Raw genomic sequence first — 57671 nt, 5'->3', positions numbered from 1 at the left:
TCAAATCCAGTTTATGGAGATCTGAATTTTTATAAAGATGAATTGACGAGTTTATTGAAAAATCCGCATAAAGGAAATGTTGTAGGTTATGGCGCAATGCCGGAAGGATTAAATAATAATTCTGTTGTTTACGAATACATCTATGATCTTCCGTGGACAAAAGGAGAACAGCCTGTAAACGATTGGCTGACTAAATATCTAAATGCAAGATATGGACAAGCACCATCAAAACCTGTTTTTCAGGCTTGGGAATTATTGTTGGAATCTGTTTATAATGTCAAATATTGGGAAACACGATGGTGGAACGATTGGGCTGGAGCTTATTTGTTGTTTAAACGACCTACGGTAACCATTACAGGTTTTAAAGGAAATCCAGGAGATAAAATCAAACTAAAAGAAGCTTTGGATATTTTAAGCAAAGAAGCAAAGAAGTACGATAAAAAGAATCTTATCCAATACGATTTAATTGATGTTTCAAGACATTACAATTCACTTTCTATTGATGAGGAATTGATGGAATGCGTAAAAGCATATCAGCAGAAAGACATTGTTAAAGGAGATCAATTGTTTAAACAGATTGAAAAACAAGTTCTAGAAACAGATAAGATGATGTCTGGACAGCCCTTAAATAATGTAGAGCAATGGGTAAAATCGGCTTCAGATTATGGAAGCACGCCTTCGGTTTCTAAATTGTATGCAAAAAATGCTAAAACCTTAATTACGCTTTGGGGAGGTGAAGGTCATTTGAATGATTACGCTTCTAGATCGTGGCAGGGAATGTACAAAGGATTCTATTGGCCAAGATGGAAAATGTTTTTAGAAGCTTTAAAAAATTCGGCCGTAAATAATACTCAATTTAACGAATCGAAAGAAAGAGAATCGATTAAAAATTGGGAAATAAAATGGACGGAGAATAATTAAATCAATACTTAATTAAGATTAATACGTATATAAAGAAAAAATTAACTAATTCTTGATAAACAAAACCTAAATAACAGCTAAAATATGAAATGAAATCTCCACGAAAACGATTTATTAGTAAGTATTTAATTATATAAAAATAGAAAAATAACTTCGCTAAGCCTTATTATCACTGACTTTATTGAAATTATCCATGTTTATGAATAACTTGTCCATTTGTTAACATTTCATTAGCACTAATTTCGTCAATACTATTTAACCAATTAACCAATATCACAATGGAAAAACTTAAACTTTTATTATTAGCCTTTTGCTTTGGCTTCTCAATGAATACATGGGCACAAAAAACAGAAGTGTCCGGTGTAGTTTTAGATGACAAAGGCGTTCCACTGCCAGCAGCCAATGTACTAGAGAAAGGTACAACGAATACAGCATCTACAGATTTTGATGGGAAATTTAAAATTTCGGCTTCAAACAAAAATGCAACACTTATATTTTCTTTTATGGGATTTGACGATCAGCCTGTAAAATTAGATGGAACAAAAACAACTTATTCAATTCGATTACAGCCAACCACTACAAGTTTAGAGCAGGTAGTTGTAGTAGGTTATGGAAAAGGAAACCGTAAAAACTTAACAACTTCTGTGACTTCGGTTAAGGCCGAAGATTTAAACAGAGGTGCCATCAGCGATGTAGGGCAGCTTTTACAAGGTAAAGTTTCTGGTTTAAATATTTCATCAAGTGGGGATCCTACAAAAACGGCTTCTGTAGTATTACGTGGAGCATCTACGTTAAATAGTTCTCAAGGACCATTTTATGTAATTGACGGTATTCCGGGAGTAGATATCTCTGTAATTGCTCCGGATGACATTGCTACAATTGACGTTTTAAAAGATGCGGCAGCAACAGCAATCTACGGTAACCGTGCAGCAAATGGGGTTATCATGGTAACTACAAAAAAAGGAAGTAAAGGAAGAACGCAGATTGCATACAACGGTTTTGTGGGTTGGGAAGAAGTTTCTAATAATCTGGACATGATGAATGCAGATCAGTTAAGAGCTTTTACTGTTAAAAACAATTTGAATTTTACTCCGGAAAATGATAAAGGCGCTAACACGAACTGGCAGAAAGAAATTTTAAGACCAGGACGTGCAGCATCAAGCAGTCATAACTTATCGATGAGTGGAGGAGGAGATCATGGAAACTATACAGCAAGTATTACTTCGTTCAATAAAGAAGGGGTAATGCAGAAAAGTGATTTCTCCCGTATCATTGCACGTTTATCTGTTGAGCAGTTTGCTTTTGATGATAAGGTTAAATTTGGTTTAAATGTTACGAACTCTACAACAAAATATCAAAATGTACCACAACGTAATACGGTACTTTTACAAGCGGCAAGCTACCTTCCGATTTCTCCGGTAAAAAATGCTGACGGAAGTTATTTTGAAAATTTTGTAAGTACAGGATATTTTAACCCGGTAGCTTTAATTCAGCATGGTACTGATGAAACAAAAACAGATAACCTTATTGGAAACTTAACAGCAGAAGTAAAATTACCGTTTGGAATCACTTATAATTTAAACTTAGCACATCAAAGACTTACTTCATCTCATGGAGAGTTTTATGACAGCTATTATTCACAATACAACAGTGCAAACTTCTACAACAATCCAGATCCACCTTTGACAAAAACTTTAGTAAATTTTGGTGTTAACGGTTCTGCATTGAGAAATTCTTATGAGACTAGAAACAATATTATTGAGAGTTTCTTTACTTGGGATAGAACATTTGGAGAGCATAAAATAAAAGCTGTTGCTGGTTACTCTTGGCAGGAAAATACATTAGGTGATGGATTTCAGGCAACAACAACAAACTTTCCTGTAGATAATGTTGGGTATAATAACCTTGCTTTAAGTAATTACACTTCGGTTAATGGTTATGTAGTAAATTTTGGAGATAGTAAAGCCTATCAAAAAACACGTTTGATAGCTTACTTTGCTCGTTTAAATTATAATTATAAAGACAAATATCTTTTACAAGGATCAATCAGACGAGATGGTGGTTCTATGTTTGGAGAAAATAACCAATGGGGATATTTCCCTTCTGTAGGTGGAGCTTGGAGAATAGACAAAGAAAGCTTCATGAAGAACCAAAACTTCTTTAGCGATTTGAAACTTCGCGGAAGCTGGGGGGTAACAGGTAACTCATCAGGATTTAATGCTTACACAGCACAATTTATTTCTGGAAGTTTAGGTACTTTTTATTACAACGGACAACAGATTGGAGCTTACGGACCAAACCAGGCAGCAAACCCTGATTTGAAATGGGAAAAAACAGCTACAGCAAATATTGGTCTTGATTTCTCAATCTTAAAAGGAAAAGTAACTGGATCTGTTGATGTTTACGACAAGAAAACAACAGACATGATTTTCAACTACAATGTGAATCCGGTATTGGTACCAGTAGGATCAATTGTAGCAAACGGAGGAACAATGTCTAACAAAGGTATTGAGGTAAGTTTAAGCACAACTCCGGTTAAAACAGCAGATTTCAGTTGGACAACTAACCTGAACCTGGCTCATAACAAGAATGAAATCGTGAAATTAACTAGTCCGTTCTTTGTTGGTGGAGATTCTATCCGTCGTGTACAGCCAGACGGAGGCGGACAAACCGGAAGTACTTTACAGATTTTTAAAGAAGGAAAACCATTGGGACAATTCTTTACACTTAAATACGCAGGGAAAAATGCTAATGGAGTTTCTCAGTATTATGACAAAAACGGTGATTTGACTACTACACCTCAAATTGGAGTAGATTATCACTACGCAGGAAGCGCACAGCCAAAATTATTAGTGGGATGGGCAAATAATTTTCAATACAAAAAATTTGATTTAAGTATTTTCTTTAGAGGAGTTTTTGGAAACAAAATTTTCAATGCAACACGTGCCGATTTATTCAGACCAAGTACTGCAATGACAACTAATATCCTGGTCGATGCTGGGAACGAATCTCCAAACGACCTTAATGCTTACAGATATTCAGATCGTTTTATCGAAGACGGTAGTTATGTAAGATTAGATAACATGACTTTAGGCTATAATTTCGGTAAAGTTGGAAGGTATATCAGCAGTGTACGCATTTATCAAACGATAAATAATGTATTTGTTATTACTAAGTACAAAGGAATTGATCCGGAAGTTGAACAAGGAGGAACCGCTCCAGGTGTAGATTCAAATAATTTCTATCCAAAAACCAGAACGTATTTGTTTGGTTTAAATGTGATCTTCTAAAAACTAAATGCTAAAAATTATGAAAAAGATATTAAAATATTTAGGACTTCCAGTATTGATGGCTGGTTTAGTATGGTCTTGCGATGACCTTGATGTGCCTATTACAACGCAGTTAACACCTGAAGTATTTCCACAAAATTCAACACAATATATTCAGACAACAGGACCAGTTTATGCAGCTTTCCGTGGTGAGTTTTCATTTGCCTGGTGGTGGTCTCAGTCTTTAACTACAGACGAAGCAATTCTTCCTGCAAGAGGAGGAAACTGGTTTGACAACAGAAACTATATTGCCATGCATTTTCACGATTGGAATGCTGACAACGGAATTATCGGAAGTCTTTGGGACTGGTCATCTAAAGTGATCGGAACAAGCAATCAGGCAATTTCTATCTTAAGACAGACAATGCCAGAAGGAGCAGAAAAAAAGACGTTGATTTCTGAACTAAAAACGATGCGCGCCATTTCTTATTTTATGTTAATGGATGGGTATGGAGCTGTACCATTAGATACGTTATACGGAGATTTTACTTCTCATGCCAAAACACCAAGAGCAGAAGTTTTTAATTTTATTGAAAAAGAATTAAAAAGCGCTATCCCAAATTTAAATCCGGCATCAGGAGTTGCTACTTACGGAAGACCAAATAAACAGACTGCTAATGCAATGTTAGCGAAGTTGTATTTGAATGCAAATATTTATACTGGAACAGCACGTTATGCAGAGTGTATTGCAGCTTGCGATGAGGTAATTAATTCGGGTTTGTATGCAGTTGAGCCAAGAGCATCGTATCTGCAAATGTTTTATCCAACCAATGGACCAACAATGAAAGAATTCATTTTTGCAGTTCCTTACGATCCTGCAGCAGTAACAGTTGGTTTTAACGGACAAATGTATCACGCACGTTATGATGTGCCTCGTTCTGAAAGAACTAAGTTCGGATTGTCTTACACACCAAGTGCGCCAAGAAGTACGCTGCCGGAATTCTATGCTTATTTTAATGATGCAAACGATATTCGTAACAGACAATGGCTTACAGGACTTCAGTTTATGAATGATGGTGTTACTCCAGTAACGGTTACAACAACGAAAAAAGGATACGATCAGTTCTATACAGGAGCAGATGGAGGTGCAGCTTATACTTATCAGGTAAATCTAACGCCAGACATTATCCCTCGTCAAAGTGTTCCTTTATTTGATCTTGGAAACGATGAAATCGCCTGGAACATGGGATACAGAAATATCAAATTCTATCCGGATGCAACTTCAACAAACCGTAACCAAAAGAATGATGTTCCTTTCTTACGTTATTCAGATGTGCTTTTAATGAAAGCAGAGTCAATCTTACGTGGCGGAGCAGTAACTTTAGGACAGAGTGCAGATGCATTAGTAAATATGGTTCGTTCTAATCGTACCACATCTGCAGCTTTAAGCGGTGTTACATTGGAAGATCTTTACAGAGAAAGAAGCCGTGAATTTGCTTGGGAAGCTTGGCATAGAAACGATATGATCCGTTTTGGAAAATATGAAGGATCTTGGGGATACAAAACCAATACAGACACTTACCGTCGTGTATTCCCAATCCCAACAAATGCAATGGTTTTAAATCCAGCTCTGACTCAGAATGATGGATATTAAGAATAAAAGTTTAGTTAAGTACGCATTGTAATTCAATTTTAATTGTGAAAGGAGAAGAGCGTAAAAATTCTTCTCCTTTTTTACTAAAAGAAAACTGGTCTTTTTTGGTTGCTCATGATAGCCAGTTTAGTTTCATTTTCATTTTTTGAATGAATACAAAGCTTAATCGAATGTAATTCCTGAGACCCCGACGAAAGATTAAGCTTTGTAAACATTCTTTTCACTTCAGCGTAATAAGCCAGTACAAAGAATCCTCTACAAACCAATAGTGCCTCATCAATAAACAGAATAAATGGAACTAAATCAAATCAATAAAATAGGACGTATCGCAATAAGTCTAACCCTTATTTTTTTAGTGTCGTGCAACGCTCAGAAAACGGTTTCTTTAAAGAAGAAACAATTATCAGACATGGTTTATCCGTTGTTGGACACCGAAAATTCAAGATGGTTTTTCTTTTCATCAGCGAGTCGCCCTTTTGGAATGGTTAATTTAAATCCGGATACTGAAATCAATGGCGATTGGGGAGGCGGTTATAAATATACGACAGATACAGTAAAAGGTTTCAGCCACGTTCACGAATGGCAGATGTCGGGAGTTTCCGTAATGCCCGTGACTATTTCGGAAGAAAATAAAAAAACTATTTTCAAAGATTTTTATTCTAAATTCAGCCATCAGACCGAAATCATAACACCTGGATATCATTCGCTAAAATTAGATAGATATCAAATCAAAACAGAATTAACCAGCACACCAAGAGTTGGTTTTCATAAATATACTTTTCCTGTAAAAGCACAAAAAGCAGTTCTTTTTAATTTGAATACTGTTTTAGGCCCTTGCGATAATATCAACGGAACATTGGAAAAAAATAATGATTTTGAACTATCCGGATCTTTGGTTTTAAGTACCAATTTCAGACGTCCAAAACCATTAAAGGTATTTTTTAAAGTGAAAACAAATGAGCCAGTTTCTTCTGTTGAAAGAGATAATGCAACGGGAAATTATTTGATTCATTTTGGTAAAACCAAAGAACAAGTGTTAATGAAAGTCGGTATTTCTTATACTTCAATTGAAAATGCCGATACTAATATTCAGACCGAATTAACCCATTGGGATTTTAATAAAACAGTTGAAGATTCCAGAAAAGTATGGAGCAGTTTATTAGGAAGAATAAAAGTAGAAGGCGGAACTGAAACCGACCAAAGAAGATTTTACACTGATTTATGGCATGCCCTGCAAGGGAGAAAAATGGTTAGTGATGCAAATGGAGCCTATCCTGATAATACAGGGGACAAATTCAGGGTGGGACATTTGCCGTTAAATACAGACGGAAAACCAAAATTTAATCACTACAATTCAGATGCTTTTTGGGGAGCACAATGGACTATCAATAATCTTTGGGGACTGGTATATCCGGAGATTATGGAAGAATTTGTGTATTCATTAATGCAGTATTACAAAGACGGCGGCATAATTCCGCGTGGGCCTTCAGGAGGAAATGATACGTATGTTATGACGGGAGCTTCGGCAACGCCTTTTATTGTCAGCGCCATTCAAAAAGGAATTGTAAAAGAAAATTTAGAGGAAATTTACATTGCACTCAAAAAGAATCATATGCCGGGCGGAATTATGGAAAAAGCCGGATATGAGCATAACACCAATATTGGAGGAGGCTTAAAATATTATTTAGAAAAAGGATATGTACCGTATCCGCTTCCAGATGGAAATTTCGGAAGCCACGAAGACGGTGCGAGCCAGACTCTAGAATATGCGTATCAGGATTGGACTTTGGCACAATTGGCTAAAAAGTTGAATCATGAAGATGATTATCAATATTTCATGAAAAGAGCCGAAAACTATAAAAATGTTTTTGATGCTAAAATAGGATGGATGCGTCCCAAAAATGTGGATGGAAAATGGCGTGAAAATTACGATCCGTATCAATATGAAAACGGATTTATAGAATCCAACGGCGCACAATCAACTTGGTTTGTTCCGCATGATATTTTAGGTTTGGCTGATTTAATGGGCGGAAAAGAAAAAGCAGTAGAAAAATTGACTGCTCAATTTGAAGCAGCTAAAAAACTAAAGTATACCTCTGGTACATCACACGACGCAGAGTTGCACCCAGAATTCAGTCGAATTCCAGTAAATTTTGGAAATCAGCCTTCTATGCAGACTTCTAATATTTTTACCATTTTAGGAAGACCTGATTTAACACAATACTGGACAAGAAACGTTGTAAAAGAAACCTTCAGCGGATTATCGCCATCAACAGGTTATAACGGGGATGAAGATCAAGGATTAATGGGAAGTCTGAATGTCTTATTGAAATTAGGTTTATTTCAAATAAACGGAGGAACAGACAAAGATGCCGTTTACGAAATTGGAAGTCCGATATTTAATAAAATCACGATAACATTAAACCCTAAATATTATTCAGGCAAAACATTCGTGATTAATGCTCAGAACAACAGTCCTGAAAATGTGTATATCAAAGAGATCAAATATAATACTAATACGGTGAAAGATTTTACACTTTCGCATCAGGAGATTACCAATGGAGGCGAATTGATTTTACAAATGTCAGATCAGCAAAAACATTAATATAACGTTGGGTTAAAGCCCTATTAACGTAAAGGAAAATAGAATTATAGTTATTTGAGAAATATTAAAAATAATTATACATGCCAACAAAAAACAAAGAAGTAACCACAATGAAAATATCATCCAAGTTTATCTTTTTTTTAGGAATTTCATTTCTTACTATTACAGGTAGCGCACAGCAAAAAGTTCATCAATACGTTGACCCAATGATCGGTTCCGAGGGAGTGGGCAGGGTTTTTATTGGCCCTTCCTGTCCTTACGGAATGGTAAAACCAAGTCCAGACTGTACTTCGAGTCCAAACAGTGGATGGCTTCCAATGCCTAAAGAAGTCACAGGATTCAGTCAGGTACACGTGAGCGGAACGGGAGGTGGCCCAAAATATGGAAATATTCAGATTATGCCATTTTCTGGTGCTTTGAACAAAATTGATCAGACTTCTTTTAGAACAGAAGAAAATGTAAAGCTGGGGTATTATGAAACCGTTTTCAAAGAGAACAACATTAAAACCGAAATTACAACTGGGGAAAAAGTTTCATTTTATAGAATTACTTATCCAAAAGATAAATCAAAAGAATTAAAGATTGACCCAGGATTTTTCCTTGGAGAAGAAAAAATTCCTGATGCCAGAGAAGCCCAGCAGTTTGTAGGTTCTCAAATCGAAATTGTTTCAGACACAGAAGTAAGAGGTTACAGCCGAATTCGAGGAGGATGGAATAACGGAAGAGCTTATACGGTTTATTTCTGGGCCGTTTTCGATCAGCCAATTGCTAAATATGTCACTTTTAAAGACGGTAAATTTTACAACAATCAAAAAGCACAGTTTGATTCAGGAAAGAAAACAGGAGCTTTGCTTTCTTTCGGAAATTCAGGAAAAGAAGAATTGAATGTCAAAATCGGAATTTCATTTTTAAGTGAATTAAAAGCGAAAAATAATATAGAAATTGAAATCCCGCATTGGAATTTCAATACCGTTTTGGCCACTTTAGAAAATAAATGGGAAGATTTATTAAGCCGAATCAAATTATCGGATGATACTTCTGTAGAATACAGAAAAATGTTCTACACGGGTTTGTACCACACGATGATTATGCCAGTTGACAGAACAGGAGAAAATCCGTTATGGACGAATGACGAACCGTATTATGATGATTTTTATACGATTTGGGATACCTTCAGAACTTCAAGTCCGTTAATTACTTTAATAGATTCTAAACGTAAAGTAGATATTATCAACGCAATGCTGAATATTTACAAACGCGAAGGCTATATGCCCGAAGGAAGAAGCGGAAATGATAACGGAAGAACTCAGGGCGGTTCTAACGCTGAGGTTGTAATTGCAGATGCTTTTGTAAAAAACTTAAAAGGAATTGATTATGAATTGGCTTTGCAGGCAATGATCAAAGACGCAACAGTACCGCCGGGAGGAAATGAAGAAAGAGAAGGGCGTGGCGGACTTTTAGATTATCTGAAATTAGGTTACGTTCCCTACGGCACAGACCGAGCAGGAAACCGAACAATAGATTATTCATACAACGATTATAACATTGCCACAGTAGCCAAAGGTTTAGGCAAAAAGGACTTGTACAATCAATACATGAAACAAGCCGAAAGCTGGCAGAATTTATGGCGTGCAGATTATGAAAATAACGGTGCAAAAGGATTCATCATGCCAAAAGACAAAGACGGAAACTGGCTGGATGATGTCGTTTTCGGAGAATCTAAAATCCAGAAACCAACTTTTAAATATACGCCTGTCATTATCGAATCTCCTTGGTATGTCTGCCATTGGTGTGTGTTTTTCTACGAAGGAACTTCTTGGGAATATTCATTTAGTTTGCCACACGATATTCCGGAATTGGTAAAAAAAGCAGGTGGAGAAAAAGCTTTCGAAACTCGATTGGACATTTTCTTTGATAATAATTTATTCAATGTTGCTAACGAACCTTCATTCCTAACGCCTTGTTTGTATCACTGGATTGGAAAACCCTATTTGAGCAGTGACAGAATCAGAACGATTATCAAGGATAATTTCAATACGTCAAGAGAAGGACTTCCGGGTAACGACGATTCAGGAGCGATGTCTTCGTGGCTGGCTTTCCACATGATGGGATTATATCCAAATGCCGGACAGCCTTATTATTTGATTAATACGCCTTTGATAAAAGAAACGGTTATGAAATTAGAAAACGGTAAAAGTTTTAAAATCACTACTAAAAAAATGAGTGATAAAAACAAATACATTAAAACCGCTTTCTTAAACGGAAAACCATACAACAAAGCATGGATTTTACATGAGGATATTAATAACGGAGGAGAATTAATTTTAGAAATGGATTCGAAACCTTCAGCTTGGGGAACAACAATTTTACCACCTGCAAAATAAAATGATGAACAAGATGAAAAATATATTTTTAATGATTCTTTTCTGCATTGTTTATCAGAAAGGAACAGCCCAGAATTACATTCCAACATTAAAAAACAATACCCAATTGCATTATGTCTGTAAGCTTCATGGGCAAACGAGAACTTTACAGCTTACGGCTGAAACTTCCAACAATGCATTGGCTTTTAAACTGGAAACCAGAGGAGTAAAAAGTAAAATAGTAATGCTTCCTGAAGCCGTAAAAAACGGAACTGAATTAAGTTTCAATCAGGGAGAATATGCACCGGTTCTGAACTTAAAACCAACCGAAACGTTTTTTATGATTTCACAGTCGGCTTATCAGGATTTGGTTAAAAAAGGTTCATTTGTTTACAATAACACGACTTATGTTTTGGATAAAAGTGATGATAAAAATGAAATTTCTATTGATGGAAAAGCAGTTGATGCATTACATGTAAAAGCACAGATAGATGAAACCGAAATGTGGATTATCAAAAATCCAGAGTTTCCTTTAATCTGTAAAGTAATTAAGAACCCGTTAGGAATTAATCCAACACTAGTAAAAGTAGTGGATTAATAAAACTGGGAGATTTTTTTAAACACATAGAGACATAGATTTCAATGCTTGTTAAAGGCGTTTCACTTACATAAATGCACATAGTCTATGTGTTAGAAACCTAGTTTTTTTTGTCTTCTTTTTAGGTAATCAAAATCTATGTCTCTATGTGTTTAAAACAATTGAAGTAAAAGCTGTTTTTTCATTAATTAAAGAAAGTATTATGAAACATTCTATGAGCCGTGGCGAATTTATCAGATTGAGCAGTTTATCATTAGGAGGTGTTTTAATGAGTAATACTCTTTTTGCAAATGATTTTTTTGCAAATGGGACAGCCTCAAAAGAAGATCTTCAATTAATGAAAAAACTAGTTCAGAACAATGATGCCAAAGTCAAAAGTTTACTGAACCAGCCATCACAAGTTCCGTCCATTAGAATAAATAATTTTCGAGGCATTGTAAATACCATAACTGTAATGTCAGCTTCATTATGCAATTCGGGATCGGAATATTACAAGTCGCCTCTTTTAGTTGAAAAGATGAATGAAGCGATAGCTATTTTGTTAAAATACCAATATAGCGACGGAACTTTAGATGCAGGCGGAAATAGACAATCTCCGCCAGACACCGCTTTTATTTTAGAATATATTTGTCCCGCCGCAGTACTATTGAAAAGAAATAAACAGAAAGATCTGGCAATAGTTCGTGAAAAAGTAAAACAATTTATTTTAAACGCAGGCGAAGCGATGATAACTGGAGGTGTTCATACACCAAACCATAGATGGGTTATTTGTGCCGCTTTAGCAAATATTAATGCGCTTTATCCAGATACCAGATATGTGAACCGAATTGATGAATGGCTGGCAGAAGGAATTTATCTCAACGAAGACGGGCATTATTCAGAACGAAGTGGTATTTATTCGGCAGTAATTGATAAAGCTTTAATTACGATGGCAAGATTGCTGAAAAGACCGCAATTGCTGGAAATCGTAAATAAAAACCTCATTACTTATTTTTATTATACAGAAAAAAACGGCGATCTGGTTACAGTCGATTCCAAAAGACAGGATCAGTTTATGGCTTTGAAAGTGACGAAATTTTACTGGCAATATCGATATATGGCTATTCGTACTCAAAATCCGATGTTTGTTTATATGGTAAATACGATTGAAAAACTTCCTGAGTTTACAAGCGATATCTTATCCGATTCGTTAGCTTTTTTTATGGAAAATGAAGACCTTCAAAAGCAAGTTCCAGCTGAAAGCAATGTTCCAAATGATTTCGAAAAGTTTTTTGTTCTTTCTAATTTGGCTAGAATCAGAAGAGAAAAAACGTCTATTACTTTATTTGGAGGAAATGATCAGCCGGTTCAAATCGTATCAGGAAGATCATCAAATCCTAATTTTTTAATGTACAGAAAAGGAGAGGCTATTTTAAAATACATGCGTCTTTCCACTTCGTTTTTTAGAATGGGTTATTTCAGCAGTGACGGAATCGTAAAAGAAGGAAATAAATATATTTTGACCGAAACCAAAGAAGCAGATTATTATCAGCCTCTTACCCCTGAATATCGAAAACCCGATGGAGATTATAAATTATCAGAATCATTGGATGGAAGATTTTGGAACAAAATGGATTTTGATTCGAGAACAAAAAGCAATGTTAAAAAACAAATTACCGTAATTGAAATTACAGAGAATAACGGAGCATTAAGTTTGGATTTTAAAGTAGATGGTCCGCCAAATGTCGAGGTAACAGTCGAAATGTGTTTCAACGAAAAAAGTACTGTAAATGGAGCAACGGCTGATGAAAAGAAGAATTATTTTCTTAAAAACGGTTATGGAGAAGTTTCTATGGCAGGAGATACCATAAAATTTGGGCCAGGAAAATGTGAACATTTAAATGTCGAAAACCTTGAAAGCGAAGAATACACTTATCATCAGGGAAGTTTGCGTACCAATGGAGAGCATGTTTACATAACTGGATTCACGCCTTTTCGTCATCAAATGACAATATTTTAGGATTAGATTGAAATTCGTAGTAGATTTTTAAAAGTTGTTTTTAAATTTACAGGAATTACAACTTAAACTATAATATTTTAAATTATGAAACTATCTATTGTAACCTCTTTACTTTTTTGCTGCGTTTGTTTTGGACAGAATAATACAGACAACAGTTTGTATATGAAGTCGGACAAAATTACTTATTTATCAGATATCGGCTCAGATTCAGGGGATTTATATAAAACGATTGGACATCACGGGCCAGCGGTTGAAAACGAGTGGATGGCGTTGCGAATTTACTTTAGCGATAAAGTAGCAATCGACGTTTATTCTAAAGCAAAACCAGGTTTAGAATTAAGAAAAGCAAATTGGTATCCAACACCAGAACAGCAAAAAGAAGGTTGGGGAGCCGATTATTATAAAGTAGCTTCAACTGTTGGTTTAGGAGGAGTAAAACTTTGGGACGGAGAGAAATTAGTGCCTTTAAACCCGGTTACCAATCGTTTGGCAAGAGTTGGAAAAACAGATACCACTTCTTGGATGGAAATGATTTCAAGAGGCGTGCCTTACAAAGGAAAAAAAGTGGATATTCTAGTTCGTGTAACTGTATTTTCTGGTAAAAGAGAAGCAAAAGTGGAAGCAGTTTCTTTAACTGGAGAAAAAGTACAATTTGCAACGGGAGTGAATTACTTTAAAGATTCTGCAACAAAAAAAGGAGCGAATTATATCGCAGTTTGGGGAAAACATCCAGAAGATGTTGCCGCAGAAATTGTTGAAGTTGGAGGAGCAATTAAGTACAATCCAAAAGATTTTGAAAAAAATACAGATGATGGAACACAGTATTTGTTGATTTCAAAACCAGCAAAAAACATAGAAACAACTATTTTATCTTCATGTGCAAGAGAAACAGAACTAAACACTTTAGATAAATTGGAAGCATACATTAAAAAATAATTGAATTATCCTTTAAGCAAGGACGCGGATTAAACAGATTTACTTCATAAAGACGCGGATAAAAACGGATAATCTATTTATATTTTTAAAAAGATTAATAAAAATCCGTTTTTATCCGCGTTTTCGCGTAAGCGAATCTGTTTAATCCGCGTCTGATTTTACAGGTTTTCTATTTTTAAAAATAGGACAAATAACGGATAATCATAAAATTAAAAACAAAATAAATGTTTAGAATATCGGCTATATTAGTACTATTACTTTCTTTATATTCCTGCAAATCACAGCAGAACACTAAAAAAGAAGTTCAGATTGCTTTTATAGCTGATGCTCATTTACAGGATATTTTTGCCCAATTTGAAGACAGCAACTATCGCGGAATTCCAAATCCCGTAACGGGCGAATATGCCAATATCCGAACCATGAATTCACAGTTGCATTCTACGAGAATTTTCAATGAAAATTATTTCGCTTTTTTAGAAGCTTTAAATGATATTGTTAAAAAAGGTATCAAACAAGTCGTTCTTCCAGGCGATTTTAGCGATGACGGACAACCTGTTCATGTTCGTGGATTGCGAAAAATTCTCAATGAATATTCCCAAAAACACGGACTTTCTTTTTATGTGACTACAGGAAATCATGATGTTGTACGACCATTTTCTCAAGATGCTGTTAAAACTGATTTTTTAGGAAAAAACGGAAAAGAACAGATTATCAGCAGTTCTGTAAACAACTTCAGCAAAAATAAAAGCGAACTAGAACCGATAATTACTGCTGATATAAAAAATTGGGGTTACAAAGAAACTATAAACGAAATGCGTGATTTTGGTTTCTTTCCAAAGAAAACCGATTTATATTGGGAAACTCCATTTTCTAATTACAGGTATGAAAACTACAATTTTGAAGAAGCTCAAAAAGAATCCGATTTAGAAAAAAGAACGTATCTAATAAAAAATACTAATTTGTATCTGCCCGATGCGAGTTATTTGGTGGAACCAATTAAAGGAGTTTGGCTTTTGGCAATAGATGCAAATGCGTATGTTCCGAATGAGAAATTATCTGGAAAACCAAATGATCCACATGATTTTTCGGGAGCGAACACGGGTTACAATAACGTTCTGATTTATAAAAACCATCTTTTAAATTGGGTGAAAAAAGTTGCCGAGGAAGCGAAACAAAAAGGGAAAATACTGATTGCTTTCAGTCATTATCCAATGATTGATTTCAATGATGATGCTTCGCCAGAATTAAAACAGCTTTTCGGCGCCAATAAAATGCAATTGCAAAGAGTTCCCGATGAAGAAGTCGCACAACAATTTGCAGATGCCGGAATTCAGGTTCATTTTGGAGGCCACATGCATATTAACGATACTGGCGTAAGAACATCTGCAAAAGGAAATACGTTGTTTAATATTCAGACTCCTTCGCTTGCCGCGTATATGCCAGCTTATAAAATATTGACCATTCATTCTAATTCTGATTTGGAAGTCGAAACTATTGTAATTAGCAAAGTCAATAAATTCAACAGTTTGTTTCCTTTTTACGAAGAAGAATATGCTCATTTAAAAGAAATTAATAGTAAAGACATTTGGCAGAAAGAAATTCTGAATGCCAAAGATTATGAAGAATTTACCAATTGGCATTTAAAAGAATTGGTGCGTTTACGATTCCTGCCTGAAGATTTTCCAGCCGATTTTTTAAAATCGATTGTGAATCTTTCAGGAAAAGATTTATTGCTGATGAATTCTAATGCTGTAGATATTGATTCCGTTTTGAAATCCAATTCTTTCACTATTTCTGATTTTGAATCGTGGAATGGTTTTGATATGATTTTCGATTTTTACCGCTTAAAAAGCGCCGATGAACTGGCCTTTTCAAAAATTGGAAAGCAAAGATTAAAAGAATATGAATTGATCTGCAGGCAGTTAAAAAAATCAGATGATCCAAAACTGGTTTTATGGGCAGAAATATTCTACAAAACCATGAATGGCGAGCCTTCAGACCATTTTAAAATTGATTTGAAAAATAACAAAATTGATAATTTATCTGTTAAATAATTTTGATATTTATTAAATCAAAAAGATTAAATTGCATTTATAATTTATTTCCATGAAACCAAAATACCCTATATTATTTTTATTTATTGCCTTTTTTTATAATTCTTATTCACAGAATATAAAATTTACGCATTATAATGATAATAATGGGTTGTCTCATAATTCGGTACGTCATATTGTACAGGACAAAAAAGGTTTCATGTGGTTTGGAACGTTCTCTGGATTAAATCGTTTTGACGGTTATCAGTTCAAAAACTACATGAGTTCTACGCCTGGAAAAAATAAATTATACAATGACGACATCACAGCTTTGGAACTGGATGAAAAAGCCAATCAATTATGGATTGGAACCCGAAAAGGATTGACGCTTTTTCAGATGGATACCCATGTTTTTACTACTTTTTTTCATAAGAAAGGCGATCCAAACAGCCTTCCAGATGATGAAGTGAGATCAGTTCATGTAGATAAATTTAATAGAGTTTGGGTAGGTACTAAGACCAAAGGAGCCTATTTATTTTCTCTGAAAGAAAACCGATTTGATAAAATTAAGCTTAAAGGTTTTGATTACGTTAAAGAAATTTTCGAAGATAAAAAAGGCAATGTCTGGGTGGGAAGCTACGAAAAGTCGGGTGTGGCCAAAATTACAATGGACACAAAAGGCGCGATTGTACGGATTAACACGTATACACTTTCTGTTCCAAATTCGAGCATCAAAAATCCATACATCAACTTTATTTACGAAGATGCCAAGTCGGATATTTTTATTGGTACTCGCGAAGGATTGTATAAACTAGATAAAGCCAGAAACCAATTTGTTAATTTATATATTGATAACAAACAGGTTAGAGGAGCTTTAGGGCCTTATTTTCTATCCGTTGCACAAGCCCCTGACGGAAAATACTGGGTTGGAACTTTGGGCGGATTATTGGTCTGCGATCAGCTGGAAGACATTCAAAGTGGCAATTACAAATGGTATTATTCAATTTTGTCTGATGATACTTCGCTTGTCGATAATTTAATTGCATCCCTGTATTTTGATAAATCCGGAGTCTTATGGATTGGAACTGAAGATGGTTTGGACAAATACGATCCGTATGAAAATCAGTTTACTCTAAACAAAGATATTTCACGTTCTATTGGCAATCAGGCACCTAGAATTCGTGGTTTTGCCAAGACTTACGATGAAAAAGTAATTGTGGCGACCTATCATAACGGCCTTTATATTTCGAATATTAAAGGCTCAACTCCCTTACACAATACCGGAAAAGATATTGCCAGTATTTATTCTGATGACGGAAGAATTTTCTATTGCGGTTTGTGGGACGGAAACATTCTGGTGTACAATTACATGAATAACTCTTCGAGGGAAATAAAGGCAGGATTTGAAAAATCGCCTGTTTTTGCTTTTCGAAAAATTGCAGAGGATAAAATAATTGTGGGGTCTTTTGGAGAAGGAGCTGTAATTCTAAATACTAAAACACTCCAAGTAGAAACTTCGAGTAAACTTTTACCTGATTTTCAGATTAATGCTATCGAGAGAGATGCTAAAAACAATGTATGGTTTGCGACTGAAACCGGAGTTGTAAAGTACAATATTACTTCAGGAAAAATAGAAACGTATTCATCACTTTTTGTCAAAGAAAAAGGAGTACCTCATGATGAAAATGTTAGTGATGTTTTAGTAGATGTAAAAGGAAAAATCTGGGCTTCAACGCGTTTCGGATTATGTCTGTTTAATCCGAAAAAGAATGAATTTGAGCCTGTAAAAAATTTAAAAGAACTTTCAGGAAAATGGATTACCGATATTTTATCTGATGCCAATGGAAATCTTTGGCTCAATATCAATAATAATAATATTGCTTTTGTAAAATCTAATCTAAAAGATATCAGTATTTATCATGTAAACAGCGGTAACAGACTAGATGTTTTTAGTTCAAGTGGTTTCTTCTATTTTAATAATTCTAATATTTTTCTGGGAGGTAAAAACGGAATTATTTCTTTTTCGCCACCGGCAATGAAAAGAAACAATTGGTCGCCATTGCCTGTGATTTCTGAGTTTAAAATTCAGAATGAAGAGGTCTTTCCTGAAATGGAAATCAATGGAGAAATTCCGCTTTCAAAGGATCTGAATTATGGAAAAGAAATAGAATTAAGCCATAAAAACCGAAATTTTTCTCTTCAGTTTTCGGCTCCGTCTTTTGCAAATGAAAAACTGAATAAGTTTCAGTACATGCTGGAAGGTTTTGATAAACATTGGATTACAGCAAACAGTACTTCGAGAATTGTTCAATATACCAACCTTTATCCGGGAAATTATACTTTTAAAATCAGATCGAGCAACAGTGATGGATATTGGAGTAAAACGGTTTCGTATAAAATAAAAATTCTGCCTCCGTTCTGGCTGACACCAACATCGTTTTTGATGTTTTTTGCGATTTTGTTTGGGATTTTTTATTTTATTAGAAAAGAAATCAAAAACCGAATTCGTTTAAAACAAGAACTGCTTACGGAGAAAGTAAACAGAGAACACGACATCAAACTGAATAACGAAAAACTCCGTTTTTTTACGAATATTTCGCATGAATTAAGAACGCCGTTAACATTGATTTTAGGCCCTGCCAAACAGCTTTTAGATGAAAGCAGTAATGCAACGGATTATGAAAAAAGCAGATACAATTTAATTTATCAAAATGCCAGCAGATTATTGAATCTGGTAAATCAGGTTTTGGATTTTAGAAAAGCACAATCAGGAGAATTGAAACTGAAAGTGACTAAAACGGATATTTTAGCGTACTCAAAAAACATCTTCGATTCTTTCAAAGAAATGGCTTATAATAAAAAGATTAAGCTCAATTTTATTACCGAAGATGATGAAATAAACGGCTGGCTGGACAATGATAAATACGATAAGATTCTGTACAACCTTTTATCGAATGCTTTAAAATTTACCAACAAAAACGGAAACGTAGATTTGGATGTAAGATTGAAAGACACGGTTGAGGATATTTTAGTGATTGAAGTAACGGATGACGGAATTGGAATCCCCGTAAAAAGTCAAGAGAAAATTTTTAAACGATTTTATCAGGCAACCAACAGTAAAGCCAATAATACTGGATCTGGGATTGGTTTGTCTTTGGTAAAATCTTTAGTTGCCATTCATAAAGGAACTATTTCGGTCGAAAGCACTCCAGGAAAAGGAAGTACTTTTAGAGTTGAAATTCCAATTGACCGTGACTCTTACGAGCATAAAGAAGTATTCGAATACGCTCTTAAAAACGATAACCTGAGTATGCTTATTCCGGAAAAAGCGGCGAAGAAAATTATTCAAAACACCGATTTAAAAGAAAAAATATTAGTAATTGAAGACAACAACGAACTTAGAAAATATCTGGTGGATTATTTGTCTGATTACTACAAAGTTTATGAGGCCGAAAATGGAATGGAAGGTTTAAAAATCTGCCGACAAATAAAACCAATTTTATGCGTTACAGATGTCATGATGCCAATTATGGACGGATTGGAATTCTGCCGTGAACTTAAAAATGATGAGTTCATTAGTCATATTCCGGTTGTAATGCTGACGGCTCTTTCTGAAAACATGGACAAGGTAAAAGGCTATGACACAGGAGCTGACGGTTATTTGGTAAAACCTTTTGAGCCTTTATTGCTGAAAACGGTTATTGAAAACATGATTAAATCGAGATTAGAGTTGAAACAGAAATTCTCCGGCGAGGTGGAAAGCAAAGTAAGTATGCTGACACATTCTCCAATTGATGAAGAATTTATGGAAAAAGTAACGAATTTAATCAATGATAATCTAAGTGAAGTAGATCTTTCAACTGATTTTCTATGTGATAAACTGGGTGTGAGTTCGTCTAAATTATATAGAAAAATCAAAGAATTAACGGATTTGGCACCAAATGAATTTATTAGAACCATTCGTTTGAAAAAATCGGCAGAACTGCTTAAAACAAAGAAATATAATGTTTCGGAAGTGACGAATTTGGTGGGGTTTAATGATCCGCTTTATTTTAGTAGATGTTTTAAAAAGCAGTTTGGGTTTCCTCCTAGTAAAATTATTAATTAGGTTTTTTCGCCACAGATTAAGAGGATTTAAAAGATTTTTTTTCGCCACTAATTACACCAATTTTCACGAATTTGATAAAACATAACCCGTGGTTTCAACCACGGGAACGTAATGTATATTTACAATGCATATTCATAATCTAATTTTTATCGCAATGTTCCTTTGGTTGAAACCACAGGCTATATTTGAAATACAAATTTGTGATCTTATCGTTTCTGTAGTCAGCATTAAAACATAGCCCGTGGTTTCAACCACGGGAACATAACGTATATCGACAATATATACACATAATTTATTTTTTTTCATGATGTTCCAGCGGTTGAAACTACTGGCTGTATTTATCGGTTACAATTAAAGCAATTCGCAAAATTTTACAGTCCAGCTCTGAAAGAGCTAAAGCATCAAAGTAGTGCAGCGCACTGTTGAATAATACACAACATCCAATTCAGCCCTGAAAGGGCGAAAGCATGATCTGAGTATTTTTGTATGAGCATATTTGTGCTTTCACCCTTTCAGGGTGATATTCATTCTCATGTTAATGCGTAGTGCGGTGCACTACTTTGGTGCTTTCACCCTTTTAGGGTACTATTCATCCTTATGTTAACACGTAGTGCGGTGCACTACTTTGGTGTTTTCGCCCTTTCAGGGTGTTATTCATTCTCATGTTACTGCGTAGTTCGATGCACCACTTTGGTACTTTTGGACTTTTAGCCCAATTTATATTCATGTTGTTTTTAATAATTGCCTGTAAAAATCCTACAATAATCAGAATTATCCATGTTTTTGATGTATTAATCCATTTTGAAAGGAATATGTAATTCTATTTTTGTGTTAGTAACTTTTAACTATTAACCATTATGAAAAAGCATATAGACACAGACAATCCGTTGAAAAATTTAGATGAGTGGGAAGATGATTTGTTAATGCGATATCCTGATCCTTCTGAAGAAAATGAAGAGGTAAAAGAAAAGCAGAAAGAAGAATTTAGAAATTATGTCGATTCAGAAAGAGTAGAAACGGTTAAAGAGTTTTACAGAATTAACCATACCTATCAAACTTATGACTTTGTATGCAGTAAAGAACAGGAATTTCTGCAATTTAATAGAAAAGAAATGTCAATCTGGGAAGCTGTTGAGTTTTTGAACACACTTGTAGACGACAGCGACCCAGATATTGACTTAGATCAGACACAACACCTTTTACAGACTTCAGAAGCCATTCGTGCCGATGGCCATCCGGATTGGTTTGTACTGACAGGTTTTATTCACGATTTGGGTAAAGTTTTATGCTTGTTTGGAGAACCGCAATGGGCTGTGGTTGGAGATACATTTCCTGTTGGATGTGCGTATTCAGATAAAATTGTGTATTCAGAATTCTTTAAAGAAAATCCGGATTATACTGATGAGAGATTCAATACCAAATTAGGAATCTACACCCAAAACTGCGGATTAGATAAGGTAAAAATGAGCTGGGGTCATGACGAATATCTGTATCAGATTATGAAAGATTATCTGCCAGATCCAGCTTTGTATATGATTCGTTACCACTCTTTTTATTCTCAGCATAAAGAAAATGCTTATGCTCATTTAATGAATGAAAAAGATATCGAAATGTTTGATTGGGTAAGAAAGTTCAATCCGTATGATTTGTACACTAAAGCTCCTGTTAAACCAGACGTACAAGCATTGCTTCCTTATTATAAAGAATTAGTTGCTAAGTATTTGCCAGAAAAATTAAAGTTTTAAAAAAGGTTATATAAACACATAGAAACATAGATTTTTCTTTTGAGCGTAAAACAAATTAGAAGAAACTAGTTTCCACACATAGCTATGTGTTTTTCTATTAAGTGAAATGCCTTTTGAGATAAAGAAAAACTATGTTTCTATGTGTTTTAAAAAAAATAATTACCAGCTATCTAAAACCAAAATAATGCAGAAAACCAAAATATTTTTTATAAGCCTTTTACTGCTTTTCTCGGCGGGTATTTCGGCTCAGGAAAAAGAACGTAACGATTGGGAAAACCCTGAGGTATTTCAAATTAACAGAGAACCAGCCCGCGCTGCTTTTCTTCCTTATGCAGATGAAACTTCTGCCATAATGGATAAATATGAAAATTCACCCTGGTATTTTTCTTTAAACGGAACATGGAAGTTTTCCTGGTCGCCAACGCCGGATGAACGCCCAAAAGATTTTTATAAAACAGATTTCAGTACACTGCATTGGAAAGACCTTCAAGTGCCTTCCAATTGGGAATTAAATGGATATGGTGTGCCAATTTATACCAATATTACATATCCGTTTGAGAAAAATCCGCCGTTTATCAATCATTGGGATAATCCGGTTGGGTCTTATAAAAAAGATTTTGTACTGCCTGAAAACTGGAAAAACCGACACGTTTTTCTTCATTTCGAAGCAGGAACAGCGGCTATGTATATTTGGGTAAACGGCGAAAAAGTTGGTTATACTGAAAATACCAAAAGTCCGGCAGAATTTGATATTTCTAAATACTTAAAACCTGGAAAAAACAATCTGGCTGTAGAAGTGTACAGATGGAGTGACGGTTCGTATTTGGAAGATCAGGACATGTGGAGACTTTCTGGAATTGACAGAAATGTTTATTTGTATAGTACGGAAGATGTTCGTATTTCAGATTTCTTTGCAAAACCGGATTTAGACGCTAGATATAAAAACGGAAGTTTAAGTGTTGATGTAAGTTTAAAAAATCTGACTTCAAAAACAGTAAACAATCAAAAGCTGGTTGCAAAATTGGTAGATGCTTCTGGTAAAAATGTTTTCAGTAAAGAGTTTAATGTCAATTTTGAAGCTTCAAAAATTCAGAATATTAATTTTTCTCAGAATGTTTCAAGTCCAAAATTGTGGAGCAGTGAAACGCCGAATTTATATACGTTGGTTCTGACCTTAAAAAATGTAAAAGGAGAAATTATAGAAACGGTTGGAACTCAAATCGGATTTAGAAAAGTAGAATTAAAAGGCGGGCAGTTACTGGTAAACGGAGTCCGATTGATGGTTCATGGTGTAAATATTCATGAGCATAATCCAGAAACGGGACATTATCAGGATGAGGCTACGATGATGAAAGACATCAAAATGATGAAACAGCTGAATATAAATTCGGTTCGCTGCAGTCATTATCCGAACAATATTTTATGGGTAAAACTATGTAATAAATACGGTTTGTTTTTGGTGGATGAAGCCAATATTGAAAGCCATGGAATGGGAGTAGAGGGACAGCCTCTAATCTGGATGAATCCAAAAACGAATCCAGGACATCTTCCAGAATGGAGAGAAGCACATTTAGACCGAATTTATAGTTTGGTAGAAAGAGATAAAAATATGCCATCGGTCATTATTTGGTCGTTAGGAAATGAAAGTGCCAATGGGCCTGTTTTCCACGAAGCCTACAAATGGATCAAAAAGAGAGATAATTCCCGTTTGGTTCAATTTGAGCAGGCGAAAGAAAACGAAAACACAGATATCGTTTGTCCAATGTATCCAACAATTGAATACATGAAAGAATATGCGGCAAGAAAAGAAGTGAGTCGTCCGTATATTATGTGTGAGTACTCGCATGCTATGGGAAACAGCAGCGGAAATTTTCAGGAATATTGGGATATCATTCGTGGAAGCAAAAATATGCAGGGTGGTTTTATCTGGGATTGGGTAGATCAGGGATTTTATGGAGTTGATGAAGCGGGTCGTAAATATTGGACTTACGGTGGTGATATGGGAAGCCAGAATTATCTAAACGATGAAAATTTCTGCCATAACGGATTAGTTTATCCAGACAGAACACCGCATGTTGGAGCTTTTGAAGTAAAAAAAGTATATCAGAATATTTTATTCAAAGCAGTTGATATTAAAAATGGTGTAATCGAAATTAATAATGATTTCGGATTTACAAACCTGAATAAATACAATTTCAGATACGAAGTTTTAGAAAATGGTAAAGTGATCAAAGAAGGAACAATCAATGTTGCTTTGGATCCAAAGTCAAAAAAACAGTTTAAGCTTGATTTACCAAAAATAGAATCGAAAGAAGGAACAGAATATTTACTGAATGTTTTTGCTAACACAAAAGAAGGTTCAGAATTATTGCCTAAAAACTTTGAAATTGCCAAAGAACAATTTGTAATTGAAGACAGTAAATATTTCGAAAAATCAGAAAAAGAAAGTACTGCAAAAGTTCAGGACGACAAAGACCATTTTGTGCTGACTTCAGATAATGTTACAGTTAAAATCAGTAAATCGACTGGATTGATTTCGTATTACAGTTTAAAAGGCGAAGAATATTTCAAACAATATCCGGAACCGAATTTCTGGAGAGCGCCAACTGATAATGACATTGGAAATAAAATGCAGATTAGAACCAATGTTTGGAGAACGGCTGGAAAAAATACTTCTCTGGAAAGCATCCAGCAGACAGAAGAAAACGGCAAAAAATATATCGTTGCGAAATTAAAACTAAATGATGTTGCTTCTGATTATACCATCAAATATGCACTAGGAAACAATGGAGAGTTAGAGATACAGGTTGCTTATAAAAAAGGAGCGAATCCAGTTCCGGAATTACCGCGTTTCGGAATGATTTTTACTTTAAAAAATAGCTTAGAAAATCTGGATTATTATGGAAGAGGGCCATTAGAAAATTATCCAGACAGAAAAACAGCATCTTTCAAAGGAATTTATACTAGTAAAGTTGCAGACCAATATGTGCCTTATACACGCCCACAAGAAAATGGATACAAGACGGATATACGCTGGTTTAAATTGTCAAGCAATTCAGGAAATGGCTTGGAAATAAAAGGTCTGCAACCTTTAGGTATAAGTACTCTGAATAATTATCCGAGTGATTTTGACGGAGGAATTTCTAAAAAGAATATCCATTCCAGCGACATCACTCCAAGAAATGAAGTCGTAGTTTGTGTCGACTTAACACAGCGTGGTCTAGGAGGAGACAACAGCTGGGGATTACCGCCTCATGAGCAATATCAATTAACGAAAAGTGAGTATAACTACGGATTTGTTATTAAACCAATTTTTTAAAGTAATCAGTTTTCAGTCTCAGTTTTCAGTCACAATTAGCGCTGAAAACTGCGACTGTGACTGAATACTTAAAAGAAAACTAAAAAAAACTATCAACCGACCACTGAATACTAAATAAAATGAGTAACCCTACAAATGGAAGACTAATCTCTTTAGATGTGCTTCGCGGATTTGTTATGTTTTGGATTATGAGCGGCGAACATATTATTCATGCTCTTGCCAAAGCAGCGCCAATTCCTATTTTTATCTGGATGTCTTCACAGCTGCATCATGCGGAATGGAATGGAATTACATTTTACGATATGATTTTTCCTGTCTTTCTATTTGTTGCCGGAGTTTCGATGCCTTTCTCTTTCGAAAAGAAAATGAGTTTGGCGGGAGTAAAAACACCACAGGAATTACCTTCAAGCGAGAAGCGTAAAATCTATTTATCAATGTTAAGAAGAACCTGTATTTTACTGGTTTTAGGATTTATAGTAAATGGATTGCTTCGTTTTGATGGTTTTGATCATACTCGTTTTGCAAGCGTTTTAGGCCGAATCGGCTTGGCTTGGTTTTTTGCCGGAATCATCTATTTAAATTTTGATTTCAAGAAACAATTAATCTGGTTTTTCGGAATTTTGATTGGCTACTATGTAGCAATGAAATGGATTCCGGTTCCTAATTTTGGAGCAGGGGTTTTAACCAAAGAAGGTTCGCTGGAAGGTTATATTGACCGTTTGTTTTTACCGGGAAGATTGCACAGCACCGTTTATGATCCGGAAGGAATATTTTCAACTCTTCCGGCGATTTCGACAGCTTTATTAGGTGTTTTTATTGGAACGTTTCTAAAAGCAAAGTGTACTTTTTCGATAAAAGTAAAACTGCTTTTAATGACTTTAACCGCTGTAGTTCTGATTATTGCAGGACTAATCTGGGATATTAATTTCCCAATCAATAAACATTTATGGACAAGTTCTTTTGTTTGTTTTGTCGGTGGATTCAGTATTTTATTTTTTGTCTTTTTCTATGTAATAATTGACTTATTAGGGTTTCAAAAATGGGCATTCCCATTGGTTTTAATCGGTTCTAATTCTATTTTGATTTATATCGCTGCCGAAGGTTCGGTAGATTTTAAACATACGGCAGATTATGTTTTTGGCGGACTTATACAATATACATCAATTGCTTGGCAGCCTTTTTTTACAGCTTTGTCTGTAACTGTTGTACAGCTTTTGTTACTCTATTTTTTATATAAAAAGAAATGGTTTCTCAAGATTTGATAACATTCCCCGAAGGGGATAAAGCACCACCATAATGCAAAGCACTATGAAATAAAAAAGAGCCATAGTATAAAAGCCCTGAAAGGGCGGACAGCATTGAACAACGAATTATAAACCATAAAACCTTTAAAAAAATGTCTTTGGTAATGTGATACCAATATAAAATACTCTTACTATCTAACCACACAATAACCACACATTATGAATGTATTACAAACCGCAGATTACATTGTTTTCTTTATTTACTTTGTCATAGTCACGGCTTATGGAATGTATATTTACAGAAGCAAAAAAACGGCTGCAACCAGTTCCAACGAATATTTCTTAGCAGAAGGTTCCCTTACCTGGTGGGCAATTGGAGCTTCTTTAATTGCTTCTAATATTTCGGCAGAACATTTTATTGGTATGAGCGGTTCAGGCTTTGCCATCGGACTTGCGATTGCTTCTTACGAATGGATGTCGGCGGCCACATTAATTATTGTGGCAATGTTTATTTTACCCGTTTATCTTAAAAATAAGATCTTTACCATGCCTCAGTTTCTCGCCAAAAGATACAGCGGGACAGTGAGTACAATTATGGCCATTATCTGGCTGTTGATTTATGTATTTGTCAATCTTACGTCAATCATTTATTTAGGTGCTTTAGCCATTTCGTCTATCGCACCAGTTAGTTTTCAGTTTTGTGTTATTGCACTGAGTTTATTCTCTGTAATTGTGACTTTAGGCGGCATGAAAGTAATTGGTTATACGGATATGTTTCAGGTTATTGTGCTAATTTTGGGTGGATTAGTTACCACTTATTTAGCATTGACTTTACTTTCAGATCAGTTTGGTTTTGGAAAAGACATTCTAAAAGGACTTGCCATTATTGCTGATGAAGCACCAGGACATTTGCACATGATTTTAGACGAATCCAATCCGCATTATACTGAATTACCGGGAATGTCGGTTTTAGTTGGCGGTATGTTGATCAATAATTTGGCGTATTGGGGCTGTAATCAATATATTGTTCAAAGAGCTTTAGGTGCCGATTTGAAGACTGCAAGAAAAGGAATCTTGTTTGCTGCTTTCCTAAAATTATTAGTTCCAATAATTGCTGTTTTACCAGGTATCGCAATGTTTGTAATGCATGAAAATGGAATGTTTCAGCAGGAAATGGTGGATGCGGCAGGAGTTTTAAAACCAGATCATGCGTATCCAACTTTAATGAATTTATTGCCTGCAGGATTAAAAGGCGTGGCTTTAGCAGCTTTAACGGCAGCAATTGTGGCTTCTTTAGCAGGAAAAGCGAATAGTATTTCGACTATTTTTTCTTTAGATATTTATAAAAAATATTTCAATTCTCAGGCATCAGAAAAAAAACTGGTTCGTACCGGAAGATGGTGTGTTGTAGTTTGTATGATCATTGCTGCTTTTGTAGCTCCGGCATTAAAATCATTAGATCAGGCGTATCAGTTTATTCAGGAATATGTAGGTTTCTTTTCGCCTGGAGTTTTAGCGATTTTCTTGTTGGGAATGTTCTGGAAAAAAACAACTCCGGCAGCTGGATTGGCAGGTGCGTTATTAACAGTTCCGCTTGCCGCGATTTTAAAATTCCTGCCAATGTGGACAGAAGGTGCTTTCCCGGATTATCCTTTCTTAGATCGTATGACTATTGTTTTCTTTATCATCGTATTGATAATGGTGGGAATTAGTTTGGCAAAACCAGTATCTGAAGAAGAGTCTGAAATTCATAAAATAGAAGTAGATAAATCGATGTTTAAAGTGTCATCAGAGTTTATCGTTGGTTCTTTTATCATCAGTGGGATATTAGTGGCTTTGTATACTGTTTTCTGGTAAATTTTATTTTGCCACGAAGGCACAAAGGCTCAAAGTTTATTTAAAAAAATTAAATTGAAAATTGCTCGCAAAGACGCAGAGACACAAAGTTTTTTTTAAACCATATAAGTAATTTAAGATAATTTAAGATAATTTAAGATAATTTAAGATAATTTAAGTTTTGTCTTAATTGACCTTATATTACTTATATGGTTCATTTTCACTTAGTGACTTAGTGTATTTGTGGCATAAAAAAAATAGAAATGAAAAGAAATTTTGTAATTGTATTTTTTATTTTTTGTATTTCCGTAACCGTTTCGGCGCAAAAGGTATTTGACATTAAAAAATACGGCGCCGTTGGAGACGGAAAAACGTTGAATACAAAGGCAATCCAAAAAGCAATTGATGCAGCCAATAAAAGTAAAGGCGGAAAAGTTGTTTTTTCGAAAGGAACCTTTTTGTCTGGAAGTATTATTTTAAAAAATGATGTGGAATTGTTTTTTGAAGAAGGTGCCATTTTATTAGGAAGCACCAATCCGGACGACTATCCAAAATACGAAGGAATCAGAGCTTTTATTATTGCAAATGAATCTAAAAATATTGCCGTAAACGGAAAGGGAATTATAGACGGGCAGGGAAGAGAACTGGCTTTAGCAATTGATTCTCTGCACCATACAGGAGTGCGAATTGACCCGAAATACAATTACAGAAGAATGCGTCCTGAAGACGGAAGAGGAAAACTGATTTCGTTTGTAAAATGTGATTCGATTACCATGACTCAAATTACTTTGAAAAATAGTCCGGGCTGGACAATGTGCTTTAGAGAATGCAAAAACATTGTCATTGATTTTATGAAAGTGGAAAGCCGCGCGTATTGGAACAATGACGGAATTGACCTTGACGGATGTGAAAATGCCCGAATTACCAATTGTAATGTAAACGCTGCAGATGATGGAATCTGTTTGAAATCGGAAGTGCCGGGATTACACAATAACAATATTTACATTGGAAATTGTACCATTAGATCAAGTGCCAATGCAGTGAAATTTGGAACTGGTTCTTACGGAAGTTTCAAAAACGTAACGATTGAAAATATCAAGGTATTTGATACGTTCAGATCTGCGGTTGCGATTGAATCTGTTGATGGTGCGGAGATTGAAAATATCAAAGTTTCGGATATTACTGCCGTAAATACTGGTAATGCAATCTTGATCCGTTTAGGTCATAGAAATGGAGATAAACCGGGTTATATTAAAAATGTATCGGTTAAAAATGTGAAAGTACAAGTTCCTTTTGGCCGTCCAGATATTGATTACGATATGCGCGGGCCTGAAGTCGATTATTTCCACAATCCGTTTCCAGCTTCAATTGCCGGAATTCCGGGGCATTTAATTGAAAATGTGACTTTAGAAAATATTGAAATCGTTTATCCGGGAAGAGCTTCAAAAGGAATGGCGTATCATCCTTTAAGCCGATTAAAAGATGTAAAAGAAAATAGCAACGGATATCCTGAATTTACCATGTTTGGCGAATTGCCTTCATGGGGATTTTACGTTCGTCATGTAAACGGAATTGAAATGAAAAACATCAAACTAATTCTAGATAAAGAAGATTTTCGTCCTGCTTTCGTTTTTGATGATGTAAAAAATCTGACCATGAAAGGGATTGATGTTCCGTCAGATAAAATCAATCAAATTGTTTTTAAAGATGTTTCATCAAGCAATTTGGACAGCGAATCTCTAAAAAGAAAAATCGAACCAGAGCAAAATAAATTTGAATTACCAGCACATTAGTAGTTAGCCACTAAGACGCAAAGACGCAAAGTTTTTTGCCACAGATTATAAATTTTGTTTCACGCAGATTTAAAAAGATTTTAGCAGATTTAATTTGATTTCTTAAAAAAAATCTGCAGAATCTACTCAAATCTTTTTAAATCTGCGTGAAACAAAAAAACTTAGTGCCTTTGCGCCTTTGTGGCATAAAAAAAATTAAAAAATATGAAAAAGAAATCTATAATCGCGATCATCATTTTCTGCCTTTCGTTAACTGTTTCTGCACAGAAAATCTACGACGTCAAAAAATACGGAGCAAAAGGAGACGGAAAAACCAATGATGCAGCAGCTATTCAAAAAGCAATTGATGCCTGCAGCAAAACGGGCGGAAGAGTTTTAATTCCGGCACCATTTACCTTTTTGGCCGGGCCAATTGATGTAAAATCAAAAGTAGATTTACATATCGAAGCAGGAGCAAAATTATTAGCAAGTCCAGATGAAAAGCTGTACACCAAAAGCGCTTTCAGAACCAATCCGGGAGAAGGAACAATTTGGCTTGGCGGAGAAAATATAGAAGATTTTACCATTAGCGGCAGCGGGAAAATAGATGGAAACGGAATTTCTTTTATGGGAGCAGAAGAAGAGGATGCTTATGTCTTAAAACCGTTTAATGTATTAGACCCAAGACCTCACGTATTAACAATTATTGGCGGAAAAAATATCAGAATTAAAGATGTTCATATCGGAAATTCGGCGTATTGGACAGTTCATTTGATTGGATGTAATGATGTTGTAATCAGTGGCATTACTTTATTGAACAGTTTGAAAGTCCGCAACAGTGACGGAATCGATTTGGATCATTCAAAAAATGTGAGAATCAGTGATTGTTATATCGAAAGTGGCGACGATTGTATCTGTTTGAAAAACAGAAGGGAGTTTGAAGAATTTGGAGCCTGCGAAAATATTACGGTAACCAATTGTACGATGACCAGCAGCAGCTGTGCCATTAAAATTGGTTCAGAAAATATGGATGCGATTCGACAAGTAGTTTTCAATAATTGTATCATCAAAAATAGCAATCGTGCATTAGGAATTCAGAATCGTGATGAAGGAACAGTAAGCGATGTTATTTTCTCTAACATTATCATCGAAAGTAAATTAAACACCGATACTTGGTGGGGAAAAGCAGAACCGATTTATGTAACCGCTTTCAGCAGAGCAAAAGGAAATCATAAAGATGCGAATTGGCGTTTTCCAAAAGGCGCAACAGAAGGAAAAGTAGGAGAAATCAAAAATATTTATTTTACTAATATTCAATGCACAGGAGAGAATGGTGTTTTTGTAAGTGGGGAATCAAAAGATAAAATCAAGAATATTGTTTTTAATAATGTGAGCGTTTTTATGGACAAAACAACTTCTTTTCCTGGCGGATTATACGACAGACGTCCTGCAAAAGTGGAAGGTTTTGTAAAAGGAAGTACTTCAGGATTTTATTTTGATACTGCAGAAAGTATCAAAGTTCAGAACTGCACAGTGCAATGGGGGAAAAACAAACCGGATTATTTTAAATATGCGGTTGAAAGTAAAAATGTAGATGTTTTAAAAGTAGTTAATTTAGACGGAGAAGCGGCTTTCCCAAATAAGTATGAAGCAGTTAAGAAGTAATTTATTCCTGTGAAAAAAATATAAGTGTAAAAGTAACAATAAACTTTTGTGACGTGATACTTTTCATAGGCTCTAAAAAGATTAATTAATATATTGCAAGTATATTCTCAATATAAAAAAATACAATGAAAAGAAATATAATTTCAACATTATTCATAAGTGGTTTACTATTTAGTAGTATTTATGGAAATGCTCAAAAAGCGACTTTAGAAGTTGATGCTTCCAAAACGATAACAAAAATTCAGCCAACAATGTTCGGTTTGTTTTTTGAAGACATCAATTTTGCGGCAGATGGCGGACTTTACGCGGAAATGATTAAAAACAGATCTTTCGAATTTGAAAAACCTTTGATGGGATGGGAACAGCCTAATACCAAAAGATCTTCTTTAAACAAAGAATCGGGTAGTGCGTTGCCCATTAACGTAGCGGCAAATAATACTAATTTTTGCAGAGTTGAGATTAATAACGATAAAGGTTATGCTTTAATAAATGAAGGTTTCAGAGGAATGGGAGTAAAGAAAGATGCAAAATACAATCTTTCTTTAAAAGCGTCCAATCCTAAAGGAGCCATCAAAAAAATCATTGTGCAGTTAATTGGTAAAGACCAAAAAGTACTGGGAGAAACGAGTATTGTACCAAAATCGGAGCAATGGGCAAATTATACAGCTCAAATTACAGCTACTCAAACAGAGGCAAAAGCGAAGCTGAAGATCACTTTTGAAGGAACAGGAACTATAGATTTAGATATGATTTCGCTGTTTCCGGAAGATACTTGGAAAAACAGAAAAAATGGCCTTCGTAAAGATCTTGTACAGCTTCTGTATGATATGAAACCCGGATTTTTACGTTTTCCAGGAGGTTGTATTGTAGAGGGAAGAACTTTGGCTGATCGTTACCAATGGAAAAAATCGATTGGAAATGTAGAAGATAGAGAAACAAAAATGAACCGTTGGAATGTAGAGTTCAACCATAAATTAACACCAGATTATTTCCAAAGTTTCGGATTAGGTTTTTTTGAATATTTCCAGCTTTCAGAAGACATTGGCGCAGAACCGCTTCCAATTTTAAGCTGTGGTATGGCGTGTCAGTACAATACAGGAGAGTTGACTCCTTTAGACGAACTAGATCCGTATGTACAAGATGCTTTAGATTTAATTGAATTTGCCAATGGAGCAGTGACGACAACTTGGGGTAAAATCCGTTCTGATATGGGACATCCAAAACCATTTAATTTAAAATATATCGGAGTTGGAAACGAACAATGGGGGCCAGATTATATTGATAGATATAAGATTTTTGAAAAAGCAATTAAAGCAAAATATCCAAACATTATAATTGTTTCAGGAAGCGGACCTTCTCCAGATGGTGAACACTTTGATTTTGCAATGGAAGAACTTAAAAAACTGAATGCAGAGTTAGTTGATGAACATTATTACCAAAGCCCAAAATGGTTTAGGGAAAATGCCGGCCGCTATGATAAATATGACCGAAAAGGCCCAAAAATATTTGCTGGAGAATATGCAGCGCAAAGTGTTTCAGGCGCCAATCCGAATAACAGAAATAATTGGGAATGTGCTTTTTCTGAAGCGGCTTTTATGACTGGATTGGAAAGAAATGCAGCAGTAGTTCATTTAACGTCTTACGCACCTTTGATGGCGCACGAAGACGCCTGGCAATGGACACCAGATATGATTTGGTTCAACAATTTGGATTCTCATGGTTCAGCCAATTATTATGTGCAGCAATTATTCTCCACCAATAAAGGAACTGATTTGTTGGATATTACTCAGGATGGAAAAGCTTTAATCGGTCAAAATAATTTATATGCATCGGCAGTAAAAGATGCTAACAGTAAAGAAATTATTGTGAAACTGGTAAATACAGCAGCAACGGCATCTGAAGTGAGTCTTGATTTAAAAGGAGCAAAACTGGGATCAAAAGGAAGTATAATTAGTTTGGTAAGTGCAAATTTACAAGATGAAAATACGTTTGCAGAACCTAAAAAAATTACTCCAAAACAAAGTGAATACAAAATAACAAAAGGAAAGCAGCAATTGAATCTTCCTGCTTATTCTGTGACTGTTTTGAAATTGAAAACGATCTAAAATTAGTATTCATATGATTAAACCTAACAGGTTTTTAAAACCTGTTAGGTTTCTTAAAAACGATGAATTGACTTTTCGATTTACATCATCATTTAAAATAAAAATATATGCCAAACCATTCTTTTCAAAAAAGCCTTTTAGTATTGCTAATGTTGACAGCATTTTCTGTTTACTCGCAAGATTTAAAACTGCAATACCAACAGCCAGCTGTAGAATGGACAGAAGCTTTACCAATAGGAAATGGTACTCTTGGTGCAATGGTTTTTGGGAGAGTGGATTCTGAATTAATTCAGCTCAATGAAGCTACTTTATGGAGCGGCGGGCCGGTACAGAAAAATGTAAATCCAGATGCTTTTAAGAATCTAGCTTTAATTAGAGAAGCGTTGACGAATGAGGATTTTGAAAAAGCCTATGCTTTAACTAAAAACATGCAAGGTCCCTACAGCGAAAGTTTTATGCCATTGGGAGATCTTATTTTAAAACAAGATTTTGGTGGACAAAAAACAGAGAATTATAATAGAAGTCTAGATTTGCAAACTGGATTGGCAGTTACCAATTTTAGTGTTGCCGGTGTAAAGTACAAAAGAGAAATTTTTGCTTCGGCACCAGCACAATGTATTGTGATTAAACTTTCGGCAGATCAATTAAAAAAACTTTCTGTGACACTGGATGCTTCAAGTCTTTTGAAAAATGAAAGAACAGTACAAAATCAGACCTTGGTTTTAAAAGGAAAAGCACCATCACATTCTGATCCAAATTATATTGATTACAACAAAGAACCAGTCATTTACGAAGATGCGTCAGGATGCAGAGGAATGCGTTTTGAACTCATTATTAAACCTGTCATAAAAGACGGAGAAATAAGTTCAGAAGGAAATAAATTAGTGATTAAAAATGCCTCGGAGATTTTGCTTTTCGTTTCGGCGGCAACTAGTTTCAACGGATTTGATAAATGCCCTGACAGCGAAGGAAAAGACGAACATCAATTTGCTGAAGCACCAATTAAAAAGGCTGTTACGAAGAAATATGATAGTTTATTAAAAGAACATATTGCAGATTTTCAAAAACTCTTCAACAGAGTTTCCTTAAAGTTGAATGAAAAAGAAACCAATAAATCTAATCTTGCAACAGATACTAGATTGGAAGAATACGCAAAAGGAGAAAAAGATGCCGGATTGGAAGCTTTGTTTTTTCAGTTTGGACGTTATTTGTTGATTTCTTCTTCGCGTACACACAATGCGCCAGCCAATTTGCAAGGAATTTGGAATAATAAACTTCGTGCGCCTTGGAGCAGTAACTACACAACAAACATCAATTTACAGATGAATTACTGGCCGGTTGAATCAGGAAGTTTGTCTGAATTATTTTTTCCGCTTGACGAATACATTAAAAATGCTTCTGTAACAGGAGCCGAAACCGCCAAAAGTTATTATCATGCCAACGGCTGGGTTTTGCATCATAATTCAGATATCTGGGCAATGACAAATCCTGTAGGCGATTTTGGAAAAGGCGATCCAATGTGGGCCAACTGGTATATGGGAGCGAACTGGCTGAGCAGACATTTATGGGAACATTATGAATATACCGGCGACAAAGCCTACTTGAAAAAAGTATATCCTATAATCAAAGGTGCTGCAGAATTTAGTTTAGATTGGTTGCAGAAAGATAAAAATGGTCATTTGGTCACAATGCCTTCAACTTCGCCGGAAAATATGTTTTATTACGATGGCAAAAAGAAAGGTGTTGTAACCACGGCTTCTACAATGGATATTGGAATTATTAAAGATTTGTTCGAAAATACAGTTGAAGCTTCTAAAATTTTAGGAACCGATTCAGAATTCAGAGAAAAAGTAAACAAAGCAGCTACTGAATTACTACCTTTTCAAATTGGAAGTAAAGGACAATTATTAGAATGGTATAAAGATTTTGAAGAAGAAGATCCGCATCACAGACATACTTCTCATTTGTATGCTTTGCATCCGGCCAATTTAATTTCGCCACTCAATACACCAGAATTAGCCGCAGCAGCAAAGAAAACATTAGAATTGCGAGGCGACGATGGAACAGGCTGGAGTTTGGCCTGGAAAGTAAATATGTGGGCGAGACTTTTAGACGGAAATCACGCTTATACATTATTCAAAAATCAATTAAGATTGACAAAAGATAATGATCCTAAGTACAAACGACATGGAGGTTGTTACCCGAATCTATTTGATGCGCATCCGCCTTTCCAAATCGATGGAAATTTTGCAGGAACAGCGGGCGTAATCGAAATGTTAATGCAAAGTCAGAATAAAGAAATACACTTACTTCCAGCGCTTCCGGATTCATGGACAGACGGAGAAATTAAAGGGATTACTGCAAAAGGAAATTTTACGGTAGATATAAAATGGAATAATGGTAAAATAACTCAGGCAAAAATCGTATCTAACAATGGAGGAACTTGTTCTGTAAGAGCTTCAGAACCTTTTACAATTGAAAAACTAAATATCAAAAGTGAAAAATCATCGATAGGTTATACTGCATCATTTGAAACTAAAAAAGGAATGTCTTATAATCTGTCTCCTTCCAAATAAGATTTTAGTTGTAAAAAGTGATTCCTAAGGAGAAAGTGAATTGAGAATCTGTTTTGTTTTTCTAAAAATAGTATAGATTAATTATTAATATTGAGATTGGAATAAGAAGGAGATAACGGTTCTTTCTCTTTTTAATCCCTTATAAATAGAGTAGTCTTGATTTTTTAACTAAAAAAAAATGGTGTAAAATTCATAGAATCAAATATTTATAATATATTTAACATCTCAAACATGGGAATTGTGTAAAATTTGTGCATAATTTTGCAAAGTCAAAGATGAAGCATAAAAATTATTTTTGACATAGTACCCAAATCTGTTGTTAACTTTAATTTAGCCCTGCTTATGAGAATATTTTTTGTAGCGCTGCTTTTTTCTTTAAGTTCGTTTACTACCTACAACCTAACGGACAGAAAAGAAATATTAAATGAAATTGAATTCGCAAGACTTACAGAACATGTAAGTGAAGTAAAAACATTTGTAAATGCAAATCGTGGCTACAGCAAGAAAATTGCTTTTCTGGTAGATATGAAAATCAAATCAGGAAGAAATCGTTTTTTTGTTTACGATCTTGAGAATGAAAAAATTATTGATCAGGGGCTTGTTGCTCATGGATCAGGTTCTGAGACTGGTATAAAAGGAGATATTCTACAGTTCTCCAATATGCCGAATTCCAACTGTACTTCATTAGGGCGTTATGGTGTTGAGAAACCTTATAAAGGTGTTTTCGGAAAAGCCTACAGATTAAGCGGAATGGACGAGACTAATAATAATGCCAATAAAAGAGCAATTGTATTGCACTGTTATAAAGAGGTTCCGGATGATGAAAAAGAATATTATATTATCAACAGTCACGGTTGTCCAATGGTAAGTGAAGCTTTTTTCAAAAGACTTGATAAATTTATTGAAGGTTCTGATTCTAAGATTATGCTTTCAGTTTATTACTAAATATAAAAAAGAGTTTTTATCTCAATTTAAAACAAGAGCCATTTGGTTCTTGTTTTTTTTTGAATTCAATTGAGTTTATTTATGGTTTAAATCTAGTGAAGTGTTTTTACATAGCGGCAAAAGGTTTTAAAGGAATATAAAAGCATGAAATGTTAACAATAATTATTTTTTAAATTCATAAAAAAAATCCGCCCTCACAAAATGTGGCGGCGGATGAGTATTTAGTTTAGTTTTTTAAACAATAAATATATTGGCAATATCAACTACTTGTTGTGTAGTTAAAGGCTCATCGTAAGCTTCTGACCCTGCCGCAGCTCCAAATGCTGCCGCCGTATTAAATCCTGCCTGCATGGTTACTCCTTCACCATCATAAACTGCTTGTGTTGCAGCTGGCATTCCTGCGCCTCTATCGGCATTAGAAATCCATCCTTTTAGGCCACGTAATCGCCTCACTTCAGAAGCATGACGGGCTTCAACAGAATGAATTTGTAAGGCCGCAGTCAACAAATCAGGAGTAGTTATTAAATTGGCCGCCTGACCTTTGTAGGCTCTAACACCAGTGTCTTCAAAAGCTTGTGCTAAAGCTAAAAAGGTTGGATAATCATTAAAAGGATTAAATGCTCCGCCAACGGTAAAATCGAAAGTTGGTTTTGGTACAAAATTGGCACTTGCAGTACCGCCTAATCCGGCTATTAAGAAAGCAACGTGGTCTGATTCGTGAGCTGCTATCTGCTGGAAAACTTTTAAATCGCGTCCGCCGTTTTCAGAAGCCGGAATTACTCCGGAATCCAAAGCCATGGCATAAAATTCATTTTCCAGATATTCTAAAGTCAGAGCAAACTGTAAAGCTCCAATTGGAGTGGCAGGAGTTGCTGTGATGTCTTTTGCAAATGCTTTATTGGCTAAGGCTGATAATCCAAAAGGTATAGATGCCAGCGCCAGATTTTTCCCGATATTCCCAAACTGTGTAAAGCTGTCTCTTCTTGAACCAGTACTTTTCATTAAATTGTCATCAGTAAAGGTTTCTATAAATTTTAATATGTTCATAATTTCTAAGTTTTAGCTGGTTAAGATTAAGGCAAGTATTTGGCAGTGAATTTTGTAGTAATAAATCCGGCAGCCACAGGAAGAATTTTAGATGGATCTTTTGCAACATCCAGTCCGGTTGAAGTGCTTATGATATCATCTCCTGCAAAATCTTTGGAATTCGGATTGATCAGGCTTCGAATAGCAGCAGCATGTCTGGCTTCAACCGAAACAATTTTTCCCGCTAATAATAAATAATCAGCGGTTTTAATTAATCGTCCTGCGCCATTATAGGCAGCTACACCAGTATCTTCCAAGGCTTTTGCAGTAGCTAAAACTTCAGTTCGGCTGTTAAAATTTAGAGAGCCATAACTAAAGGCCAGGGAAGGAAGCAGTTGAGAGCCTGGATCGGGAAGAGCTTTAGTTAATGCTGCTTTGAAAAAATCTCTATGAACTACTTCATGGTGGTACAAATCTGTCAGCACCTGACGTTCTGTATCGTTAAATACGGTATTAAAATTAGAGGCATTTACAACTTTAGTGTAAAAATCGGCTTCCAGCTGTTCTAAGGCGTAAGCGTAAGTTAGCACGCCAAAGTCGCCTGAGCCTAAATCAAAAACACCATTTCTGATTCCGGGTAGGGAAGTGTCCTCCATATTGTCATCATTATCATTGTCGCTGCATCCAGCTAAAACCAAACCTGCGGTAACTAATGTTAGTCCACTGAGCTTAAGAAAGCTCCTTCTGCTATCCAGTGAAGGGTCAACTTCATGAATTTTAACTTCGTTTTTCATAATCAAGGTTTTTATTAAGGTTAATAACATCACAAGAATGTATATTAGTTTATTAACGAAATTTTAGCAAAGACGGTTTTCCTTATTAGTTCATTTTTAGTAAAAAAAATAGTCTTAAAGAATTATAAACATGCTGAAGACCTGATTTTTATACGATTTTGTCTAAAATATTTTTATATGAATAGTATAAGAATTATTAAATTCCCTTTGATGAAAAACTGAAACTAGATAAAACTTTGTTTCAAATTATAATTTGCAACATCATTAAAAGATTTTGTACTGCCCATGTTTGTAATTTAGTAAGAATCACAAAATTTCGTAATATGAAATCCTTTAAAGGAATAATTGATAAGGTTAATATTGATTTGAAATAGAGTTAATAATTAATAATTTCTAAAGCATACATTCAAATAATAAACTGACTGTTATGGAAACTAAAAAATATGTCAAGCTGTTTTTCTTTTTGAATATAACTTTATTCGCATTTTCTGTTAAAGCACAAGATGTTTTGCCATTTCCGCCGTCTCCGTCTGCTTCTCAGGCAGGAGTAACCATTGAAACATCAACTTATAAAAAAAGAACAGAGCCCAGACATTTGCCGACGGATGCACCGAACATTTTAATTATATTAATAGATGATGCCGGTCCCGGAGCACCTTCGACTTATGGCGGGGAAATAAGCACACCAACATTATCAAGAGTAGCCAATACAGGAATTTCATATAATCGTTTTCATTCTACGGCTATGTGTTCTCCTACACGTGCTTCTTTGCTTACAGGACGTAATCATACTCGTGTAGGAAACGGTCAGATTGCAGCTATCGCAAATGATTTTGACGGTTTCAGCGGAACCATTCCAAAAAGCTCTGCAACATTAGCCGAAATTTTAAAAGACTACGGTTATAATACCGCAGCATTTGGAAAATGGCACAACACGCCCGAAGAACAAATTACTTCAAAAGGGCCATTTGATTATTGGCCGACAGGTTACGGATTTGAATATTTTTATGGTTTCCTGGCAGGAGAAGCTTCGCAGTATGAACCCACTTTGGTGCGAAATACAAGTTATGTAGAACATCCAAAAACGTCAGGCGGACATGATTACTATCATTTATCAGAAGATTTGGCTGATGATGCCATTTTGTGGCTTACAGAACAAAAAGCATATGCTCCCGAAAAGCCCTTTTTTGTGTATTGGGCGCCTGGAGCCGCTCATGGTCCGCATCACGTAATGAAAGAATGGGCAGACAAATACAAAGGTAAATTTGATGACGGATGGGATGCTTACCGCGAACGAGTATTTAAACACCAGAAAGAGCTCGGATGGATTCCACAGAATACACTGCTTACGCCAAGAGCAGAATCGATGACATCATGGGCAAATATTCCGGAAGCAGAAAAGCCTTTTCAACGCCGACTTATGGAAATCTGGGCTGGTTTTGCAGAGCATGCCGATTTTAACGCAGGAAGGGTTATTGACGAAATTGAAAAACTGGGAGAACTTGATAATACGATTATTATTTATATCTGGGGAGATAATGGTTCCTCTGCAGAAGGTTTAAATGGTACAATCAGCGAGCAACTAGCCCAGAATGCAATTCCGACAAAAATAGAACAGCATATTGCTGCTTTAAACGAATTAGGAGGCTTAGATGTCTTAGGCGGACCCAAAACTGATAATATGTTCAATGCTGGCTGGGCATGGGCAACAAGTACTCCCTACCAGGGAACAAAATTACAAGGTGCTTATTTTGGAGGAACCCGTCAGCCAATGGCAATTTCATGGCCAAAAGGAATTCGACATGATAAAACGCCAAGACCGCAGTTTCATCATGTAATTGATATTGCTCCTACGATATACGAAATCGACAAAATTCCTGCGCCAAAAGTGGTAAATGGTTTTGCTCAAGATGAATTAGACGGAGTAAGTATGGTCTACACTTTTACTGATCCAAAAGCAAAAGGAACCCGCCGCACACAGTTTTTTGATATTATGGCAAGCCGAGGAATCTATCAGGATGGTTGGTTTGCAAGTGCGAGAGGACCAAGAGAACCTTGGGTAGGAGGAATTCCGAAAGGTATTAAACAATGGTCACCGCTTACCGATACATGGCAGTTGTACAATCTCGATCAGGATTGGTCGCAGGCAGTTGATTTGGCAGCGAAAGAACCTAAAAAACTGGAAGAAATGAAAGCTTTATTTTTGACCGAATCTGCAAAAAATAAAAATCTTCCAATTGGAGGCGGATTATGGTCAACAGCGCTTTATCATCCGGAAGATGCGCCTTCTTCTCCTTTGTCAGAATGGACTTTTGATTCGCCAATAAAAGGAATGCCAGAATCTGCAGCTCCAAAATTGGGTAAGGTAAGCAGTACTGTAACAATGGATGTTGAAGTTCCTGAAAATGCAAACGGAGTGCTGTATGCGCTTGCAGGATTTTCGGGAGGTGTTACCTGTTATGTAAAAGATGGTTATTTAAATTACGAGTTTAATTTGTTTGAAGTACAGCGAACTAAAATCAAATCAAAAGATAAACTGCCAAAAGGCAAAGTAAAAATTGAAGTCGAATCAAAATTGGTCGATAAAATTGGCGGTTCAATGAATGTGACATTAAAAGTGAATGGCGCAACAGTTGGACAAGGAACTGTTCCTACGGCTATGTCGCTTCATTTTACATCAAATGCAACTTTTGATATAGGAATCGATTTAGATTCTCCCGTTTCTTTAGATTATTTTGATCAGGCTCCATTTTCATTTAATGGAAAAATAGGAAAAACTAAAATTGTTTATACCAAGAAAAGCTAACAAAGTCTAAGTTTATAACACTGTAGTAGAACTTTTAAAATCAGAAAATCATGAAAGAATTTTATAGTTTAAAACAAAAGATTAGTTTAAGATTTAACGGTTCTTTTCAAAATAATTTCAATATATTTTTACTGCTTGTTTTGGTTTTAGGAAGCAATTTTAAAATTTATGCGCAGGATGTACTGCCTTTTCCCCCAGTGCCAAGTGCGAGTGTTGCGAATGAAACGCTGGCAGAAAGTACACACAAACGAAGAGAAGAGCCGAACCATTTGCCAAAAGATGCACCAAATATCATTATTATTTTAATGGATGATTTGGGTTTTGGTACGCCTTCCACTTTTGGCGGCGGTGTCAATACGCCAACATTAACTAAAGTATTTAAAGAAGGAATTGCCTATAACGAATTTCACACTACATCAATCTGTTCTCCGAGTCGTGCGGCTTTATTAACCGGCAGAAATCATACGCACGTAGGAAACGGAACAATAGCAGAAAGAGCTGTTGACTGGGATGGTTACACAGGAATTATACCCAAAGAAGCCGCAACGGTTGCTGAAGTTTTAAAAAATTATGGATACAGTACATCAGCTTTTGGGAAATGGCACAATACGCCAGCCAATCAAACTACTGTTGCGGGACCTTTTGATTACTGGCCGGTCAATTATGGATTCCAGCATTTTTATGGCTTTCTGGCAGGAGAAACTTCGCAGTATGAACCAAGATTAATAAACGATTTTACTCCCGTTGAGCCACCAAAAGATGAAAAGTATCACTTAACAACTGATTTGGCAGATCATGCAATAGAATGGATGAAACGACATAAATCGTATGCGGCAGACAAACCATTTCTATTGTATTTTGCTCCAGGCGCCGGCCATGCACCGCATCATATTTTTAAAGAATGGGCAGACAAATACAAAGGAAAGTTTGATGAAGGCTGGGATGCCTACCGTGAAAAAGTTTTTAAACGTCAGAAAGAGCTGGCATGGATTCCTAAAAGCGCCATGCTGACTGCCAGAGATAAAACAATGGCTTCATGGGAAAGTATTCCGAAATCTGAAAAGGCATTTCAAATTCGGATGATGGAAGTATTTGCCGGTTATGTAGAACATGCCGATCACGAAGTCGGAAGAGTTTTGGATGCGCTTGAAGCAAATGGGCAAAAAGACAATACCATAGTATTTTTTATTTGGGGTGACAATGGTTCAAGTGCCGAAGGGCAAAATGGCTCTATAAGTGAGTTACTGGCTCAGAACGGCGTTTCAAATACTATTCAACAACAATTAGAAGCTTTAGATAAACTTGGCGGATTAGACGCAATTGGTGGACCTCTTTTAGAAAATAATTATCATGCAGCCTGGGCTTGGGCTGGAAATACGCCCTTTAAGCATACTAAATTAGTGGCTTCTCATTTTGGCGGAACACAAAACGCAATGGTAATTCGCTGGCCGAAAATCATAAAACCAGACAGTAAGCCACGAAGTCAGTTTCATCATATAAATGATGTTGTGCCGACTATTTATGATATTCTAAATATCAAAGCCCCAAAAGTGGTCAATGGTTTTGAGCAAATGCCATTAGACGGAATAAGTTTTAAATATACTTTTAATGATGCCAAAGCAAAAGAAGTATCCAAAGTTCAGTTTTTTGATAATAACGGAAGCCGGGGAGTTTACAAAGATGGCTGGTATGCCTGCACTTTTGGACCTTTATATCCGTGGATTCCTGCTCAGAAAGGTTTAGCCGAATGGGATTCTGCGAAAGATGTTTGGGAATTGTATAACATAAAAGAAGATTACACGCAGTATTATGATTTAGCTGCTAAAAATCCGCAGAAATTAAAAGAGCTTCAGCAAGTATTTAATGAAGAAGCCAAAAAGAATAAAGATTACCCAATTGGTGCCGGAATCTGGCTTCGCATTCATCCAGAAGATGTTATCAAAGCGCCTTATACTTCATGGATTTTTGATGAAACTACTAAACGTATGCCCGAATTCAGCGCACCCGGTTTAGGCAAAAAAAGCAATAAAGTAATTGCCGATGTTGAGGTTAAAGAAAATGCTTCAGGAGTTTTGTATGCTCTTGGAGGCTCAGGCGGCGGTGTGGCTTTATTTATGGATAATGGCAAATTAATTTACGAATATAATATGCTGATTATTGAACGCTATAATGTAGAATCATCAGAAAAAATTCCGGCAGGAAAACATAAAATAGAAGTTTTAACCACTATTACAAAACCTGGGGCTTCGGCTGAAATCGTTATTTCGGTTGATGGAAAAGGATATGCCAAAGGAGAAGTAAAACGTACTGTTCCCGTAGCTTTTACTGCCAGCGAAACATTTGATGTTGGCGAAGATTTAGGTGCGCCGGTTTCTATTCGTTATTATAAAAAAGCACCCTTTAAGTTTGAAGGAAAAATAAATAGTGTGAAAGTAGACTTATTATAAAAACTAAGAATTGAAAATTGGATTTTTATACTGAAAATTAGAAATTAAATCTCTCTTTTATCAGTTTTTGTCGGGTTAAAAGAATTTTTCTGCTTAACTTGTAGAATCCAAAATCAATTTTTATGACTTTTAAAAGACTTTTATTTTTAACTATTTTACTCATTATGTGTTCTTGCAGCAATAGAAAAGAGCAAGAACTTATTCTTCGAGAAAACGCACTTTTAGAACGTGAAAAACAGTTTGAAGATAAAGAAGCAGAATATGACAAACTTCTAAAAATGAAAGACAGTCTGTTGTCTGTTTCCAAAGTAAAAGATACACTTCCTAAAATTCAGGAATGGCCGGATAACCTTAAAACGAAATGGAACAGTAAAATGGTCTGCAGGGAATCTAACTGCGGTAATTATGTTATTGGCGACCAGCGCAGCGAGATTTGGGAATTTATATCCGACTCTACCGGAATGTATACCAATGTTGTAAGTAACAATCAAATTAAACGTGTTTTTACCGGACAATATTTAGAAAACAGAATAGTCCTTGATTCTGCAAAAGAAACTTCTGCTAAAACCAAAATAAAAGTTAGTGTTGTGCTGGACGATATAAAAAATAATATCATCAAAGGTACACAGACCATTACAGGTCAGGATAACTGCACTGCAAAATTCTCAGTTGAACTTACGCCATCCAATAAAAAGTAAATTATGCAGCTGAGTATACAACATATAACCCTTCCGATTGAAGATCCGCTATTGAAATTTCTTATCGAGATTATTATCATTTTATGCATTCCGCTTTTATTAAATAAAATTAAAGTACCGCATCTGCTCGGTCTTATTATTGCCGGAGCACTTGTTGGACCAAATGGTTTTGGTGTGCTTTCAAGAGACAGCAGTGTAGTGGTTACAGGAACTACTGGTCTTTTGTATATCATGTTTTTAGCAGGACTTGAAATCGATATGGCCGATTTTAAAAAGAACAAATGGAAGAGTATTATCTTTTCATTTTTCACTTTCGCTGTTCCCTTTATTCTCGGGCTTCTAGGCGGTTATTTCGTACTAGGTTTTTCACTGCTTACTTCGATTCTTTTTGCGAGTCTTTTTTCGTCGCATACTTTAATTGTTTATCCAATGGTAAGCGGTTTGGGGATTGCTAAAAACCTTTCGGTAAACATAACAGTAGGCGGAACGATGATTACAGATGTACTTTCGCTTTTGGTTTTGGCCGCTATCGTCGGAATGTCTCAGGGAGAGGTTGGAACCGCTTTTTGGGTCAAATTATCTGTTTCAATGATCATTTTTACTTTAATTGTATTATTGGTTTTCCCAATAATCGCCAGATGGTTTTTTAAAAATGTCGAAGATAAGATTTCGCAGTATCTTTTTGTAATTGTTATGATTTATCTGGCAGCTCTTCTAGCTGAATTAGCAGGTATTGAATCTATTATTGGAGCTTTTTTTGCCGGACTGGCTTTAAATAAATTAATTCCGCATACCTCATCCTTAATGAACAGGGTTGAATTTGTGGGAAATGCCATTTTTATTCCATTTTTTTTGATCAGTGTCGGAATGTTGATCGATTTTAACGCCTTTATTCAAAGCTGGGAAACCTTGTGGGTGGCGGCGATTATGCTTGTTGCTTCTATTGGAGGGAAATACGCCGCAGCGATGCTGACTAAAAAAACATTTAAACTTACTAATGATGAAGGCCAGCTGATTTTTGGAATGAGTGCGGCATCTGCAGCTGCAACACTGGCATCTGTTATGGTGGGATATAATATAATTATTGGTGAAAATGATGCTGGAGAACCTATCAGACTTTTAAATGACCATGTGCTTAACGGCAGTATTCTTCTTATTTTGATTTCCTGTACCATTTCATCATTTGTTTCTATGGCAAGTGCACAGCGTATTGCACAGGCTGACAAAGACAATACCGTTTCCGGGAACAGTGAAGAAAAAGAAAATATACTTTTGGCAGTCAACCATGAGGCAACTGTAGAAAAAATGGTAAATCTGGGATTAATGGTTAAAACAGCTTCTAATAAAGAACTGTTTGCGGTAAATGTAATTAATGAAGATGCCAATGAATCTTCTGTAAAAAATGCAGAAAGAATATTGGATACTGCTGTAAAAGCCGCTTCTGCTGCCGATGTGGAACTGCATTCCATTACACGGCATGATAATGATACAGCAGGCGGAATCAGTAACGTAATAAAGGAAAAAGAAATTACAGATCTTATTGTGGGACTTGAAGGTGGAAAAGGTTTTTCGGCTTCATTCGTATATAATTTGTACAATGGTTATCTCCGAAATAAAAGTATAAATTTAATGGTTTATCATGCCGTTCAGCCAGCAGGAACTGTAAAAAGATATTTGGTTTTTATACCAGCTGAGGCCGAAATGGATGCCGGATTTTTTCATTCTATGTTAAGAATTTGGAATATTGGGCGCAATTCCGGTGCCAAAATGAGTTTTTATGGAAAAGATAAAACGCTGAATATTTTAAAAAGAATTGCCAAAAAAGCCTCTATAGAAGCTACATTTGATGTTTTCTCAAGTTGGGAAGATGCCGAAAAAACGGCCATGACAATTGAAGAAAATGAAGGACTGATTATTATGATGGGAGACAGGGGAATGCATTCCTATTTTTCCCGTATGAGAGATGTTCCTGATCTTTTGAACCAAAAATTCACTAACAATAATTACATGCTTATTTATCCTTTTTCTAAAACGCCTGGAAACAATACAGAAAAAAGATCTGTCAGCAGTCACGATGATTTTGCTGAAATAGGAAAAGCGATAAGAAATATTTTTAAATAAGTTAAAAATTGATCTTTATTGAGCTGTTGTAATTAGTGTTTCAGGAATGTTTCATAAGAAAAACTTTGTTTCAAATTATAATTTGAAACCGAATTTAGATGCTGAAGATAATTTTAAATTGATTGCGGCTATAACTTTGATAATGTTTTGAAGTTTAACCAATTAAATCAATTTGTATGAAAAGATTAATTTATATCTGTTTCCTGTTGCTGGTCTTTACGGGCTGCAAAAAAGAAACAGAAACTACAGTAAGTAGTACTGACTCTTCAGAATCTGTTTCAGATTATGAATTTGTTGGCGGCTATCCTACAGAAGCTACAATCAAAAAAGCTTACGATGACGCAGATCTTACCCGGGCTATACAAGCGTATAAATTTTTCTATCCTACCGTTTCCGGCGAAGGACTGGTTAAGGGGAATGACAGTATTAAAATTACCCCAAACAAATCATTTGGAACTTTAGATACAAAACCTGGACAAATTGGTTTTACACTTAATTCCGACACTCCTTACGGACCTATTCCGATTGATTTGTCAGATGGTCCAATGGTTATAGATATTCCGAAAGGACCGCTTATTGTAGTGGCAATGGATGTCAATCAGCGCTGGGTTGCCGATATGGGAATTCCGGGGCCAGATGCAGGCAATGGCGGAAGACATTTACTTTTGCCTCCTGATTATAAAGGTGTGGTACCGGCTTCTGGTTACCATGTTTGGAAATCTTCTTCTAATAACCTTACTGTTGGTATACGCTCACTTCCAGTTGGAGGAGATGTAAAAGCAGCTATTGACCGGATTAAAACGGTAAAAGTGTATCCGCTTAATAAACCTGCAGACTGGAAAGAACCCTCCTGGCTTGATCTCACAGATAAACCTCAAAATACTACTCCTGTTGCTTGGGAAAACAATATTAAATACTGGGAAAATTTAAATGATGTAATACAACGAGAACCTGTTTATGAAGGATATAGGAATTACTATGGAGAACTGGCAGTCTTAGGAATTAAAAAAGGACAAGCTTTTAAACCTGACGCAAGACTAAAAGCAATTCTGGAAAAAGCAGCTAAGATTGCAAATGCACAAATGCGCGTTCAGTCATTTGCCGATCGTCGTCCTGATCGAATTGTCTGGAAAGACCGTCAATGGGAATGGGTGGCACTCCGATTTGAAGATGGGGATTTTAATACTCCTGATTATGTAGATCTTGATGGTCGTGAAACATGGTTTTATCAGGCAATTGGAGCTTCACCATCAATGTTTAGAAGAAAAGAAGGTTTTGGTTCATTATACTGGTTAGGCCTTAAAGATGCCACAGGAAAATATGTTGACGGCGGTAAAACGTATAAACTGACAATACCTACTCCAGTTCCCGCAAAATTATTCTGGTCTATTACTATTTATGATGCAATAACAAGAAGTCAGGTGGTTACAGATCAAAATAAAGCAGCGCTTCGTTCTTTGTTTGAACTGAAAGACAAAATAGGAGGGAAAAGTATAGACTTATATTTTGGACCGAAAGCTCCAGCCGGTAAAGAAGGACAATGGATCAAAACGTTGCCAAACAGAGGTTGGTTTGCTTACATTCGTATTTACGGACCTGAAGGTGGTGCTTTTAACAATACATGGAAACCAGGAGATTTTGAAGAAGTTAAGTAAGTAAGTAATAATTAAGAATTATTAATCCTCGTAAATATGAAGACAAAAGATAGTTTCGAAAAAGTTATCAGCATAGTTGGAAGGATAACAAAGAGTAATAAAGGATTTCTTTTTTTATGTGTAATCCTAATTTCAGATTTTAGCTTTAGCCAGGAAAACGGTAAATCGGGAACGCCAAAAGTATTGCCGCAACCTGATTTTCATTTTTCCGGATATGTAGGAAGAACATATCTGGATTCTGATCCGCCACAATTTCCACAACCTGTAAAAGCTCCAAAAGGGTCTCCAAATGTGGTGATGATTTTATTGGACGATTCAGGATTTGGACAATTTAGCACTTTTGGTGGCGGAGTTCCATCACCAACAATGGATAAACTGGCAGCAGAGGGAATACGATACAATAAATTTCATACGACAGCTTTATGTTCGCCAACCCGTGCTGCACTTATTACGGGACGCAATCATCACTCGGCTACGTTTGGTGTAATATCCGAAACAGCAACAGGTTATGATGGTTATACTTGTGTATTGCCACGCAGTTGTGGTACAATCGGAGAGGTTTTGAAACAAAACGGTTATATGACCGCCTGGATTGGAAAGAATCATAATACACCGCCTTGGGAAACAAGCGAAGCCGGACCTTTTGATCGCTGGGCAAATGGACTAGGGTTTGAATATTTTTACGGATTTAATGCGGGAGATATGAACCACTGGAATCCTGTTTTGTATGAAAACAGAAATCTTGTGCCTGCTTCAAAAGATCCGGATTACCATATGACAGTTGACCTTGCCGATCATGCGATTGCATGGGTTAGAAAAGTAAAATCAATTGCTCCGGACCGTCCGTACTTTTTATATTTAGCGCCTGGAGCGGCACATTCTCCGCATCACGCTCCTAAAGACTGGATTGATAAGTTTAAAGGTAAGTTTGATATGGGATGGGATGCCTACAGAGAACAGGCTTTTGAAAGACAGAAAAAATTAGGTGTTATTCCGGCTGATGCAAAATTGACTGCAAGACCGGAAAGTCTTCCTGCCTGGAGTTCTCTTAATGCAGACCAAAAAAGACTTTATGCCAGAATGATGGAAGTATTCGCGGGCTATGGTGCACATTGTGACTATCAAATGGGAAGAGTAGTTGATGCTGTAAAACAATTGCCAGATGCCGACAATACCATTATCATTTATATTGCAGGAGATAATGGTGCCAGTGCCGAAGGAGGTATTGAAGGATCTGTAAATGAAAATCTGTTTTTTAACGGAGTTTCAGAAAAATGGCAGGACAACATAAAATTTATAGATGAATTGGGTGGACCAAAACACTTTAATCATTTTACTGCTGAATGGGCCTGGGCAATGTGTACTCCTTTTCAATGGACAAAACAAGTAGCAAGTCATTTTGGAGGAACCAGAAATCCGATGATTATCTCATGGCCCGCCAAAATCAAAGACAAAGGAGGTTTAAGAAGTCAGTTTACACATACTATAGACATTGTGCCCACCTTGTATGATATTATAGGGATCACGCCTCCTGAAACTATTAACGGTATTACACAAAGTCCTATTGAAGGAGTTAGTTTTGCTTATACTTTTAATGATGCTAAAGCAAAAGAAAAACACACCACTCAATATTTTGAGTTAGGTGTAAACCGGGGGATTTACCATAACGGATGGATGGCATCAGCATTATCTTTTGCCCCTTGGAATCCGAACAGAGGAGCATTTGATCCGGATAAACAAAAATGGGAACTTTATAAAGTAGATGAAGATTTTACACAGGCGAATGATATAGCGGCAAGTAATCCGGTCAAGCTTCGTGAAATGCAGGATTTATGGTGGGTTGAAGCTTCTAAATACAATGTGTTGCCATTAGATTGGAGAGCCGTTGAAAGGCTTAATGGTGAACTTATGGGAAGACCGACTCTTGCTGGTGATGCTACTACTTTTACGTATTATTCAGGACAAGTGGGATTACCAAATGAAGCTTCACCGCGTATTTTAAATAAATCCTGGTCTGTTACAGCCGATGTTGATATTCCTGAAAATGGAGCAGAAGGCATGATTGTAACGCATGGTGGATTAGTTGGAGGTTATGGTTTATATGTACAAAATGGAAAACCGAGCTTTGTCTATAATAATCTAGCCTTAGAACGCCCGACAATTACAGGTAAAGATAATTTACCAAAAGGGAAAGTCAAATTGGTAGTAAATTTTAAATACGAAGGAAAAGAAAAAGAATTAGGAAAAGGTGCGACTGTTACCATGTTGGTAAACGGCAAAAAAGTGGCTGAAGAACATCTGGAAAGAACAATTCCGATTCAAATTTCACTTAACGAAGGCTTAGATATTGGAATGGATGCGGGTTCTCCGGTAGATTTTAATTATAAACTTCCTTTTGAATTTACAGGAAAAATCGAAAAAGTAACCTATAATCTTGGAGATTCTAAAGAATCCAAGTCTTCAAAATCAGCTAAAGCAAAATAATTGAGTTGTTTGAATTTTTAGAGGTCTGTTTAGGTTATTGATTTAAGTAATATTTAAATTTCAAGATTATGTCTTTACCCGATCAATTATATAATATGAAGTTTGCTGAATATTTTGATTCGATACGCAAGATGTATCTAATGGATGAAAAATTCAAAGACATCTGTGACAATTACTGCAATAATGTTGTAAATGGAGAGAATTACAGGAAAAAAAAAGAAAAAAATTTTCTGAAGGAACAGGAATGTGAAAACTTATCTAAGGAACTGGAAGAAGAAATACTTTTTTATATTGTTCGTAACAGTTAAGACATTAAGACCTGATAATGATTTTTGAGATAGTTGTTTTAATTAATCAAAGAAGTAAAAAATATAAATCTGAAATATAAATTTTGTGTATAAAAAAAGTCCTAATTTTTATTAGGACTTTTTTGTGGGGAGAGCAGGATTCGAACCTGCGAAGTTCACACAGCAGATTTACAGTCTGCCCTCGTTGGCCGCTTGAGTATCTCCCCGATCTCAGCTTGTTGTGCTTGTTGTTCTAAGCGGTGGCAAAGATAGGAACTCTTTCTACATTTCCAAACAAAAAAAGCACTTAATTTTAAGTTATTTTAAAGTTATTTTTTAATTCATTGGAATTGAATAAAATAAAAGTTCTGTAAAAATGCGTTTTTTTAATTTATTCAAAAAGGTAAGATTGTTTTTGGAGCAAATATGTAGTTTTTACTTTGATATTAGCTTTAAAAAAGTTGTCAATCATTGATCTTATTGATTTGCTTTAAATCTTAAACACCAATATAGTTTAAGGGATTGTTATGATATTCCTTATTTAAGCGAATTTTCAATTTGTTTTCAATAAGATTCCATTTTGTTCTTCATCATATCAGAATAAAAAAAATCTCCACAAGGGAGATTTTTTTATTTGGTATATTTTGTATTATTTAGCTAAAAGCTCTAAAACTTTAGCTTTTAATTCTGCACCTCTTAAATCCTGAGCGACTACTTTTCCTGATGCATCAAGAATAAAAGTTGCTGGAATAGATTCAACATTGTATTGTTTTGCAATTGGCTCATCCCAGAATTTTAGATTTGAAACGTGTGTCCAGGTTAAACCGTCTTTTGCGATCGCTTCTTTCCATTTTGCAGCATCCTTGTCTAAAGAAACACCAACGATGTTTAAACCCTTTGAATGTAATTCTTTATAGATTGCTACAACATTCGGATTTTCTTGTCTGCAAGGTCCACACCATGAAGCCCAAAAATCAACGATAGTTACTTTTCCTAAACTTTGTTTTAGAGAAATAACTTTTCCTTCGGGATTAGGAGCCGAAAAATCTGCTCTTCATTTAGCACTGCCTACCGGTGCAGCTGTAGCTCCAACAGATGGCAATTTTGCTTGTCCAAATCTGGTTTTGATTTCTTTTCCCGGAGCAGTATTTTTTACTGACTCGTCAAGAGAGTTATAAATGCTCTCTAATTTTTTAGTATCAGCAGCTGGATCATTCAACATCATTTGAACGATTAGAGCAGTGATGTAAGATTTTGGATGACCTTCAGCGTAAGCTAAATACTTCTTTTTGCTGTTTTCTCCAACCTCTTTTTGAATTTCCATGTATTGTTTCATCAAACTGTTGATAGTCGCAGTATCTTGAGCTTGTTGAGCTTGTTGCATTTTTTGGTTGTTTTTTTTCTGAAAATCGATTAAACTTTTTTGAGTTTTGTTCATCTCTTCAGTAAAAGCTACATACTCGTCATTGTTGTAAGTTCCAGAAACTTTAGATTTATGAATGCTGTCTTTATCAATAACAACTTTAATTTCTCCTGTTTCAAGAATTATTGGAATAGGTCCATTAGCGCCTTGTAAAATCAATGTATTGAAAGCAGGTTCAGTTACTTTTCCTTTTATTTCAAATTTTCCGTTTTCAACTTTTACTGTATCAAGAGCAACAGTCATTCTTGTAGCAGGATCTGTACCTTGTAAAATAATAGTTTTTCCATTTTCAATTCCTGTAGCTGTACCTGTAATAAGGTATTCTCCATCTTTAACTTTGCTGCAAGAAATGATAGCTGCAGAAGCTGTAAGTACAAAAAGTATTTTTTTCATTATAAAAAATTAATTAGTTAATTGATTTGTGCAACAAAAGTATCTAAAAATATAAAACATACAGAATTTTGTAACCTAAAATTTTGTTATAGTTTTTTTTGCTTTAACATGCATGAAATCAGCATGTTTGTTGGCTTGATTTGATTTAAAACTCTTAATTGGAAACTTAGTTGGAAACTCTGTATTCGATTTTTGAAACTTTAAACATAAAAAAAGCACTCTTTAGACAGAGTGCTTTTTTGCAAAATATAGTATTTTTTAAAACTATTCTTGATTTGTTTTCTTTCTCCAGGTAAAAGAATTTAAGATATGTCTTTTAGCAAATCTTCCAGGAGAATCAGCATTTACCATTTTAACGTAAGTCGCTTTAGGAACACTAATGTATTCGTAAACACTTCCGTTAGAAAAGTCAATAATCAAACGACCTTCAACAAATTTATAATCTGTAATAGTACAAGTTGAAATTGTTTCAGTGTACTCAGGTAAATTAAGTTTAATAGTATCAGGGTGAATACTTACTAAGAAATGGTAAGCTTCGATAATCGTTTTACTTTTTTCTTCTGCAGCTTTTAAACCAGCTTCGTCTCCAACAAATTTATCTGGATGAGATTCTTTCATCGCATTACGGTAAATTGTCTTTAAATCTTTTAACTCTGCAGTTTTTTCTACGTTTAGTAACTTGCGGTATTCAACTATTTTTTTCATAAATAAAAGGTAACTACTTGTCTATTAGTTTGAAATCGATATTAATTAGTTCAAATCGACAAATTTTTTGCAAAGGTACACTTTTTTTTAACTTTTTAGTTTTGATGGAAAAAATATTGAAAAAAGTTAACCGTAAGTTTATTTAACCGAAAACTATTAACGGCTAAGTTTTTTTTCTACCGCAAAGCACACTAAGATTTACGCAAAGTACACAAAGATTTTTTGAGTAATGTTTATAAACATTAAGTTCGCAAAGCTTTATCTACCTAAAGCTTTGCGAACTTTTTATTCTCAATGTATAATGCCTGAAAAAAACAACCTTAGCGTTCTTTGCGGTAAAAAAATATGCGTTCCAATAAAACCTGAAACCTGAAACAAAAAATTATTCCGGTTTATGATTGGCTTTATCGAAGTTTCTGGATTTCTTAGGATATTTATCGTAACTGATATCGCTTGGATTTTCAATAACAGATTTTATAGTGATCCAGTCACCAAGATTAAATTTTGCCTGAACCGTTTTATAGTCTAAAAGATATTCACCGCAGAAATAATTATTGTTTTCATCTTTTTCGATAATGCCGGTGTAAACTCCTTTTTGCGGCATTTTTTGTTGTGCATCTTTAGACATGATTCTCTGTTTTTAAATTAAAGGACAAAGGTAAGCAATTAAGGTTTGTTTTACGGATTTATGTCTAAACTGAGTATATTTGCAGCATGCAGAAAAACTTTAAGCCACATCCAAATTCTTTTAAAAATACCTTTTGTGCTTTTCATGAAGTTCTTCCGGAAGTAATCGAAGATTTAAAGAAACAGTTTGAAAGCAAAGCAGGAAGTACTTATTATTATACAGAAGCAGGAATGTATCGTGTTTCAAATCACTGGGGACGGCTGGCAAACAGTAAATGGCGTTTGATTGCCCGTGATCCGGAAACAGAATCGAAAACGAAAATTGGTTTTGCAAAATGGGAGGAATTTTATCCTGATAATGCAACAGATAAACTTTATTATATAGAAGCTGATTTTGAAAACAACTTAGCTAATTATGAACATAAAAATAATCCTGAATATAACGGGAAAGCGGTTTTAAGAACGAGTTCTGAAACTACAAAACGTTTAAAACAAATCAGGAATCTTCAGCAGCTGACCAATTGGGCAAAACATTTTGATTATGAAGATATTGATGATTTACGAAAACAGATTATCAACGAATTGATTTTTACCGAGAAAACTTTAGAACAAATTAAAAGAGAAGTATAATGGGACGCAATAACGAAAAGAATATCAAAAAGCATAACGATAAATTGCACAAAGCCCAGGCTAAGAAAAAACAAGCCGAAGTTTCGCGCAAAGAAAAATTAAAGGAAATAGTAAAGAAATTCAACGAAAGTAAAAACGAAGAGTAAAATAGTAGTTTCAAGTTTAAGGTTTCAGGTTCCAAGTTAGCTTTGCGAACCCGAAACTTGAAACTTGAAACCTGAAACAAAAAAACAAATGAATAGTAAATTCGAAACCTTAAAAGCAAGCGTACAGGAAATCATTGATTTAATCGCTGCAAAAAATGACAGAGAAGCTAATAATAAACTATTAGAAGTAAGCGAAACATTAGACGAAATGATTGATTTTGCCGAAGAAGATGAAGAAGTGAGAGAAATTACCCGTTATCAGGTTTTATTGAATCAGCTTCATGTAAAAATTAATGGAGAAGAACCGGTTGATGGAGAGTAATAAATGTTTCTGCGACACAGGATTGTTGTTTGAAAATTGCTGTGGATTGTATTTGAGTGGAAATCAAAAAGCGCCTTCGGCATTAACATTAATGCGTTCAAGATATTCTGCATATGCTTCTCATAATGCTGATTATCTGATGGAAACTACCTATGTTTCAGAAAGAAAATACTATTCTAAACCTGAAATTTTAAGATGGGCAGTTTCAAATAGATGGCAGAAATTGGAAATCCTTAGTTTCACTGAAGATACAGTAGAATTCAAAGCTTATTTTATAGATTCAAACCAATACTCACAAGTGCATTATGAGTTTTCTACTTTTAAATTTGAAAATAATATCTGGTATTATTTGGATGGAAAGTTTGAATAATTATTATATCTAACACTGTTAGTTGAGATTTTTGATTAAATATTTTAACTAAAAATTAATAAACGATTCGTTTTTCATAATTCTAAAAAGACGTAATTTTAGATTTATGAAAAACGAATTTAAAAAAGGCTTTTATTTTAAGACTTACGAAGCTCCTTTTCAGTCTCCGTTTGATAAACTTTTTACGATTTTTAAAGAGTTGATCACCCATACTTCGGGTGATTTTGATGAAGCTATCAACTGGCTTCGGGAACTGGATAAAGAATACAAACTTACCGACGAGAATTATACTATAGATGATTTTATCGAAGATTTAAAAAAGAAAGGTTACATCAGAGATGAAGTTAAAGGTGATGGAAGTTCTGGTTTTGGAATTACGGCAAAAACCGAAAGAGCAATCAGACAACAGGCTTTAGATCAAATATTTGGAAACCTGAAAAAATCCGGAAGCGGAAATCATAAAACCAAATATGCCGGAAGCGGTGATGAACATACGGGCGAATTCCGCGAATATAATTTCGGCGACAGCCTGGAAAGAATTTCATTAACAGAAAGTCTTCGAAATGCTCAGGTCAATAACGGTGTTGATAATTTTATGCTTACTGAAAACGATTTGATCGTAGAAGATGCTCAATATAAAGCACAAATGAGTACAGTATTAATGATTGATATTAGTCACAGTATGATTCTGTACGGAGAAGACCGTATCACTCCGGCAAAAAAAGTAGCAATGGCATTGGCAGAATTAATCACGACAAGATATCCAAAAGATACATTGGATATTTTGGTTTTTGGTAATGATGCCTGGACGATTCCGATTAAGGATTTACCGTATTTACAAGTTGGACCGTATCATACTAATACCGTTGCAGGTTTACAATTGGCTATGGATATTCTGAGAAGAAAACGAAATACCAATAAACAAATTTTCATGATTACCGACGGGAAACCAAGTTGCGTTCGCGAACGTGATGGTTCTTATTATATGAATAGTAACGGTCTGGACGAGTACATTGTTGACAAATGTTACACACAGGCACAGCA

The 57671-nt window shown here is 35.3% G+C and carries 36 protein-coding genes, 1 tRNA gene and 1 pseudogene (2 of these 38 cut by a window edge); 31 read left to right on the top strand and 7 right to left on the bottom strand.

Going from position 1 to position 57671, the window contains the following annotated elements:
- From ACFS3A_RS17930 to ACFS3A_RS17840, 19 genes are all read left to right on the top strand, one after another.
- Positions 1–921 carry the end of an alpha-N-acetylglucosaminidase gene (locus ACFS3A_RS17930; protein WP_379826941.1) on the top strand. Its footprint begins 1254 nt before the window's first position, so 921 of the gene's 2175 nt are visible here — the last part of the coding sequence; its start codon lies beyond the left edge, outside the window; it ends in the stop codon at positions 919–921.
- Positions 922–1199: 278 nt separating this feature from the next.
- The gene (locus ACFS3A_RS17925) at positions 1200–4211 is read left to right on the top strand and encodes a SusC/RagA family TonB-linked outer membrane protein (RefSeq protein ID WP_379826940.1); all 3012 of its coding nucleotides are present in this window, start codon (positions 1200–1202) and stop codon (positions 4209–4211) included.
- Positions 4212–4230: 19 nt separating this feature from the next.
- Entirely contained in the window at positions 4231–5844 is a 1614-nt protein-coding gene (locus ACFS3A_RS17920; protein WP_379826939.1) for a RagB/SusD family nutrient uptake outer membrane protein, read from the top strand.
- Positions 5845–6136: 292 nt separating this feature from the next.
- On the top strand, positions 6137–8449 hold the full coding sequence (locus ACFS3A_RS17915; protein ID WP_379826937.1) for a GH92 family glycosyl hydrolase: 2313 nt from the start codon (positions 6137–6139) through the stop codon (positions 8447–8449).
- Positions 8450–8529: 80 nt separating this feature from the next.
- Entirely contained in the window at positions 8530–10833 is a 2304-nt protein-coding gene (locus ACFS3A_RS17910) for a GH92 family glycosyl hydrolase (protein ID WP_379826935.1), read from the top strand.
- Between the two features lie 13 nt (positions 10834–10846).
- The gene (locus tag ACFS3A_RS17905; RefSeq protein WP_379826933.1) at positions 10847–11410 is read left to right on the top strand and encodes a hypothetical protein; all 564 of its coding nucleotides are present in this window, start codon (positions 10847–10849) and stop codon (positions 11408–11410) included.
- 148 nt (positions 11411–11558) lie between these two features.
- Entirely contained in the window at positions 11559–13409 is a 1851-nt protein-coding gene (locus ACFS3A_RS17900; RefSeq protein ID WP_379826932.1) for a hypothetical protein, read from the top strand.
- Between the two features lie 84 nt (positions 13410–13493).
- Complete coding sequence (locus ACFS3A_RS17895) at positions 13494–14345, top strand: DUF4861 family protein (protein ID WP_109194089.1); 852 nt, start codon at positions 13494–13496, stop codon at positions 14343–14345.
- Positions 14346–14569: 224 nt separating this feature from the next.
- A complete protein-coding gene (locus ACFS3A_RS17890; RefSeq protein ID WP_379826931.1) occupies positions 14570–16399 on the top strand; it encodes a metallophosphoesterase in 1830 nt (609 codons plus the stop codon).
- Positions 16400–16451: 52 nt separating this feature from the next.
- The gene (locus ACFS3A_RS17885; protein WP_379826929.1) at positions 16452–20486 is read left to right on the top strand and encodes a hybrid sensor histidine kinase/response regulator transcription factor; all 4035 of its coding nucleotides are present in this window, start codon (positions 16452–16454) and stop codon (positions 20484–20486) included.
- An 857-nt stretch (positions 20487–21343) separates the two neighbouring features.
- Complete coding sequence (locus ACFS3A_RS17880; RefSeq protein WP_135223848.1) at positions 21344–22231, top strand: inositol oxygenase family protein; 888 nt, start codon at positions 21344–21346, stop codon at positions 22229–22231.
- Between the two features lie 184 nt (positions 22232–22415).
- Entirely contained in the window at positions 22416–25550 is a 3135-nt protein-coding gene (locus ACFS3A_RS17875) for a glycoside hydrolase family 2 TIM barrel-domain containing protein (RefSeq protein WP_379826928.1), read from the top strand.
- A gap of 119 nt (positions 25551–25669) precedes the next feature.
- Positions 25670–26812: an acyltransferase family protein gene (locus tag ACFS3A_RS17870; RefSeq protein WP_379826926.1), complete on the top strand. Its 1143-nt coding sequence runs from the start codon at positions 25670–25672 to the stop codon at positions 26810–26812.
- A 201-nt stretch (positions 26813–27013) separates the two neighbouring features.
- On the top strand, positions 27014–28651 hold the full coding sequence (locus tag ACFS3A_RS17865) for a sodium/sugar symporter (protein WP_289661288.1): 1638 nt from the start codon (positions 27014–27016) through the stop codon (positions 28649–28651).
- A 242-nt stretch (positions 28652–28893) separates the two neighbouring features.
- Complete coding sequence (locus tag ACFS3A_RS17860; RefSeq protein WP_379826925.1) at positions 28894–30423, top strand: glycoside hydrolase family 28 protein; 1530 nt, start codon at positions 28894–28896, stop codon at positions 30421–30423.
- A gap of 204 nt (positions 30424–30627) precedes the next feature.
- Entirely contained in the window at positions 30628–32067 is a 1440-nt protein-coding gene (locus ACFS3A_RS17855) for a glycoside hydrolase family 28 protein (RefSeq protein ID WP_379826924.1), read from the top strand.
- Between the two features lie 125 nt (positions 32068–32192).
- Positions 32193–34172 (top strand): alpha-L-arabinofuranosidase C-terminal domain-containing protein, encoded by a 1980-nt coding sequence (locus tag ACFS3A_RS17850; RefSeq protein WP_379826923.1) that lies wholly within the window; start codon positions 32193–32195, stop codon positions 34170–34172.
- Between the two features lie 107 nt (positions 34173–34279).
- A complete protein-coding gene (locus ACFS3A_RS17845) occupies positions 34280–36748 on the top strand; it encodes a glycoside hydrolase family 95 protein (protein ID WP_379826921.1) in 2469 nt (822 codons plus the stop codon).
- A gap of 342 nt (positions 36749–37090) precedes the next feature.
- Positions 37091–37693, top strand: a complete 603-nt coding sequence (locus tag ACFS3A_RS17840) for a murein L,D-transpeptidase catalytic domain-containing protein (protein ID WP_379826920.1) — start codon at positions 37091–37093, stop codon at positions 37691–37693.
- A 234-nt stretch (positions 37694–37927) separates the two neighbouring features.
- Here ACFS3A_RS17840 and ACFS3A_RS17835 read toward each other — a convergent pair whose 3' ends face one another.
- Together ACFS3A_RS17835 and ACFS3A_RS17830 are read right to left on the bottom strand one after the other, a co-directional pair.
- Entirely contained in the window at positions 37928–38740 is an 813-nt protein-coding gene (locus ACFS3A_RS17835) for a ferritin-like domain-containing protein (protein ID WP_379826919.1), read from the bottom strand.
- A gap of 26 nt (positions 38741–38766) precedes the next feature.
- A complete protein-coding gene (locus ACFS3A_RS17830; protein ID WP_379826918.1) occupies positions 38767–39513 on the bottom strand; it encodes a ferritin-like domain-containing protein in 747 nt (248 codons plus the stop codon).
- A gap of 427 nt (positions 39514–39940) precedes the next feature.
- On the opposite strand from ACFS3A_RS17830, the gene ACFS3A_RS17825 reads away from it, so the two are divergent.
- The 7 genes from ACFS3A_RS17825 (at position 39941) to ACFS3A_RS17795 (ending at position 52032) form a co-directional block, all read left to right on the top strand.
- Positions 39941–42319: an arylsulfatase gene (locus ACFS3A_RS17825; RefSeq protein WP_379826917.1), complete on the top strand. Its 2379-nt coding sequence runs from the start codon at positions 39941–39943 to the stop codon at positions 42317–42319.
- Between the two features lie 50 nt (positions 42320–42369).
- Complete coding sequence (locus ACFS3A_RS17820; protein WP_379826916.1) at positions 42370–44766, top strand: arylsulfatase; 2397 nt, start codon at positions 42370–42372, stop codon at positions 44764–44766.
- A 122-nt stretch (positions 44767–44888) separates the two neighbouring features.
- Entirely contained in the window at positions 44889–45464 is a 576-nt protein-coding gene (locus tag ACFS3A_RS17815; RefSeq protein WP_379826915.1) for a hypothetical protein, read from the top strand.
- A 3-nt stretch (positions 45465–45467) separates the two neighbouring features.
- A complete protein-coding gene (locus tag ACFS3A_RS17810; protein WP_379826914.1) occupies positions 45468–47585 on the top strand; it encodes a cation:proton antiporter domain-containing protein in 2118 nt (705 codons plus the stop codon).
- A gap of 176 nt (positions 47586–47761) precedes the next feature.
- Positions 47762–49240: a DUF1254 domain-containing protein gene (locus tag ACFS3A_RS17805; RefSeq protein WP_379826913.1), complete on the top strand. Its 1479-nt coding sequence runs from the start codon at positions 47762–47764 to the stop codon at positions 49238–49240.
- A gap of 36 nt (positions 49241–49276) precedes the next feature.
- On the top strand, positions 49277–51724 hold the full coding sequence (locus ACFS3A_RS17800; protein ID WP_379826912.1) for an arylsulfatase: 2448 nt from the start codon (positions 49277–49279) through the stop codon (positions 51722–51724).
- A gap of 68 nt (positions 51725–51792) precedes the next feature.
- Positions 51793–52032, top strand: coding sequence for a hypothetical protein (locus ACFS3A_RS17795; protein ID WP_379826911.1), 240 nt, complete (start codon positions 51793–51795; stop codon positions 52030–52032).
- 125 nt (positions 52033–52157) lie between these two features.
- On the opposite strand, the gene ACFS3A_RS17790 is transcribed toward ACFS3A_RS17795, so the two are convergent.
- The 5 genes and pseudogenes from ACFS3A_RS17790 to ACFS3A_RS17770 form a co-directional block, all read right to left on the bottom strand.
- Positions 52158–52238: transfer RNA gene (locus ACFS3A_RS17790), tRNA-Tyr, on the bottom strand.
- A 422-nt stretch (positions 52239–52660) separates the two neighbouring features.
- A pseudogene (locus ACFS3A_RS17785) lies at positions 52661–53047 on the bottom strand (TlpA family protein disulfide reductase); the annotation flags it as partial.
- Between the two features lie 18 nt (positions 53048–53065).
- Positions 53066–53827 (bottom strand): DUF4369 domain-containing protein, encoded by a 762-nt coding sequence (locus ACFS3A_RS17780; RefSeq protein WP_379826910.1) that lies wholly within the window; start codon positions 53825–53827, stop codon positions 53066–53068.
- Positions 53828–54091: 264 nt separating this feature from the next.
- Entirely contained in the window at positions 54092–54532 is a 441-nt protein-coding gene (locus ACFS3A_RS17775; RefSeq protein ID WP_132077405.1) for a KTSC domain-containing protein, read from the bottom strand.
- Between the two features lie 382 nt (positions 54533–54914).
- Positions 54915–55160: a hypothetical protein gene (locus tag ACFS3A_RS17770; RefSeq protein ID WP_379826909.1), complete on the bottom strand. Its 246-nt coding sequence runs from the start codon at positions 55158–55160 to the stop codon at positions 54915–54917.
- An 86-nt stretch (positions 55161–55246) separates the two neighbouring features.
- Here ACFS3A_RS17770 and ACFS3A_RS17765 point away from each other — a divergent pair, with 86 nt between their 5' ends.
- The 5 genes from ACFS3A_RS17765 to ACFS3A_RS17745 form a co-directional block, all read left to right on the top strand.
- Positions 55247–55789 (top strand): hypothetical protein, encoded by a 543-nt coding sequence (locus tag ACFS3A_RS17765; RefSeq protein WP_379826908.1) that lies wholly within the window; start codon positions 55247–55249, stop codon positions 55787–55789.
- Complete coding sequence (locus tag ACFS3A_RS17760) at positions 55789–55935, top strand: hypothetical protein (protein ID WP_179005364.1); 147 nt, start codon at positions 55789–55791, stop codon at positions 55933–55935. The genes ACFS3A_RS17765 and ACFS3A_RS17760 overlap by 1 nt, the downstream gene beginning before the upstream one ends.
- 88 nt (positions 55936–56023) lie before the next feature.
- Positions 56024–56257, top strand: a complete 234-nt coding sequence (locus tag ACFS3A_RS17755; protein ID WP_057116258.1) for a hypothetical protein — start codon at positions 56024–56026, stop codon at positions 56255–56257.
- On the top strand, positions 56229–56627 hold the full coding sequence (locus ACFS3A_RS17750) for a YchJ family protein (RefSeq protein WP_379826907.1): 399 nt from the start codon (positions 56229–56231) through the stop codon (positions 56625–56627). The genes ACFS3A_RS17755 and ACFS3A_RS17750 overlap by 29 nt, the downstream gene beginning before the upstream one ends.
- A gap of 106 nt (positions 56628–56733) precedes the next feature.
- A protein-coding gene (locus ACFS3A_RS17745; protein WP_109194053.1) for a vWA domain-containing protein crosses the window boundary here: on the top strand, positions 56734–57671 show its 5' portion. 181 nt of this gene lie beyond the right edge of the window; the window shows 938 of its 1119 coding nt (coding positions 1–938); its start codon is at positions 56734–56736; its stop codon lies off the right edge, out of view.

Origin of the sequence: Flavobacterium notoginsengisoli, assembly GCF_042686225.1 — a bacterium.
GTDB classification, from domain to species: domain Bacteria; phylum Bacteroidota; class Bacteroidia; order Flavobacteriales; family Flavobacteriaceae; genus Flavobacterium; species Flavobacterium notoginsengisoli.
This window is presented reverse-complemented; position numbering and strand designations above follow the sequence as displayed.

What these genes read in the sequence shown, in the direction of transcription:
- ACFS3A_RS17920 (WP_379826939.1), top strand. Translation starts at nt 4,231, where the DNA reads ATGAAAAAGATATTAAAATATTTAGGACTTCCAGTATTGATGGCTGGT.
- ACFS3A_RS17800 (WP_379826912.1), top strand. Translation starts at nt 49,277, where the DNA reads ATGAAGACAAAAGATAGTTTCGAAAAAGTTATCAGCATAGTTGGAAGG.
- ACFS3A_RS17895 (WP_109194089.1), top strand. Translation starts at nt 13,494, where the DNA reads ATGAAACTATCTATTGTAACCTCTTTACTTTTTTGCTGCGTTTGTTTT.
- ACFS3A_RS17840 (WP_379826920.1), top strand. Translation starts at nt 37,091, where the DNA reads ATGAGAATATTTTTTGTAGCGCTGCTTTTTTCTTTAAGTTCGTTTACT.
- ACFS3A_RS17830 (WP_379826918.1), bottom strand. Translation starts at nt 39,513, where the DNA reads ATGAAAAACGAAGTTAAAATTCATGAAGTTGACCCTTCACTGGATAGC.
- ACFS3A_RS17845 (WP_379826921.1), top strand. Translation starts at nt 34,280, where the DNA reads ATGCCAAACCATTCTTTTCAAAAAAGCCTTTTAGTATTGCTAATGTTG.
- ACFS3A_RS17815 (WP_379826915.1), top strand. Translation starts at nt 44,889, where the DNA reads ATGACTTTTAAAAGACTTTTATTTTTAACTATTTTACTCATTATGTGT.
- ACFS3A_RS17765 (WP_379826908.1), top strand. Translation starts at nt 55,247, where the DNA reads ATGCAGAAAAACTTTAAGCCACATCCAAATTCTTTTAAAAATACCTTT.
- ACFS3A_RS17850 (WP_379826923.1), top strand. Translation starts at nt 32,193, where the DNA reads ATGAAAAGAAATATAATTTCAACATTATTCATAAGTGGTTTACTATTT.
- ACFS3A_RS17825 (WP_379826917.1), top strand. Translation starts at nt 39,941, where the DNA reads ATGGAAACTAAAAAATATGTCAAGCTGTTTTTCTTTTTGAATATAACT.
- ACFS3A_RS17775 (WP_132077405.1), bottom strand. Translation starts at nt 54,532, where the DNA reads ATGAAAAAAATAGTTGAATACCGCAAGTTACTAAACGTAGAAAAAACT.
- ACFS3A_RS17925 (WP_379826940.1), top strand. Translation starts at nt 1,200, where the DNA reads ATGGAAAAACTTAAACTTTTATTATTAGCCTTTTGCTTTGGCTTCTCA.
- ACFS3A_RS17770 (WP_379826909.1), bottom strand. Translation starts at nt 55,160, where the DNA reads ATGTCTAAAGATGCACAACAAAAAATGCCGCAAAAAGGAGTTTACACC.
- ACFS3A_RS17890 (WP_379826931.1), top strand. Translation starts at nt 14,570, where the DNA reads ATGTTTAGAATATCGGCTATATTAGTACTATTACTTTCTTTATATTCC.
- ACFS3A_RS17755 (WP_057116258.1), top strand. Translation starts at nt 56,024, where the DNA reads ATGAATAGTAAATTCGAAACCTTAAAAGCAAGCGTACAGGAAATCATT.
- ACFS3A_RS17865 (WP_289661288.1), top strand. Translation starts at nt 27,014, where the DNA reads ATGAATGTATTACAAACCGCAGATTACATTGTTTTCTTTATTTACTTT.
- ACFS3A_RS17875 (WP_379826928.1), top strand. Translation starts at nt 22,416, where the DNA reads ATGCAGAAAACCAAAATATTTTTTATAAGCCTTTTACTGCTTTTCTCG.
- ACFS3A_RS17810 (WP_379826914.1), top strand. Translation starts at nt 45,468, where the DNA reads ATGCAGCTGAGTATACAACATATAACCCTTCCGATTGAAGATCCGCTA.
- ACFS3A_RS17835 (WP_379826919.1), bottom strand. Translation starts at nt 38,740, where the DNA reads ATGAACATATTAAAATTTATAGAAACCTTTACTGATGACAATTTAATG.
- ACFS3A_RS17860 (WP_379826925.1), top strand. Translation starts at nt 28,894, where the DNA reads ATGAAAAGAAATTTTGTAATTGTATTTTTTATTTTTTGTATTTCCGTA.
- ACFS3A_RS17910 (WP_379826935.1), top strand. Translation starts at nt 8,530, where the DNA reads ATGCCAACAAAAAACAAAGAAGTAACCACAATGAAAATATCATCCAAG.
- ACFS3A_RS17915 (WP_379826937.1), top strand. Translation starts at nt 6,137, where the DNA reads ATGGAACTAAATCAAATCAATAAAATAGGACGTATCGCAATAAGTCTA.
- ACFS3A_RS17760 (WP_179005364.1), top strand. Translation starts at nt 55,789, where the DNA reads ATGGGACGCAATAACGAAAAGAATATCAAAAAGCATAACGATAAATTG.
- ACFS3A_RS17795 (WP_379826911.1), top strand. Translation starts at nt 51,793, where the DNA reads ATGTCTTTACCCGATCAATTATATAATATGAAGTTTGCTGAATATTTT.
- ACFS3A_RS17870 (WP_379826926.1), top strand. Translation starts at nt 25,670, where the DNA reads ATGAGTAACCCTACAAATGGAAGACTAATCTCTTTAGATGTGCTTCGC.
- ACFS3A_RS17885 (WP_379826929.1), top strand. Translation starts at nt 16,452, where the DNA reads ATGAAACCAAAATACCCTATATTATTTTTATTTATTGCCTTTTTTTAT.
- ACFS3A_RS17880 (WP_135223848.1), top strand. Translation starts at nt 21,344, where the DNA reads ATGAAAAAGCATATAGACACAGACAATCCGTTGAAAAATTTAGATGAG.
- ACFS3A_RS17805 (WP_379826913.1), top strand. Translation starts at nt 47,762, where the DNA reads ATGAAAAGATTAATTTATATCTGTTTCCTGTTGCTGGTCTTTACGGGC.
- ACFS3A_RS17750 (WP_379826907.1), top strand. Translation starts at nt 56,229, where the DNA reads ATGGAGAAGAACCGGTTGATGGAGAGTAATAAATGTTTCTGCGACACA.
- ACFS3A_RS17780 (WP_379826910.1), bottom strand. Translation starts at nt 53,827, where the DNA reads ATGAAAAAAATACTTTTTGTACTTACAGCTTCTGCAGCTATCATTTCT.
- ACFS3A_RS17905 (WP_379826933.1), top strand. Translation starts at nt 10,847, where the DNA reads ATGAAAAATATATTTTTAATGATTCTTTTCTGCATTGTTTATCAGAAA.
- ACFS3A_RS17820 (WP_379826916.1), top strand. Translation starts at nt 42,370, where the DNA reads ATGAAAGAATTTTATAGTTTAAAACAAAAGATTAGTTTAAGATTTAAC.
- ACFS3A_RS17855 (WP_379826924.1), top strand. Translation starts at nt 30,628, where the DNA reads ATGAAAAAGAAATCTATAATCGCGATCATCATTTTCTGCCTTTCGTTA.